The organism is Nitrospira sp. Kam-Ns4a (genome assembly GCF_965152595.1).
Window position 1 is genome coordinate 461,130 of sequence record NZ_OZ224218.1, and the last position, 54,650, is coordinate 515,779.

The window sequence follows — 54,650 nt, forward strand, 5'->3', positions numbered from 1 at the left end:
AAGCCGTGGCAGAAGTCATGAAGCGTTTGAACGCCAACCTGAAGGAGCGAGGATGTTCTCCCACATGATCGCGGCCCTGCTCCTAGCAGTCCTCGTCGGGGCTATGCCCCAGACTGCCTCGGCAGCCCAGCGGATTTGGGACGATGAGCTGCGGCGCTACATCACCGAAGAGGAGATGAGCAAGTGGGGCGAGGAGTTCATGAGCGAGGAAGACGCCCTCAAGCTCATGCTGCCGAAGTCCGAGCGAATCCGGAAGGAAACCATCCGATTGACCCCCGAGAAAAAGCAGGTCATCGAGTCTCGGATCGGCTGGCATTTCCCCGAAGAAGAATTCCAGGTCTACGTCGGCGAGACCGGAGCCAAGGTGGACGGCTATGCGATCGTGGAAAACACGATCGGCAAGTACAAGCACATGACCTATATGGTTGGGGTGAACCCGGACGGCGAGGTGACCAACGTCGAGCTGCTGGTTTTTCGGGATGCGCGTGGCAGCGAGGTTGGCCGGAAGCGCTTCAACGTTCAATATGAGGGAAAAACGGTCTTCGATCCGATCCGGATCAACAAAGACATCATCAATATCTCCGGCGCCACCATGTCGGTCCGCTCGATGAGCGCCGGCGTCAAGCGCGTACTGGTCCTGATCGACGAGTTCTATCTCAAGCCGCTCGGGAAAGGCAGCGACCAGGTTGCGGCGCAGCGTCGGGAGAAGGGCTTCTTCGATCTGATCTTCGGACGCTGAAGGCCCGACCCCTAACATGCGGAACTTCAACGCACGCTTTCGCCTTCTCGACACAGACCGCCACATCCGGCTCATCTACACGCTCTTCCTCTTGTTCACGCTGGTGGCCTTCGCCTTCAGCTTCTTCTGGGCCCACAGCATGACGGGCCTCTCCCCTCAGGGCATCGCCGAGCACTACCGGGGATCCGACGCGACCTTTGGCGAGCCGATGTCCTTCCGCGAGCTGGCGGAGGTCACCCACTTCCACCTGTTTACCATGCCCGTGACGTTCATCATCCTCGTGCACGTGCTCTACCTGACCGGTGCCAGCCACCGCGTCAAGGTCGCGACGACCTGGGCGGCCTTCGTCGGCGTAGGGCTCGACCTGGTGTCACCCTGGCTCATCACTTACGTGTCGCCGTTCTTCGTGCTGACGATGCTGACCGGCGACGTTCTCATGGTAGCGAGCTTCTTGGTGACGATGGCCGTCCCGCTCTACGAGATGTGGGTGCTCAAGAAGCGGCTGGTGCCCTCCTCCCGTTCGGTTGAATAAAAAAAGGGGTTGACAGGCAGCTGGTTGAGGCGTATAATTGAGAATGAAAATCATACGCAATACCAAAGAGGCCGGAGGATCGTGCGTCCCGGAGCCCAGGTCGCCCTAGCGATCGTGGGCTCTTTGCATTTCAGGAGGAGATAGTAATGCATCGGGGAACCTGTGCCGACGGACCAGCGGAGTTTCTGGGGCGGATCGCCGACGAGTTCCGCTGTGAGTGCGGGCAATTGATGGCCCGCTGGCTCCAGGAAGGGATCCAGCTCAAATGCAAGCGCTGCCGCAGGCTGGTCGTGATTCCTTTCTCCGAGATCGGCGGCGTCCCGCCGCGCCTCCTCCGCTCCGAACACATCGCGCGCATCGAGGAGGCGCCGCGGTGAGGATACCGCGACGGACGGGCTGAAGCGCGAGTGTCGCGAGAACCGCTCTCACGGCCAATGGACCTTCCGTCCAGAGCCCATGACCGCCTCTCCGGCGGTTATGGGCTTTTGTTTTGACATCCCTTCGACTTCAGTGAGGCGAACGCATGATCGAAATCGAGACGCTCCAGAAGGATCAGCCGGGTCGGAACCTCCTCGCGCTCTTCCCTCCCTTGCGAGCCCTGGACCTCGCCGTGGCGGACCTTGGGGGAACGGACTTGCCCCTGCTCCAGGCCATGCGTACCCTGCTCGCGCGCATGGAGCGGGAAGACCCCGCGCTTCGTGATCATGGGCAGAGGACCGCCGTGTACGCGATAGCCCTTGGACAGGCTATCGGATTGCCTCAGCGGGATCTTGCCGATCTCTACTGCGCCGCCCTGCTCCACGACATCGGCAAGCTGCTTCTCCCGAAGGCGATCCTGAGTAAGCCGGGCCCGTTATCGCTGGACGAGTACGCACTGGTCCAGTGCCACCCTCGTCTGAGCGTCGAGCTCCTGGGCGACATGCCGGCCCTCCGAGTCCCCGCCGTGCTGATCGCGCACCATCACGAGCGCTGGGATGGGACCGGGTATCCCTATGGGGTACCGGGACGCTTCACCCCCCTGGGCTCGCGGATCCTGGCGGTCGCCGACGTCTTCGACGCGCTGACCTCGGATCGCCCCTATGCACCGCCCCGCGATCCCCAAGCCGCAGTCCGGCTCATCCAGACGATCGCAGGCACACACCTGGACCCGGATCTCGTCCAGAGCTTCGCAGGGCTTGTCGAAGGGCTCGGCGAGGCGTTGCCGGACGATCCCGATCAGAGAATCGGGCGGGATGTGCCTCCCGCTCTCTGCCCGTCGGAATCGGGCCGACTAGCTCCAGACGAAGTCGGCGTCGCAGCCAACGGGTGATCGGGCGTGGGACCCCTTCCTCCGGGGTCCCCGCCTGGTCTTCTTCAGGAGGCTAGGATGTGGGTTGCACCCGATGCGGCGGCTTGCTCGTGGTCGAACCGTCGCTGGACTTCTATGACAGTGGAAGGAGCCCCGTCATGGAACGCACACTTCGGGTCAGCGGGCAGATGACCCTGAATGAATGCGGCTGCGGACGCCTGCATTTCACCTATGGGCCGGTGACCTTGCATTTCGAGCGGACAGAGTTCCTGCTCTTTGCTCGCGACGTCGCCCGTCTGCTGACGCAGGTGGCGCACAGTCGGCCGGTTTCCCAGGACCATCCGACTTGCCACTGACGGACCAGGAAGGGAGGAGGGCGATGAAGACCTGCCCGTGTCCTCGCTGCCAGCGGCCCAGCCTGGCACCGACCGGCGCGTTCTGGGCCTGCGGCGTCTGCGGGTACGCGATCACCCAGACCGCGCTTCACATCGAGCTGCAGGCCCTGCAGGCTCAGGACAAGCAGCTTCCCCGCAGGTCACCCGCTCGTTAGCCAGCCCGATAGGGCTGCCGGAGAGGCATCCATGCGTAATTCTCGCCAGCGCAGTCATGACCGCGATCTGGACATCCTCATCAGCCTCGCGACGTCGATCGGGATGGTCGTCCTGACAATCGTCGGCTGGCTGATGTGGGAAATGTTCGTGCGAGTCCTGCCCTGACCTTCATCTGGCTGCCAAGCAGTCAGTCGCGACAGTCGAGACGGGTCCAGCCCCTCAGGATCCCTTGCTTGTCGAAGGTGAGGATCTCCTGACAGTCCGGGCGAATTACCGAGCGGCCATAGCTGTATTCGGGACCTGTTTCATACCGGTAGATCCACACCGTTTGGCCGGCTTCTTCCTTCGAAGAGGCCGGTGGTCCCAGCTGCTTCCGCACGTCGTCCTGGGTGGCCGTGTTCACGCTTTCCTCAAGATACGCGACTCGGGCCGGCGTACAGGCGAGCGCCGCCAAAGACAAAACCACGGCTACAGTGCCATTACGCAGATTCATGTTGTGCCGACGCCTCGATGCCGGCACGGCTCAGGAGCCCTCCTTCTTGATCTGCTCGCTGAGGTAGTTCTCCAGCCCGACCTGCTTGATGAGCTCCTGCTGGGTCTCGATCCAGTCGATGTGGGCATCCACGTCCTTCGCCATGTCTTCGAGCATGTGCCGGGTCGTGTAATCGCCCACCTTGGTGCAGTGGGCGATGCCGTCGGAGAGCATCTTGAGCATGTCCTGCTCAGCCTTGAGATCCGCCTTAAACTGTTCGGGCACCGTCTCCCCGACGTTCACGGTCCCGAGGCGCTGCATGTTCGGGACGCCCTCGAGGTAGAGGATGTGTTCGATGAGCTGGTCCGCATCCTTCATCTCGTCGAGGCTGCGCTCGCGGACCTTGTGGTACAGCCGGTCGTATCCCCAGTTCTCGCACATCTTCGCGTGCACGAAGTACTGGTTGATGGCCGTGAGGTTGGCCGTGAGCAACTTGTTCAGCAGCTCGATCACGCCTTCTTTGGCTTTCATGACCACTCCCCTCCTTCTGTCCAGAACGGGTGAACGGTGCGTCACGCAGCGGCGCGAATCGCCGGCGTTCTGCTGGCCTCCCTCGAATTATGCCTTCCGCCGTCCGTTTGGTCAAGAAGGAAGATAAGTAGTAGTGACTATCATTATCAACTTCGCAGAAATCGAGATTCAGTGTCATTCGGACGCCGGCCCTGAGCCTGACCGCGACGCACCTGCGGCCGGTGCGAATCCAACCGCACTGGGGGCGCGTGAGAAAGAGAGGAAGGTGGCGGGAAGAGAGTCAGCCAGCGTCCTTGTGGCCGCACTTGGGGCACTGCCGGGCGGCCCCGCGATCCCGGCCAGTCTTCTCGACGAGGAAGGGGAAATCACACCGGGGACACGGCTGATTCACCGGCCGGTCCCACAGGGCGTAGTCGCAGTCCGGATAGCGGCTGCACGAGTAGAAGGAGCGGCCCTTCTTCGTCCGTTTCTGGACCAACTCGCCGCCACAGCCCGATTGGGGGCACTTGATGCCAAGGGGGAGGGGCTTGGTGGCCTTGCATGCGGGGTAGGCCGAGCAGGCGAGAAACCGTCCGAACCGGCCCGTCTTGACAACCATCGGGCTTCCGCACTTCTCGCACTTCTCATCCGTCACTGTCTCCTGTCTGGCGACGGGCTTGATCGAGCCGTCCGGAAGCGTCTCGAAGTTCGCGGTGTTCTTGCAGGGAGGATCGTCCTTGTAGCCGGGACAGGCCAGAAACTTGCCGTTCCGGCCCCACTTGATCACCATCATGCGGCCGCATTTCTCGCAGGGTACGTCGGTGGGCTCTTCCTTCCCCTTGACGCCCTCCATCGTGCTCTCCGCGACGCCGAGGTCTTTCATGAAGGGCGTGTAGAACTCGCGGACCGCGGCGACCCAGTCTTTTTCGCCCTCTTCGATCTCGTCGAGCTCCTCCTCCATGCGCGCGGTGAACGCCACATCGAACACATCGGGGAAGTACCGGACCAGCCGCTCGTTCACCATGCGGCCGAGCTCGGTGGGCTTGAACCGGCCTTCTTCCTTCTCCACATACCGGCGCTCCTGGATGGTCGCGATGATGCTCGCATAGGTGGATGGCCGCCCGATCCCCTTCTCTTCCAGCTCCTTGATGAGGAGCGCCTCGTTGTAGCGGGGCGGCGGCTGCGTGAAGTGCTGCTTAGGCACCAGCCCGCGGCTCTCTCCGTCTACCAACTGCAGTACCTCCCCAACGGCCAGGGGCGGCAACTGCCGTTCCCGCTCATCCTGCTCCGCCCCTTGTTCGGCCAGGCCGGCCTCCACGCCCGGCGGGGCCGACTCGTCCCGCCCTTCGGAGTAGAGCACGGTGTAGCCCGGGAACTTGACGACGGTCCCGTTCGCCCGAAACAGGTGTCCGTTCGCCTCGATGTCCACCCGGGTCACCTCGAGCAAGGCCGGCGTCATCTGCGACGAGACGAAACGGGTCCAGATCAGCTTGTAGAGCTGGTACTGGTCCCGATCGAGGAAGGCCTTCACCTTCTCAGGCTCCCGCAGCACCGACGTCGGGCGGATCGCCTCGTGGGCCTCCTGCGCCGCCTTCTGAACCCTGTACACGTTGGGGGCCTCCGGCAGGTAGTCGCGTCCGAACCGATCGCGGATGAAGGCCCGGGCCTCGGCCAGCGCCTCGGCCGCGATCCGCGTGGAGTCGGTGCGCATGTAGGTGATCAGGCCGACTGGTCCTTCCTTGCCGATCTCGACGCCCTCGTACAATTGCTGGGCCAGCATCATGGTCTTCTTCGGGCTGAATCGCAGCTTGCGGGCGGCCTCCTGCTGCAGGCGGCTCGTGATGAAGGGAGCGAGCGGGTTCCGCTTCCGCTCCTTCTTCTCGATCGCGGACACCACGAACCGAGCCCCTTGGAGGGCACGCAGGATCTGCTGCGCCTCTTCACCGGTGCGGATCTCGGCCGCCCGCCCCTGCACCTCCTGGAGCCGCGCCTCGAACGACGGCGGGTGCAGGCCGCGCAACGTGGCGGTGATGGTCCAGTACTCGGTCGGTCGAAACGCCTCGCGCTCCGCCTCGCGCTCGCAGATCAGCCGGACCGCGACCGATTGGACGCGCCCGGCGCTGAGCCCCCGGCGCACCTTGTCCCAGAGCAGCGGGCTCAACTTGTAGCCGACGATGCGGTCCAGAACACGCCGGGCTTGCTGGGCGTTGACCTTCCTGGTGTCAATCTGCCCGGGGGCCTGGAGCGCCCGTTTGATGGCCGACTCCGTGATCTCGTTGAAGAGCACGCGATAGACGTGCCGCTTGTCGCCGTTCAGCTCCTCCGCGATGTGCCAGGCGATCATCTCACCTTCGCGGTCGGGGTCCGTGGCGATGAAGACCTTGTCCACCTCCTTGGCTTTCCTCTTGATCTCGGCCAGCACCTTGCCCTGGTTCCGGTCCTTGCGGCGGATCACGACGTAGTCGGGGGCAAAGTCTCGGTCCACATCGATCCCGAACCGGCTCGCGGGCAGATCCTTGACATGGCCCACCGAGGGAAGCACGGTGTAGCCGCGCCCGAGGTACTTGGTGATCGTGCGCGCCTTCGCTGGCGACTCGACGATGATCAGCGCTTTGGCCATAACGATGTTCGACTCACGCTGCGCGGCGGCACCGGCGCGCAATGGGGCTGTCATATATACCGGCGCGACCGCTCATTGCAAGCCCCATTATACCCGAACGCACGACGGACCCGGTAAGCGCCGCGCCATTCCCTTCAGCTCCAAAGCCAGCACCGCTGACATGACGGCGGCGGCGGAGAGTCCCGCCCGCGCGATCAGCTCGTCCAGCGGCACCGGCTCGCAGGAGAGCAGCGCGTGCACGGCCCGCTCGTCGTCGCTTAGCTCGGCGCCGCCCGGGATCGCCGGGCGAGGACGGCGGGCGACGCGCTCCGCGAACGCAGGATCGAGCTGCGGCACGAGCTCCTCGAGGATGTCCTCGACCGTCTCGACCAGCTTCGCGCCCTGCTTGATCAACCCGTTTGTGCCACGGCTCTGCTCCATGCGCGGAAAGCCTGGCACCGCGAAGACCTCGCGGCCCTGGTCGGCGGCGAGCCGGGCGGTGACGAGCGAGCCGCTTCCCGCCGCCGCTTCCGTGACCACGACGCCGAGGCTGAGCCCGCTGATGATCCGGTTCCGGCGCGGAAAGTGATAGGCGTGCGGGGGCGCGCCCACGCTGAATTCCGTGACGACCGCGCCGCTGGCTTCGATCCGCTCGCGGAGCGCCCGGTGCTCGGGCGGGTACGTCCGGTCAATCCCGCAGCCCAAGACCGCCACGGTGCGCCCCCCTCCCGCCAGCGCGCCGCGGTGCGCCGCCCCGTCAATCCCGCGCGCGAGCCCGCTCACGATCGTGAAGCCGAGCGCGGCGAGGTCCCGGCTCAGCTCTTCTGTGAGCAGCCGGCCCGCCGCGCTTGGACGCCGGGACCCGACGATCGCGACTGCGTGGCGATCCTCCGGCGTCAACCGGCCGCTCACGTAGAGCAGCGGCGGCGGGTCCGGAATGGTCCGCAGTCGAGCCGGATAGGCCTCGTCCAGCCAGGTGAGGACGGACCACCCGCCGCGATCGAGCTCCCGCAGCTCCCGCTCGATCGCCCCACGGACTCCTTCGTCCGGTTCGCGCCGGACCGCCTCGGCGGCCGGGCGATTGAGCCCCCCGACCTCGATCAGGCGCTCGGTCGAGGCCGCAAGCACGCTCTCGGGCGAGCCGAAGGCCTGGACCAGCCGGCAGATTGCGGCGTCGCTCAATCCCCGGACGGCCCGGAGGGCGAACCAGGGTCGGAGGGAGATCGGGCGGCTCATGCAGAGTTCGCGGGAGAAAGCTCGTCAGAGGACGACGAGGTCGTACTGCTCCAGATGCAGCTCAGGGTCCGCCTTGACGACGATCTTTGTCTGGAACTCGCGCTCAAGATCCTCGATCCCCTGCCGCTCCTCGTCGAAGAGCAGCTCCGCCACGGCGGGGTGGACGCCGACCACGATCTTCTGGTCCTCCGGCAAACTCCCGATGCGGCGGATGTCCCGGAAGATCTCGTAGACGACCGAGGTGGGCGACTTGGTATAGCCGCGCCCCTCACAATAGTGGCAGGGTTGCGACATCGTGCGGAGCAGGTCCTCCCGGACTCGCTCCCGCGACAGCTCGATGAGCCCCAGGTCGGAGATCCGGGTGATGCGGGTGCGCGCCTTGTCGCTCGCCATGGCGTCCACCAGAGCCTGGTACACCCGCTCGCGGTTCTTCTCCCGCTCCATATCAATGAAGTCAATGATGATCAGGCCGCCGATCCCGCGCAGCTTGATCTGGTAGGCGATCTCTCTGACCGCCTCCAGGTTGTTCTTGAGAATGGTCTCCTCCTGGTCCCGCTTGCCCACGTACCGGCCGGTGTTCACGTCAATGACCGTCATGGCCTCCGTGTGGTCAATGACGATGTACCCGCCCGACTTCAGCCAGACCTTCCGGCTGAGAGCCCGCGCGATCTCCTGCTCGATACCGAGGTGATCGAACAGGCTCTCCTCCTTGTCGTAATAGTGGACCCGCGAGGTCTGGTCGGGTAGGAACTTCTGCACGAAGTCCTTGACGGCTTCGTACTCCGGTTTGGAATCAATGAGCAGCCGCTCGACCTTCCTGGTGAACAGGTCGCGGACCACCCGGAAGGGCAGGGACAGGTCCGAGTGGAGTAGGCTGGGGGCGGGAAGCTGATCCCGGTTCTTAAGCACGTCCTGCCAGACGGCAGCCAGGAACTCGATATCGGACTTGAGGTCCTCCTCCTTGACGCCCTCGCTGACCGTGCGGACGATGTAGCCGCAGCCGGGCTTGCGCAGACGCTTCATGATCTCCTTGAGGCGCGCCCGCTCCTCGTCCTTGGGGATCCGGCGCGACACGCCGATGTGGTCCACGCCCGGCATGAAGACCAGGTACCGGCCCGGGAGCGAAATGTACGTGGTCACCCGTGGCCCCTTGGTGCCAATCGGCCCCTTGGAGATCTGGACCATCACTTCCTGCCCCTCTCGGAGCAGGTCCTCGATCGGGCGCATCGTCTGCCGGCGCGGGCGCGGCATCTCCGGGCCCTTCTCATCCTCTTCGCTGTCCACAAGCGTGTCCCCCGGCTCGGTGTCCGTGGACAGGTCGGACACGTGCATGAACGCGGCGCGCTCCATGCCGATATCCACGAAGGCGGCTTGCATGCCCGGCAGCACCTTGGCCACGCGGCCCTTGTAGATGTTGCCAACGAAATCCTTGTTCTTCGCGCGGTCCACATAGAGCTCGGTCACCACGCGGTTGTCCAGCACCGCCACCCGGGTCTCTTCCCGGGTGACGCTGATCGCGATCTCCTGCCCCATAGTCTCTCCCCGCCGTCAGACCGAGCGGGCAGCTTGGCCGCCGGGGGACAGGCTCCCAGCCCCCTCAGGCGCGCCAGCCGCGCGGCAGACGGCTCGGCTAGATAGTGATCGGGCGGCCTCGTCTGCCGGCCGCCCGGGTGCATCCTCACACTCAGTAGAACAACGTCAGGCGTCGCCGCTTGACGTTCAAGAGCAGCCCCAGCGCAGCCAGCGTCGTGACGGTCGCGCTTCCTCCGTAGCTCATCAGCGGCAGCGGAATCCCCACGATCGGGAAGACGCCCGTCGTCATGCCGATGTTGACCAGGACGCAGAAGCCGAGCATGGCGACTACCCCGGCCGCGAGCAGCGATCCGAGCATGTCTTTGGCCTTCGACGCGATCTCCATCGCGAGCAGGAACAGCCCCAGGAAGAGCGCCAGGAGCACGACCACGCCGAGGAACCCCCATTCCTCCGCAAACACCGCAAAGATGAAATCCGTGTGTCCTTCGGGCAGAAACTTCAACTGGCTCTGCGTCCCGCCGTACAGACCCTTTCCGAGCAGCTCCCCCGATCCGATGGCGATGCGCGACTGGAGCCCGTGGTACCCCTTGCCGGCCGGATCGTAGTCAGGGTCCACGAACGTCATGATCCGTTCCCGCTGGTAGTCGTGCAAGGAGCTCCAGGCCATCTCCCAAGCGAAGGGGAACAGCATCAGCGAGACCAGCAGCAGGATCCCCAGCGCCTGGGAGCGGATGCCGACCAGGAGGACCAGCGCGACAAAGATGGCCAGATAGCTGAGGCCGCTCCCCAGATCGGGCTGCTTGAGGATCAGGAGCAGGCCCGGCAGCATGATGAGCCCGGGCAGCACCACGCGCTGCAGCCAGCCTTCGCGCGGCCGGCTCGCGTAGTAGCGCGCCAGCACCAGGACCAGCACCAGCTTGGCGAACTCCGAGGGTTGGAAGGCGAAGGGCCCGATCGGAAACCACCGCTGCGCCCCACGGCTGGTCTTGCCGGCCATCAGCACGAGGACCAGCAGCGCGAGCACGATCCCGTAGAGTACGTACGAGAGCCGGCAGATCTCGTGGTAGTCCACCAGCAGCATGACGATGAACGCCAGCGCGCCAATCGCAATCCAGGCGAGCTGCTTCAGGTACAGGGGAATGCCGCCGGCCTGATGCGCGTGGGTCGCACTGTGAATGGACAGGACGCCGACGGCAAGGATCGCCGTCACGAGCGCGAAGAAGCGCCATTCGAAGCTGTCCACTGCCCGGCTGTCTGCGACGCGGTCAATCACAGCGGTTCCCCACGGCGACTCCTCACAGCGACTCCGCCCAGCCCGGCGCTCCGGCACCCGCCGTCTGCAGTCCGACGTACGCCTCGATCAACTGCTTCGCCAGCGGCGCGGCCGCCGTCCCTCCATGGCCCATGTGCTCGACCAGGACCGCCACAGCAATCCGGGGCTCGTCGGTCGGCGCGTAGGCGACGAACCAGGCGTGGTCGCGGAGCTTTTTCGGCACCTGGTCCTCCGAGCCGGTCCGGAGCGCCGCGGTTTGCGCTGTCCCGGTCTTGCCCGCGATCGCCACCAGGGACGAGCGGGCGCGCGTCGCCGTGCCCTTCGTCACGACATCGGCCAGCGCCCGCCGGATCACCTCCAGTACGTCCGGCTTGACCGTCAACACTTCCGCAGGCGCCGCCGGCAGCGCGCGCACGGCGCCGGTGTCGCGCTCCATGATGGCGCGCGCGACGCGGGGCCGATACTTCCGGCCCTGGTTGGCCACCGCAGCGATGAGCTGGGCCATCTGCAGGGGGGTCACGGTCACATAGCCCTGCCCGATGGAAGCGGAGATCGTCTCGCCGGGGAACCAGGGCTCCCCCCGCGCCTTGACCTTCCAGCTCGTTGAGGGCACGATCCCGATCCGCTCGGAGGGCAGCTCGACGGCGGTCTCGCGGCCCAGCCCGAACTGGCTGGCATACGCGGCGATCGTGTCAATTCCAAGACGCTGCCCCACAGTGTAGAAGAAAACGTCGCAGGATTGGGCGAGGGCCTGGGAGACGTCCATCGCGCCGTGCCCGCCCGCCTTCCAGTCCCGAAACAGCCGCTTGCCAAACTGGTAGCCCCCCGTGCAGCGCACCTTGGTCGCCGGGGTGATCGTGCTGGTGTCGAGCGCCGCCGCGGCCATGACGATCTTGAACGTCGAGCCAGGCGGATACTGCCCCTGCGTGGCCCGGTTCGTCAGCGGGTGCCCCTCGTCCCGCACGATGGCCGCCCACTGCTGGCCGGTCAGCTCGCGCGAGAGCACGTTCGGGTCGAAGGCCGGGCGGCTGGCCATGGCCAGTATTTCCCCGTTCCGCGGATCGAGCGCCACGATCGCGCCGGCCTCCCCACCGAGCAGGCTTTCCGCCAGCCGCTGCAGCCGGATATCAATCGTCAGATACAGGTCGTCGCCCGCCCTCGGCCGTTCCACCGAGACTGTCCGCTTCTCGTGGCCGAGCGCGTTGACTTCGATGGTCTTCTGCCCGGGATGCCCCCTGAGCACCCGGTCGAAGGTCTTTTCCACCCCGTACTGCCCGACGATGCTGCCCTGGTGGAGCTCCCCGGTTTCGTCCTGCTCCAACTGTTCCGCCGAGACCTCACCGACATAGCCGACGAGATGCGCAGCCACGCTTCCGGCCGGGTAGTTCCGCTTCGACTGGGCCTGGATCATGACTCCGGGCAGATCAAGCCGGTGCGACTCCACGAGCGCGGCCTCTCGCAGGGTGAGGCCGTCCTTGAGTTTCACTGGCGTCAGCCGCCGGCGATGCTGGGCCAGCTTGGCCCGCAGCACCGCTTCGTCGAGCCCGAGCAGATCTACCAGCTTCTTGACCAATGCCCGCTGGTCCTTGACATCCTCCAGCGTCACGTACAGCCCGAAGCTCGGGACGTTGTTCGCGAGCAGCACCCCGTTACGGTCGTAGATCAGCCCCCGCGCCGGCTCCAGAAGAACCGATCGGGTCCGGTTGTCCTCCGACAGCTCCCGGTAGTACGCCCCCTCCCGGATCTGGAGCTGGGCTGCGCGGAGCCCCAGGAGCAGCAACACGAGGACGACGCCGACCTTGAGGATCGTGAGGCGGCGCTGCAGCTCCCACAAGTCCTCGTGCGATGCCCCGTACTCTGCCATGCGTGCCTTCCACTCCGGGACCGTCCAACCCCGGCCACGCCCCCACTACCGACCGAGACGCGGGACCTCACCGCTCGCCGCCAGGCGCCTCCGCCTCCACGCCATGAGCAGCCAGTACAGGCCTGCCCCCAGCGCTCCGTCGAACAGGGCCTGCGGCACCGCCACCGCGCGCGCCGCGAACAAGGGATCGGGCAGGTCGCCCCCGATCCGGAGCGCCGCAAGGAAGACCGTTCCGGAGAACAGCGAGAGCCCCAGCACAGCTAGCAGGATCGCCGGGGCCGTCGGATTGGCCATCTGCCGCCACAGAACGCCGGCCAGGAACCCGACCGCACCCTTCTCGGCCAGGTTGAGCCCCCAGGCGCCGGCCGAGAACAGATCCTGGACGAACCCCAGCGCGATCCCCATCAGCAAGCCTTCCGTCTCTCCGGCCAAGAACCCGATGAGGCACGCCGCGATCAAGCACAGGTCCGGCCGGACATCCAACACGCTCACGTGGTTGAGCACCGTGGTTTGGAGCGGCACCAGCCCCACCACCAGCAGCACATACAGGATCGCCTTCACGGCCGCCCTCCCCGGTCCGACGCGGCCGGACTCCCAGCAGGCTCGCCGCCACCCTCGGCAGGAAGCACCGACGTGACCACGAGCACCTCCTCCAGCTTGGCGAAATCCACGGCGGGCACGAGCTCGGCCGACTGGAACAGCTCGCCCTCGGCCTTCTCGATGCGGGCGACGGTGCCGATCGGCAGCCCCTTGGGGAAGACCCCGCCCAACCCCGAGGTCACAACGAGGTCGCCCTCGCGGACCGTGGAGAGGAGGGGGATGTACTTCATGCGCGCCCGCTTCGCGGGCGTTCCCTCGACGATGCCCTCGTCGCGGGTGCGCTGGATCAGCCCCGTCACCGCGTTGTTGGGGTCATTGATCAACAGGACGACCGAGGTAGACGGCGTCGTCTTGACGATGCGGCCGACCGCCCCGGCCTGCGTGATCACGCCCATCTCCACCCGCACGCCGTCGCGCTCACCTTTGTTCAGAACCAGCCCGCGGAACCAGTTGGTCGAGTCGCGCCCGACGACCTGTGCGGCGACCGTCTGGGGCGCGACGAACGTCTTGAACTCGAGCAGCGACGCCAGCCGCTGCGCCGCCGCAGCGCTCTCCCGCAGCTCGCCGAGCTGTCCCTGCAGCGCGGCGAGCTCCTGGCGCAGCCGCCGGTTCTCCTCATGCACCCGGCGCAGGGCGATGTACCCGTCCCAGGCTTCGGCGAGGCTGCGGTTCAGGTCCGCTAGGAGGTTGACAGGATAGGCGACGACCCAGGCGAGCGGATGGCCGAGGCGCTGCAGCAGAGCCCGGCCCTGGTGAGGCAGCACAAACACCAGGGCGAGCAGCAGCCCGAACAGGATCAGCGTTGCCCGCCTAGCTCCGGATGTCGAACGCAACATGGCCATCCGCAACGCGGGATGGGGTCCTTAGCGGGAACTGCTGCACTGCGACATGACCGAGACCTTTCGGAGGAGATCCAGCTCGTCGAGGATCTTCCCGACCCCCAGGACGACGGAGGTCAGCGGATCGTCTACCGTGATGATGGGCAGGTTGGTCTCCTCGCGAAAGCGGGTGTCCATGCCCTTGAGCAGGGACCCGCCCCCGGTGAGCACGATGCCACGATCAATGATGTCCCCAGCCAGCTCCGGCGGCGTGTTTTCCAGCGCCACCTTGATCGCGTTGACAATCGTGCCGATCGGCTCCTGCAATGCTTCTCGGATCTCGGCGTCATCCACCATGAGCGTGCGGGGGATGCCCGAGATCAGATCCCGCCCCTTGATCATCATCGTCTTTTTCTCTTCGAGCGGATAGGCCGAGCCGATCTCGACCTTGACCCGCTCCGCCATATGTTCACCGATCAGGATGTTGTACTTCTTCTTGACGTAGTTCATGATCGCGTCGTCCATGCGGTCGCCCGCCACCTTGACAGACTCGCTGTAGACGATACCGCCGAGCGAGATCACGGCGATGTCGGTGGTGCCACCCCCAACATCCACCACCATGTTGCCGGACGGCTCCGTGATCGGGAGCCCCGCGCCGATCGCCGCGGCGACCGGCTCCTCGATCAGATACACTTCCCGGGCCCCGGCCAACTCCGCCGAGTCGCGGACCGCGCGCTGCTCGACCTGGGTGATCCGGGACGGCACACCGATGATGATGCGCGGTCGGACGAAGGTGCTGCGGTTGTGCGCCTTCGTGATGAAGTACTTGAGCATCCGCTCGGCCATCTCGAAGTCCGCGATGACCCCTTCCTTCATCGGGCGGATCGCCACGATGTTGCCCGGGGTCCGGCCGAGCATCTTCTTCGCCTCCGCGCCGACCGCGAGCACTTTCTCGGTCCGTTTCTCGACGGCCACGACGGAGGGCTCGTTGAGGACGATCCCCTTGCCCTTCACGTAGACCAGCGTCGTCGCGGTCCCGAGGTCAATGGCAAGGTCGTTGGAAAACCAGCCGAGGATATCGCCTGTCAGCCCCACGCGCCTGTCCTTTCGTCAACCCGGCGCCCGCAGCGTGCGGCCGCTCCGAGGAGCCGACCCGCCTCAGTCCGGCCGATCGAGATCCCCGATGTCCAGCACCTGCGTGCGCGCAATCTCATCCCCCAACCGGAGTCCCTGCGCGTTTCCGATGATGAGCAGCGCTTCAAAAGCCGTGATGACAAAGGCGATCGCCCACCCGATAAAGGGGATGGGGAAGAACAGGTATGCCAGCGCGAGGGGAAGGTTCCGGATGATGGACTCCTTGAAGCCCGCGGCTTCCTTGGTCAGCCAGATGACGGTCTGCAGCCCGATCAACCGTTTGCCGATGCTCCGCCCTCCTGAAAACCCGTCTGCGATCAGCACATACGTCAGCCCCGCCAACCAGCCGACGGGCGGGGCGAACTGACTCACGGCGGCCACGATAATGGCATCCACCAGCTTCGCAATGAACCGATTAAGGACTTGCGCCTTGGGAATCACCCCCAGGGCTAGTGGGGTTGGCTCCACACGGTTTTCCCCAATCTCCCGCGTAATTAGCGGATCAGTATAACAAATTTAATGCCTCTGCACAAACAGAGCGGCTTTTCTCGGGAAACGGGCCAAGCCCGCTTCTGGAACCCTTGCGTTTTCGCAGAGACGACGGGTAGAATCAGCTCCGTTTTCGCGGCAGGCATTGAGGGGTTTCCATGATCAAGCTGATGCGCGAAAGCGCGCGCAAGTACCCGTGGCTGCTCAAGACCATCATGGGCCTGCTCGCGGTCGCCTTCGTCATCACCATGGGCTGGTGGGGGTTCACGGAGCAGGAGTCCAACGCCGTGGCCTCTGTCGGGGATTTGACGATCAGCCGGGACGAATACCGGCGCACCTACGAAAGCACCTACCGGTTCTACCGGGACAAGGTCCAGGGTGAATTCAAAGAGGACTCGCTCAAGCAGTTCGTCATCGAGAGCCTGGTCGAGGGGAAGATCTGGACCATCGCCGCCAAGGAGCTGGGCCTGAGCGTCTCCGCCGACGAGCTGCGCGACTCCATTCTCAAGATCGAGGAGTTCCAGCGGAACGGCAAGTTCGACCCCGAGCTGTACAAGCGGATCCTCGCCGCCAACCGGCTGACCCCGGCCAGCTTTGAGGCGCTCCACCGCGTCGAGTTGCTAGCCGAGAAGGCGCGGACCGTCATCCGGGATTCGGTGGCATTGACCCCTGCCGAGATCGCGGAGGCGCAGGCGCTGACGGTTCGGCAGGCTCAAGCCGAGCCAGACGCCGGTCCTTCGGCGAACGAACGGATCCTGCAGGATTTCCTCTTCCAGAAGCAGCAGCGCGCCATCGCCGCGTACAAGGAGGCCCTCAAAGCCAGAATCCCCATTCAGATCCGCAAGGAATATCTCTGAGCGGACAGCCATCGGCGGTCTGCCGTCAGCAGGAAGCGCTCAGCCCTCACAGAATCAGCATCGCATCCCCGTAACTGTAGAACCGATAGCGCGCCCGGACTGCCTCCCGGTAGGCCTCCCGCAGCCGCTCCAGGCCGGCGAAGGCCGAGACCAGCATCAGCAAGGTCGTGCGTGGCAGGTGGAAGTTGGTCATGAAGGCATCCACGATCCGGAAGCGGTAGCCGGGCGTGATGAACAGGTTGGTCTCGGCCTCGCCGGCGGCCACCGCTCCGGACGCGCTGGCCGCGGACTCCAGCGCCCGCACGACCGTCGTGCCAACGGCGAGGACGCGCCGCCCCTCGGCCTTCGCCCGGTTGATCGCGGCGGCAACCTCGGGCGCGATCACGTACCGCTCCATGCCCATGACGTGCTCCTCGATCCGCTCGGCCGTCACGGGCCGAAACGTCGCCGGGCCCACGTGGAGCGTGACCGAGACCCTGTCCACACCGCGATCCCGGAGGGCCTGCAGGAGCGAGTCCGTGAAGTGCAAGCCCGCCGTGGGCGCGGCCACGGCCCCTTCCTCGCGCGCGAAGATCGTCTGGTACCAGTTGCGGTCCTCCGGCGTCGGCGGCCGCTTGATATAGGGCGGGAGCGGGACCTGCCCGACCTCCCACACCAGCTCGCGCAGCGGCCGGCTGCTCGACACCCGCACGGTTCCGGGGACCGAGCCTGATCCCAACACGGTCAGGACGGCGCCGGTCCCGAGGTCAATCATCTGCCCGGGCCGCAGCCGCCCCTTGACCAGCGCCTCCCCAGTACCGGTGTCCCCGCACGCAAGCACCAGCAGCTCCACCCGTCCGCCCTGCGGGCGCTTCCGGCCGATGAGGCGCGCTGGCAGGACCTTGGTGTCGTTGACGACCAGCAGATCCCCGGGCCTCAGCAATGCGGGGAGATCGGCCACACGGTGATGCGAGCAGGCCCCGCCTCCCCGGGGAACCACCAGCAGCCGGGCTTGGTCCCGCGGCTCAACAGGACGATCGGCGATCAGGGTGGGATCGAAGGGGAAATCAAACTCGCTGAGCAGCATCAAGGCTTGCGCGGCGGCCAGGGCGCCAGCTCGGTGCCGGGGAAATAATAGCGGAGGATCACCGGGAAAGCGTAGCCGAGCGCGGCCATTTCCTTCGCGCCCCACTGGCAGAGTCCGACGGCATGGCCGGCGCCCCGGCCGGCGAACACCACGGACGGCCCCGCCAACCGCGCGTCGAACTGGGTGCTCGGGATCACCGTGTAGCCCAAGGCCTTCCTAAGCTCCTCGCCGCGCAGGACCAGCTCGCCTCCCGAGTGGAGGATCCGAAGCCGGGTCACACGGCCGGCCCGGCTGTACGCGGCCGGCGTCAGCGTCGCAATGGTTCCGACGACGAACCCCTGCTGGCGCAGCGCTTCTTCGACGTCGGTGAGCTGAAGCTCGGCCCGCCACTGGTAATAGGGAGAATTCACGTCGAAGGGGCACTCCACCCCCTTCAAATAGGGCAGGTCCTTGGCCCAGACATTGACCGCGTCCTCGGTCAGTCCGGCCGCGGTCGAGGAGAACGCGGCGAGGATGGGCTCGCGCTCGTAGGTCAACACCAGGCCGCGCGTCGCCTCCACCGCCAGCGCGACGCGCTCGTCGCGCTGGGACCGCCCGCGGTAGACCTGGTCCTGCGTGCTGGCCACCAGATCGTAGTCCCGCCCCGCCGCGGTGCGCCGTTGGTACAGCGCGTACGTGCGCGCCACGATGGCCTGGGCCTTCAGAGCCTCCAGGTGCCAGGCGGAGTTCATCTCGGAGGGCACGACGCCCTTGACGTACTCCTCCAGGTCCACGTCGTTGATCACCGAGAGCCCCTTGCCGCGGGCGACGATCCGGACCTGGCCGGCCACCACCAGAGGCCCGGCGGGCGGCACATGCGCCTGCGGGGTGTTCCTGCCCGGGCCCCCAGTCACCGTGATCGTCAGTTCGTCCTGCTGGCCCCGCAACACGACGCGGTCCGCGCGGAGGGCCCCACCGTTGACGGTCAGCTTGCCGTGCTCCACCGCGACGACCAGGGGACTACGGAACGTCCGCTCCGTGCCAGGCGGCACCCGCGCGACAACCCCGCGGTCAGCAGAAACCACGACCCGACCGGCGTCCTCGAAGAGCAACACGCGGATGTCCTGGCTGCCGCGGGCCGGACCCGCCGCGACCGCGACCACCACACCCGCCCAGAGCCAGATCGGTCCGCACCGCGCCATGGCTACCGCCGGGACAAGAGATACACGAACAGGCTCACGATCACGCTGATCAACAGACTGGTCGTCAGAGGAAAGTAGAAGGTGAAGTTGTCCCGCTTGATGAAGATGTCGCCCGGCAGCCGCCCCAGCCAGCCGAGCCCCCCGCCGAGGGTCGGCAGCTTGGCGGCGAGCAGCAACAGGGCGCCAACGAGCGCGATCAGCGCCCCGAGGGCGATGAGGGCTTTCCCCAAGCCGCTCCACTCGGCCATGTTCACCTCACGAGCAGCTCGGCGATCTGGACCGCGTTCAGCGCCGCCCCTTTCCTGAGGTTGTCGGCCACGATCCAAAGGTTCAGCCCGTTGGGGATGGACTCGTCCTGGCGAATCCGGCCGACATAGACGTCGTCCTTGCCCGCGACATCGAGCGGCATCGGATAGACCTTCCGCTCGGGATCGTCGTAGAGCTGCACCCCGGGCGCGGTCGAAAGGATCGCCCGGGCCTCGTTGGCCGTCAGCGGCCGCTCGGTCTCGATGTTGACCGACTCCGAGTGGCCGACGTAGACGGGCACCCGGACCGTCGTGGCCGTCACCTGAATGGACTCGTCGCCCATGATCTTCCGCGTCTCGTGGACGAGCTTCATCTCCTCCTTCGTATAGCCCGACGGGAGAAACTCGTCAATGTGCGGCAGACAGTTGAAGGCGATCTGGAACGGGTAGACCTTCGGCTGCGGCTGGCGGAAGCTCAGCAGAGCCCGGCACTGCTCGAGCAGCTCGTCCATCGCCTCCTTGCCCGTGCCCGAGACCGACTGGAACGTGGTCACGACCACCCGCCGGATTCGGGCCCGATCATGGAGCGGCTTCAGGGCCACGACCATCTGGATCGTCGAGCAGTTGGGATTGGCAATGATGCCCTGCTGCCACTGAACGTCGTGCGGGTTGACTTCGGGGACGACGAGCGGCACCGCCTTGTCCATCCGCCAGGCCGCGCTGTTGTCAATGACAACCGCGCCGGCCTTCACGGCGATCGGCGCGAACTCTCGGCTAACGTCACTGCCGGCCGAAAACAGGGCGATGTCCACCCCGTTGAAGGAGTCCCGGTTCAGCAGCCCGACAGTCACGTCGGCGCCGCGAAAGGCGACGGAGCCGCCCGCCGAGCGCGCGGAGGCCAGCGGGACCAGGGTCTCGACCGGAAACTTCCGCTCCTCGAGCACCTCGATCATCTCAGCCCCGACCGCTCCGGTGGCGCCGACGACAGCCACCTTGTACGCCGCTTTCTTCGTCAGCATCAGTTCTCCTCATCCAGGCAAAAGTGAAAATTCGTGGGGACCTTTTTACTTTTGCCTTTGTCGTCAGGCAGCGATCATCCGGATCCGGTGATTGAACGTGTCGGCAATGTAGATGTTCCCCGCGATGTCCACAGCGACGCCGAAGGGATAGTTCAGGCTGCTCTCGCCTGGCGGTCCGCCGTCTCCCGCGAACCGGGCGAGCCCATTCCCGGCCACGACGGTGATAATCCGCTTCCGGCAGTCCCAGCGCCGGATCAGATGGCTGTCGGAGTCGGTCAGGAGCACGTGTCCTGCCGGCTCGACCGCGATCCCATAGGGGCGCGAGACGCTCGTCGAGAACTCCCCCGGACGCCCCTGGTAGCGATATTCGCTCCCGTCGCCCGCCACCGTGCTGATTACGCCGGTTCCGGGCTCGACCTTCCGGATGCGGCCGTTGAACGTATCGGCGATGTAGAGCGCGCCGTCCAGACCGACCGCTAACCCGCTCGGCCCCGCGAGCGCCGCCGCGGCCGCGGGGCCACCGTCGCCCGAGTAGGCCGCCTCCCCGGTGCCCGCGACCGTCGTGATGATCCCCGTCGCGAGGTCCAGCCGGCGGACCCGGTTGTTGCTCTGGTCCGCGATGTAGAGCCCGCCACGCCCATCCAGCGCCAGCGCCGCCGGCTCGTTGAGCGCGGCGGCCGTCCCCGGCCCGCCGTCGCCGGAGCACCGCCGCTGACCGGTGCCCGCCACGGTGGTGATGACCGCGGTCGCCGCATCCACTCGCCGGACCCGATGGTTCATCGTGTCGGCGATGTACAGGTGGCCTTCCCCGTCCACCACGACGGCCGAGGGGAAATGGAGCACCGCGTCCACCGCCGGGCCGCCGTCCCCGTGAAATCGCCCCCCAGCGGCCGATCCGACGACGAACCGGACGGTCCCGCTCAGGTCGGCAAGCTGGGCAACCCGGCCCTGGGGCATCGGCGGCGGATCGGCCAGCGGATCGTCGTCCTTCCCACTCGCAGGCACCACCTCGATCGGCCGGGAGATTCCCTCGTCGGCCTCCGGTGGGCGCCCCGCCACCGTGACGATGAGCCCGGTCTTGAGGTCCACCCGCCGGATCACGTGGTTTTCGGCGTCGGCGATGTACAGGTGGCCACGGCCGTCGAGGGCCAGACTCTTGGGCTCATTCAGCCGGGCCGCCGTCGCCGGGCCGCTGTCGCCCGCATAGCCGGGCTCCCCGGTCCCAGCTAGCGTCCCGATCGTCCTGGGGCGGATCAGGTGGAGCGCGGCGCCGGCGAGCATGCTCAGCGCTCCCGGATGCGCGCGGCGATCGCGTCACCCATCTGCATCGTGCCGACCAGCGTCGTGCCGGGGCTGTAGATGTCCTTCGTCCGGTAGCCTGCGTCGAGCACCTGCAGGATGGCGCGCTCGACCGCCTCCGCCTCCTTGTCCAGTTTGAAGGTGTAGCTCAGCATCATGCCGACCGACGCGATCGTCGCGATCGGGTTGGCCAGATTCTTCCCGGCGATGTCCGGCGCGCTCCCGTGGATCGGCTCGTAGAGCGCCTTGTAGGCGCCGAGGCTCGCCGAGGGGAGCATCCCGATCGAGCCGGTCAGCATCGCGGCCTCGTCGCTCAGAATGTCGCCGAAGAGGTTCGTCGTCACGAGGACGTCGAACTGCCGGGGATTGCGGATCAACTGCATCGCGCAGTTGTCCACGTACATGTGGGTCAGCTCGACGTCGGGATAGTCGCGGTGCACGTCGGTAACGACGCGCCGCCACAGCTCAGACGACTCGAGCACGTTCGCCTTGTCCACGGAGGTCACCTTGCGCCGGCGCTTCCGAGCCGCCTCGAACGCGACCTTGGCGATGCGCCGGATCTCCGCGGTGGTGTAGACCTCCGTGTTGATCCCCCGCTCGCCCTCTGGCGCCTGCTCGATCCCTTTCGGCTTCCCGAAATAGATCCCGCCCGTCAGCTCCCGGACCACGAGCAGGTCAATGCCCTCGATGACCTCCCGTTTGAGCGTCGAGGCGTCCGCGAGCACGGGGTAGAGCTTGGCGGGCCGCAGGTTGGCGAAGAGCCCGAGCTGCTCCCGGAGGCCAAGCAGCGCCCGCTCGGGCCGCATGCTGTAGTCGAGCCCTTCCCACTTGGGGCCGCCGACCGCCCCCAGGAGCACCGCGTCGCTGCGCTTCGCGAGGGCCAAGGTCTCCTGCGGCAGGGGGACGCCGACCTTGTCAATGGCGCGGCCGCCCACGTCGCCAGGCACACAGTCGAACTCATGCCCGAAGCGCTCGCCGACCGCCTTCAACACCTTCAACGCCTCGGGCACGATCTCCTGCCCGATCCCGTCGCCCGCCAAGACCGCGATCGTTACCTTCACGCGCCGCTCCCTGGTGTGCGCATCCTGCCGCGTTCCGTGTCACTGTATCCCGCACCTACTGCCAAATCAAGCCAGCCTTCCGCTCCGGATCGAAGTGCTTGGAAGCCCAGAAGGCCAGCTTGTTGAGCGCGTTCAGATAGGCCTTCGCGGAGGCCACGATGATGTCCGTGTCGGCCCCGTGGCCGGTCGTGGTCTTGCCGCCCTCCTCGACCCGCACCGACACCTCGCCCTGCGCCTCCGTACCGCCCGTGATCGCCTCAACCGCGTACATCAGGAGCCGGCTCTTGGTCCGGGTCATCGCCGCAATGGTCCGGTAGGCCGCGTCCACCGGCCCGTCGCCTGTCCCGGTCTGCGCGACGAGCTTCCCGTCTATCTCCAGCTCCACCTGGGCCGTCGGCACCCTGTCGGTGCCGCTCTCGACGGAAAGGCGCTTGAGCACGTAGCGCTCCGGGACCTTGGCGATCTCCTCGGAGACGATCGCTTCCAGATCCTCCTCGTAGATCTCTTTCTTCTGATCGGCCAGCCGCTTGAATCGCTCGAAGGCGCGGTTGAGTTCCGCCTCGCTCAGCTTGTAACCCAGTTCCTCCAGCTTGGTCCGGAAGGCGTGTCGGCCCGAGAGTTTGCCCATGACGAGCTTGCTCTGGACCAGCCCGACCGACTCGGGCCGCATGATCTCGTAGGTGCTCTTCTCCTTCAGCAGCCCGTCCTGATGGATCCCGGAGGTGTGCGCGAACGCGTTTGCCCCCACAATCGCCTTGTTCGGCTGGACGACCATGCCCGTGACCTTGCTCACCAGCCGGCTCGTCTTGGTGATCTCTTCGGTGCGGACGCCGGTGTCCGCCCCGTAGAAATCCTTGCGGGTGCGCAGGCCCATGACAATCTCTTCCAGCGAGGCGTTCCCGGCGCGCTCGCCGATCCCGTTGATCGTGCACTCCACCTGCCCGGCCCCCTCCAGCACGGCGGCGAGCGAGTTGGCGACCGCGAGCCCGAGATCGTTGTGGCAGTGCACAGAAATCACCGCCCGAGCAATGTTGCGGACCTTCTCGCGGATGCCCCGGATCAGACGCCCGAACTCCTGCGGGGTCGTGTACCCGACCGTATCCGGGATGTTCACGGTCCCGGCACCGGCCTCGATCACCGCCTCCAAGACCTCATGCATGAAGACAGGGTCCGAGCGCGTCGCGTCCATCGGGGAGAACTCTACGTCCGTGACGTAGCTCCGCGCGCGCTGCACCATCTCGACCGCCCGCTTGAGCGCCTCTTCCCGGGTCATCCGGAATTGATGCATGAGGTGGATGTCGGAGGTCGAGAGGAACGTGTGGATGCGCACCTTGGGTGCCCCCTTGAGGGCCTCCCAGGCGCGGTCAATGTCCTCCGGCCGCGCCCGTGCCAGGCTGCAGATCGTCGGCCCCTCCACCTCCTGGGCGATGCGCCGGATCGCCTCAAAGTCGCCCGGCGAGCTGTAGGCGAACCCCGCCTCGATGATGTCCACATTGAGCCGGGCCAGTTGCTTGGCGATCATCACCTTTTCCTCGACGTTCATGCTGGCGCCCGGGGACTGCTCCCCGTCGCGCAAGGTGGTGTCAAAGATCCGGATCGTCCGCGTCATGGCCCGTTCTCCTCATCAAAATAGAAAAGCCTTCCTCCCGGCCAGGGACGAAGGCTCGTCGCGCTCCGTGGGACTACCCTGATTCGGCGGCCGGCGCCCGACGGGGCCGACCGCCCTTCATTCGACCTGTCACGCCGGGCAGGCTGGACCCGCTTCACGGATCCGGCTCCGAGGCGAGTTCAGCACCCGACGGGCTAGCTCGCACCGCGTCGCTTCCGCGAAACGGATCCCGCCAGCCCTCTCCGTCCGCGATGCTACTCCGCCTCTTCTGCGCCCTTGCGTCCTGTCGTTACGGTCGTCAGTCCTTCGTCTCCACTGTCGCCGGCTCCGGGGAAACCGGTCCTCTCCGACCCAAGGCCTTGGCCACCCCCCACACGCCGCGCTCGACCGGCCCCAGCAGCGCATAGCCTACGAAGAGCAGGAACAGCATGAGCTGAGGCCAGGCCATCACGAGCATGATCGCCAGGATGGCCCAAACCAGGTAGTTGAAGTGCCGGCCCTTGAACTTGAGGTCCTTGAAGCTCCGGTACTTGATCGTACTGACCATGAGGAACGCGAGCCCCAGGGTCATCACCAGGATCAGCAGTGGCTTGACTTCCGCCCCCACCCGCAGGATGTGGTGGTCGAAGATCACCAGGGTCGCGAGCACGCTGGCCGCGGCCGGGATCGGGAGCCCGGTGAAGTACTTGCTCTCCGAGGTCGCCGACATGACGTTGTACCGCGCCAGCCGGAGCGCGCCGCAGGCGATGAACGCGAACATCACCGCCCCGCCCGCCATCCCGTGCGCGCTCAGCGCCCAGGAGTAGATCAACAGGCCGGGCGCGACGCCAAAGGAGACCAGGTCGGCGAGCGAATCGTACTCCACGCCGAACTGACTCGTGCTGTTCGTCCAGCGGGCAGACTTCCCGTCTAGCATGTCGAAGACCAGCGCGACCAGGATCGCGACGGCCGCCGCCACATAGTTCGCATTGAAGACGGCCAGGATCGAGTATAGGCCGCAGAACAGGTTCCCCGTGGTCAGCAGGTTCGGAATCAGATAGACCCCGCGCCGCCGCCGGGGCTCTTTCAGGAACCCGCCGCGCATGTCGGCCCCCCCTCCGGCAACTCCGCCAGCACCGTCTCGCCCCCCCGCACCCGGTCGCCGACGGCCACCCGTACCCGGACGCCCAGGGGCAGAAAGGTGTCCATCCGCGAGCCGAACCGGATCAACCCGTACCGCTCGCCGCGGGAGACCGTCTCGCCCGGTTCGACCCAACAGACGATCCGACGCGCGATCAGCCCCGCCACCTGGACGCACACCAACTTGTAACCGTCCACGGTCCGGATCATCAAGGCATTCTGCTCGTTGTGCACCGTCGCCTCTGGCCGGTTGGCCGCCAGGAAGCGGCCCGGCTGGTAGGCCACATCCGCGACCGTCCCATCGCAGGGGATCCGATTGACGTGCACGTCGAACACGTTCAGGAAGACGCTGATCCGGATCCCGCGGTCTTTGAGAAACCGCGGCTCGAATTCTTCCTCGATCGCGAGCACGCGCCCGTCGCCCGGGGCCACGACCGCGCGCGGATCACTGGGCGGCACGCGCCGCGGGTTGCGGAAGAACCAGGCGGCGAACAGGGCTCCAGCTCCGAGCAGCACGGTCGGGGCAACCCATCCCAGGACGCCGGCGACCGCTGCCGCGCCCCCGGCCGCCGCCACGAAGGGCACCCCTTCCCAGACAATCGGAATCCCGACGGCTCGGTCCGCCATGCTTCTCACGATCAGCCTTCAGCCCCTAGCAATCAGCTTCCGGCGGGTCCCGTCCGCATTTTCTGGCTGCCGGTGCGCTGAAGGTTGGCGGCTGAGGGCCCTTTCAATTCTTGCTCCTGTCCACGAGCTGGCTTTTCTTGAGCCAGGGCATCATCGCGCGCAACCGGGCCCCCACCTCCTCGATCGGATGGGCCTCGCCCTGCTTGAGCAGCGCGTTGTACACCGGCCGGTTCGCCTGGTTCTCCAGCACCCACTCGCGGGCGAACCGCCCGCTCTGGATCTCCTCGAGGATCTTGCGCATCTCTTTCTTAGTCTCCTCGGTGATGATCCGCGGGCCGCGCGTGACGTCGCCGTACTTGGCGGTGGTGCTGATGGAGTACCGCATGTTGGCGATCCCGCCCTCGTAGATCAGGTCCACGATCAGTTTGACCTCGTGGAGACATTCGAAGTAGGCCATCTCCGGCGAGTAGCCGGCGTTCACCAGGGTTTCGTAGCCCGCCTGGATCAGCGCCGTGAGCCCGCCGCAGAGGACCACCTGCTCGCCGAACAGATCGGTCTCGGTCTCCTCCCGAAACGTCGTCTCGATGACCCCGGCGCGCCCGCCGCCGATCGCGCAGGCGTAAGCCAGGCCGACCTGGCGGGTGATCCCGCCGGGATCCTGGTGGACGGCCAGGAGCATCGGAACGCCGCTGCCCTTGGTGTATTCGGAGCGCACGAGGTGACCCGGCCCCTTGGGGGCGACCATGAAGACGTTGACCGTCGGGCGCGGCACGATCTGGCCGAAGTGGATGTTGAAGCCGTGCCCGAAGGCCAGGTAGCCGCCGTCCCGGAGATTGGGCGCAATGTCGTTCCGGTAGATGGCCGGCTGCGCCTCGTCCGGGGCCAGCAGCATCACCACCTCGGCGCCCCGGACCGCGTCGGCCGTCGGCATGACCTTAAGCCCGCTCGCCTCGGCCTTCTTCCAGGAACTCCCTTCCCGGAGCCCTACGACCACGTCCACCCCGCTGTCCTTGAGGTTCAAGGCGTGCGCGTGCCCCTGGCTGCCGTACCCAATGATGGCGACCTTGCGGCTGCGGATCTGCTGGAGATCGGCGTCTCCGTCGTAGAAGATCTTCATGACGACTGGCTCCCGTCAGAGTTGACGTGAGGCACCCTTCGACAGACTCAGGGCGAGCGGCGAGGGGGAGGCCCCCTTGCCCGGTCTACTCTTTGGCGACCCGCTTGGGCTGCGCCGCGGCCGGCCGGATCGGCTCCCGGGCGATGGCGACCCGGCCGGTCCTGACCAGTTCCTTGATGCCGAGCGGTTGCAGCAGGTTGATGATGGCCTCGATCTTCTTGATGTCGCCCGTCACCTCGATGGTGTAGGTGCTCGGCGTCGAGTCAATGACGTTGGCGCGGAAGATGTCCGTGATGCGCAGGGCCTCCGCGCGGTCCTCCGGCTTGGTGTGCACCTTGATCAGGGCGGTCTCGCGCTCGACGAACTCGCTTTCGTTCAGGTCCACGACCTTGATGACGTCGATCAGTTTGTTGAGCTGCTTGACGATCTGCTCGATGATCCGGTCATCCCCCTTGGTGACGATGGTCATCAGCGAGGTGGTCGGATCCAGCGCCGGCGCGACGGACAGGCTCTCGATGTTGAAGCCCCGGCCGCTGAACAGGCCCGCCACTCGCGACAGCACGCCGAACTTGTTCTCGACCAGGACCGAGATGATGTGTTCCATTGGAAATAGCCAAGAGCCCACAGCGAGCAGCCAGCAGCTCTGGACCTTTCGCTACCTGCTATCCGCTGCTTGCTTACGCCGTTAAGACCGTGTCCTTGTCCTCGGGGACAACCGCAGCGCCGGGCACCCGTTGCTGGGGTGCCCGTTGCTCTCCCACTTGCAACGGGCCAACTGCAACGGGTGCTTTCCGCTTCAGCTCGGGCGGATCTTCGAGGATCATCTCGTGGTTGCACCCGCCGGCCGGGATCATCGGATAGCAGTTCTCATACTGATCCACCGGCACATCCACGACCACTGGCCCCTCGGCCGCAAGGGCCGCCTTGATAATGTCGTCCACCTCCGAGACCTGGGTCGCGCGGAGCCCCGTCGCGCCGTACGCCTCGGCCAGCTTCACGAAGTCAGGCACCACGTCCAGGTAGCTGGACGCGTAGCGTCCCTCGTAAAACAGGTCCTGCCATTGCCGCACCATGCCGTGGTACCGGTTGTTGACGATAAAGATCTTGACCGGCAGCTTGTGGACGACGGCCGTGGCCAGTTCCTGCATGTTCATCTGGACGCTCCCGTCGCCGGCGATGCAGAGAACCAGCTTGTCGCGGAACGCCGCCTGCGCCCCCATCGCAGCCGGGAACCCGAAGCCCATGGTGCCCAGCCCGCCGGAGGTCAGCCAGCGGCGCGGCTTGGCCAGCTTGAAGTACTGGGCGGCCCACATCTGATGCTGACCGACATCGGTGGACACGATCGGGTCCCGGTCCTTGGTCAGCTCGTACAGGCGCTTGATCAGGTGCTGCGGTTTGATCGGGCCGTTCGGATCCTGCTCATACCGCAACGGGTGCGCCTGCTTCCACTCGTTGATCTGGTCCCACCAGGGCTTCCGCAGCTCCTTCTGGTCGCCGTTGACCGTGGCCTTGAGGATGTTGTTCAGCTCCCGCAGCACCCGCTTGCAGTCGCCCACGATCGGGATGTCCACGTTGATGTTCTTCCGGATGGACGTAGGATCAATGTCAATGTGGATGATCTTGGCGTAGGGGCAGAACTCCGAGACCTTGCCCGTCACGCGGTCGTCGAACCGCGCCCCGACAGCGATCACGAGGTCCGAGTAGTGCACGGCCATGTTCGCCCAGTAGGTGCCGTGCATCCCCATCATCCCCAGGCAGAGCGGATGCTCACCGGGAAACGCGCCCAACGCCATGAGCGTGAGATCCACCGGGATGGTCGTCATCTCGGCCAGTTCGATCAGCTCCTCGGAGGCGCCGGAGAACACCACGCCGCCGCCGACATAGAGGATCGGCTTCTTGGCCTTCATGATCGCTTCGGCGGCCTGCTTGATCTGCCACTTGTTCCCGTCGTAGGTGGGGTTGTAGCCCCGGATCGAGACGGACCCCGGGTACTTGAAGTCCCCCTTGTTCATGGAGACGTCCTTGGGGATGTCCACCAGCACCGGGCCCGGCCGGCCGGTCGTCGCGATGTAGAACGCCTCCTTGATCGTCACCGCCAGGTCGTTGACGTCCTTGACCAGGAAGTTGTACTTGGTGCAGGGCCGGCTCAAGCCGATATTGTCGGCCTCCTGGAAGGCGTCGTTGCCGATCAGGTTGGTGGGCACTTGCCCGGAGAAGACGACGAGCGGGACCGAGTCCATGTAGGCATCCACGAGCGCCGTGACGACGTTGGACATGCCGGGGCCCGAGGTCACCAGCGCCACCCCCGCCTTTCCGGTCGCTTTCGCATAGCCTTCCGCCATGTGCCCGGCCCCCTGTTCATGGCGCGCGAGGATGACCTCAATGTCCTTCTGCTGATGGAGGACGTCGAAGATTTTCAGCACCACGCCCCCAGGCAGGGCGAAGATGGTCTTGACCCCTTCCCGCTTGAGACACTCTACGAAAATCTCGGCGCCGGTGAGTTTCATCGCTCCCTCATGACCAGCGGGCACAGAAGCGGACTACCCGCCCGCCCCCGACCCCAGATGTGCCGATCGGCGAATTGCCAGGGACCTTCAAATGCGTGAAAAACAAAGAAAAAGGTTTCGTGATCTTAGCATTGCCCCTGCGGGCGCGTCAATGGAAATCTCAGCGGTTTCCCCAAGTCTTCCTGAGCGGCGGCCCGCACAGGCCCGAAGCATCGGTTGAGCCACCGGAGGAAATCGGGTACCGTAGCGCCACATGCGCCCGCCCGGAACCACCGCGGCGCAGGAAACCAGGAGGACCATGGTCGAGGTCACCGTGCTGTCCCGCCAGGGATGCCACCTCTGCGAGGTAGCCCTCGCCACCGTCAAGCTCGTCCAGCTTACGGAGCCGTTCGCGCTGCGCGATCAGGATGTGGCCGCCGACCCCGGCCTCGAGGCACGGTACGGCTCGCGAATTCCCGTGATCCTGATTGACGGCGTGGAGACCTTCGCAGGAAGGGTGTCGGCGGACGACTTCCGGCGGGCGATCAAAAGGGCGCGGTGGAGAGGGTCTGTAAGCCGGATTCTGTCCCGCCTCGGATGGATCCCGACGCGGGGGTGATCATTTCTCTGGAACCCGGGTTGCCCCGGGCTTCAAGCGACCTACCCGAGGACTTCGGCCGGGCCAGCCGTTCCCGATCCGGCAGCAGGCCGGTTCGGGGCGTCCTCCTATTTGGTCTTGCTCCAGGCGACGCTTGCCGTGCCGTCTGTGTCGCCACAGACGCGGTGGGCTCTTACCCCGCCGTTTCACCCTTGCCTGATCCGACCGGAGCCCGCGCGGTCCATCCCAGGCGCGAGCCCCCCGCTCGGCCATCGGCGGTCTGTTCTCTGTGGCGCCGGTGTCGGATCGCTCCGCCTGGGGATTACCCAGCGCCCTGCCCATGGAGTCCGGACTTTCCTCCCGCACGCGCACCCGCAAAGCAGTCACCCGCAAAGCGGGTACCCGGCGAGCGACCACCCGGCCCTCTCCGCCGCGCCCGCTCAGTATACTGGCCGGGCCGCCCCGGCGCAAGTCCGATTGACCGGGCGCGGGTGCTCTGCTACAGTACGTCCCCCGATGCCGCGTGCCCACCCTGTCACCTCCTGAAGCCCTCGTGGCCGAGTCTCTCCCCGAATCGGAGCGCGGCCGGATCGGCATTGACGAGTCCGGCAAGGGCGACTACTTCGGCCCGCTCGTGATCGCCGCCGTGTTCGTGGACCGCGCGGCGGAGAGCGATCTCCGGCTCATGGCAGTCCGGGACAGCAAGCGGATCGCGGACGGCCGCATCCTGGAGATGGCCCCGGATATCCGGCTGGTGTGCCCGCACAGCGTCGTCGCGATCGGCCCGCAGCGCTACAACGAACTGTACGAGAAGATCCGGAACCTGAACCGGCTCCTGGCTTGGGGCCACGCCCGCGCGCTGGAGAACCTGCTCGAGCGGGTGGACTGCGCGCTTGCGATCTCGGACCAGTTCGGCGACGAGCGGTTCGTCCTCAACGCCCTGCTGGAGAAGGGCAAGCGGATTCGGCTCGTGCAGCGGCCCAAGGCCGAGGCGGACCTGGCGGTGGCCGCCGCCTCCATCCTGGCCCGCGCCGAGTTCCTGCTGCGCTTGAAGCGGCTATCGGAGGAGGTGGGTACGACCCTGCCGAAGGGGGCCTCCAGCGCCGTGGAGCTGGCCGCGCGGATGGTGGTGAAGAAACACGGGCGGGAGCGGCTCCGCGCGGTCGCCAAGCTGCACTTCAGGACGACCCAGGCGGTGCTCGCCGCGGGGTCGGAGGCCTAATCCGCGTCCTCATCCGCCTCCGGGACCCGGGCCGCGATCGTGACCGGCTCCCCGTCCCAGTAGAGGATCCGCTGGCAGTAGCTGCACACCACGAGATCCTCGGAGCGCTTGACCTCCGCCACGAGCTGCGGCGGAAGCTGGAGCCGGCAGCCCTGGCAGATGCCGTCTCGAACCGGGACCACAGCCAGGTCCTTCCGGGTCGCCTTGAGCTTGGCGTAGCGGTCGAGCAAGGTCTGCTCCAGCCTGCGGGCGGCCGCCCGTTGGCGCGCTTCGAGTTCGGCGAGCTCGGACGTGAGCGCGGCCGCGGTCGCCTCCAGCCTGGCCTTTTCCTGCACGAACACCCGCTCGGCCTCGGTAGCCCGGCTCTCCACCTGGCGGAGTTCCTGCTGGTCCTTCTCGATCCGCTCCATCAGGAGGAGGATCTGCTCCTCGATCTCCCCCTTCCGCCGGTTCGCCATCTCGATCTCGAACAGGTGGGCCTGGTACTCCTTGTTCGTCTTCAGCTCGCTCAGCCGGCCGCGGAGCTTCTCCACCTGCGCCTCATGGGCTTCCAGCTCACGCTCGCGGTCCCGGCGCTCCTTGGTCAACGCCTCCAGCGACTTGGCGACCTCCGCCAGGCGGGCCCGGGCTTCCTTGAGCGGAGCTTCGGCGGCCTGGATTAGCTCCGGGGTCTTCCGCTGGTGCTCCCGGACCTCCAGGATCTTCAGATCGAGGGTCTGCAGCTCGATGAGCGCGGGAAGCTGGGGATTCAATGCTGCCTCTGCGGTCGTCTCGGGACCAGGTCTCGCGCGGCCACGAACGGGACCGCCCGGCCCGAACGGGTGGTGGGCCCACCAGGACTCGAACCTGGGACCAACTGATTATGAGTCAGCCGCTCTGACCACCTGAGCTATGGGCCCGCGTTCACAGGCTCTCGACGAAGCTCCGGAGCTTCTTGCTACGGCTCGGGTGGCGGAGCTTCCGGAGCGCCTTGGCCTCAATCTGCCGGATCCGCTCGCGAGTGACCTCGAAGTCCTGCCCCACCTCCTCGAGCGTGTGGTCCGTGCTCTCGCCGATCCCGAACCGCTTCCGGAGCACCTTCTCCTCGCGAGGCGTCAACGTCTCCAGGGCGCTGTTGATCTGCCGTTGCAGGTCGTAGCGGATCGCCGCGTCCAGCGGCGAGATCGCCTTCTTGTCCTCGATGAAATCGCCCAGATGGCTGTCCTCCTCCTCGCCGATCGGCGTCTCCAGCGAGATGGGCTCCCGGGCGATCTTCAGGATCTTGCGGACCTTGTCGAGCGGCAGGTCCATCCGCTCGGCGATCTCCTCGGGGGTCGGCTCGCGGCCCAGCTTCTGAACCAGGTGGCGCGACACGCGGATGAGCTTGTTGATCGTCTCGATCATGTGCACCGGGATCCGGATCGTGCGGGCCTGATCGGCGATGGCCCGCGTAATCGCCTGCCGAATCCACCAGGTCGCGTAGGTGCTGAACTTGTAGCCGCGCTTGTACTCGAACTTGTCCACCGCCTTCATCAAGCCGATGTTGCCCTCCTGGATCAGGTCCAGGAACTGGAGCCCCCGGTTCGTGTACTTCTTGGCGATGCTGACAACGAGCCGCAGGTTAGCCTCCACGAGCTCCGCCTTGCCACGCTTCACCTTCTCCTCGGCTAGGTCGAGGCTGCGGACCGCCTCCTTGATCTCGTCGGCGGAGACGAGCGCCTGCTCGGTCTCGAGCTGGCGGATCCGGCCCCGCGCGTTCTGGTAGGTCTTCTTGATCTCCTGGAGCGTCTCTTCGGAGAGAGCGGTCTTGCGGCGCACCGCGAGGAAATCGCGCCGCGACCGCCCCAGCCGCCGCAACAGCTCCGCACCCGCCTCCCCGGCCACACCGAGCTTGCGCTGGCACTGGGCGATCTCGCGTTCGGCCTCTCGGATTTCCTGCGCGAGGTCCCGCACCCGCTGCACCAGGCGTTCCTTGAGTGTTTGATGGAGGTTGATCCCCTCGATCTTTTCCACGACCTCGCGGCGGGCTTCCTTGATCTGCCGCCGGATGCGGAGCTGCTTGGCGGGATCGTGCCCGATCTTCCGGGCCTTCTCGTAGAGAGTCATGAGGGAGCGGGACGCCTTGCGGACCCGGTTGAGCGCCTCAAGCGTGCGATCCTTCAGCTCCTCGTCGTCACGTTCGACGACCTCGTCGGTCTCCTCGAACTCCTCCTCATTGACGGAGACGATCTCGCGGACGTTGATCTTGCCAGCCTTGAGCTGGTCTCGGAGCGACAGGACGTACTGGATGGTCATCGGCATGCCGAAGACCGCCGAGGCGATGTCCTTCTTGCCCTCCTCGATCCGCTTGGCGATCTCGATCTCTCCCTCCCGGCTGAGCAGCGCGACGCTGCCCATCTCCTTGAGGTACAGGCGGACCGGATCATCGGTGCGGCTGAGCACCCCGGGGGTCAGGTCAATCTCCTTCTCCCCCTCCTCCAGATCCTCACTCTCCTCCGCCTCCTCGGCGACCTCCTCGGCCTCGGCCTTCTCCTGGTAGCGCTCGCTCTCCGCCGCGTCAATGACCTCGATGTCCATCTCACCGAAGATCGTCATCAGGTTGTTGAGCTGCTCGGAGGACACCATCTCGGCGGGCAACGTACTGTTCAGCTCGTCGTAGGTGAGGAACCCCTTCTCTTTCCCGAGGGAGATCAGCTTCTTGACCTCTCCGAGCAGTTCTTCTTTCGGCATATGGACGTCCCCCCCTCTTCCCTCCAGCCTACCCCCGGATCGTCTGCACGGCGCTCGGGCGGACCGCCTTGCGGAGCCGCAACTCGTTGAGCTGGGCACGCAGCCGGGTCGCATCCTCGGTCCGGCCCTCGCGCTCGGCCGCCCGGAGCCGCACGATCAGCTCCTCCAACAGCTCTTCCCGTCGCGTCCGCTCGAGGGTCTCCAGGCATCCGGCCACGTGGGCCGCAACATCGTCGTAGTGGCCGTCCAGCAGGGACAGCTCGGTGGCGACGGGGCCGCAGCGCGGATCGGGGACGGCCTCGGCGAGCACGGCCGCGACCAGGACGCGGCCGTCGCGGTCCAGCCGGCCGAGGGCCAGCTCGACGATCCGCCGATAGGCCGGATCCGTAAATGCCTCCGGGTTCAGCGCGCGGACCTGGGCCGGGCCGAGCTTGCCCTGCAGCAACAGATGGACAAGGTCCCGCTCCGCCCGGCGACCCTTGGCGGGCGCCGCCACCGGCGCGGCGGCCGGCGGCCGCCCTGGACTCTGCGCGCCGCGCCGCTCCCGTTCGCGCAGGGCCGGATACCGCTCGATGAGCCGCTGCTGGTTGACCCCGAGCCGCTCCGCGACCCGTCGGAGATACTCCTCCTGCTCCAGCCGATCACTTGCCTTCTGGATAATTCGCAGGACCGCATCCGCCCCCCGGATGCGCTCCTCGATCGTGTCGGCGCCGGCGCTACGCAGCGCGTGCTCGACCGCAAAGTCGAGCAGGCTCGGCGCCCGCTCCTCGAGCCGGAGGAACGCCTCAGGCCCCCGGGCCCGCACGAACTCGTCCGGGTCCTGCCCGTCCGGAAGCGAGACCACGCGCACGCCGAGCCCGCTCCCGACGAACAGGTCGAGCGTCCGCAAGGCGGCCCGCACGCCCGCCGCGTCGGGATCGAACAGCAGCACCACCTTGGTCACGAGGCGGCGCAGCAGCCGGAGATGCTCCGGCGTCAGCGCCGTTCCCAAGGTCGCGGCGACGTGGGTGAGCCCAGACTGATGGAGGGTGATGGCGTCCACATAGCCCTCGACAATCACGAGCGTACCCAGGCGCGCCGCCGCCTCCCGGGCCCGGTCCAGCGCGTAGAGGCAGCGCCCCTTCTGGAAGAGCGGGGAATCTGGCGAGTTGAGATACTTGGGCATCCCCTCGCCCAGCACGCGGCCCCCGAAGCCGATCACCCGGCTCCGCAGGTCCCGGATGGGAAACATCAGGCGGGCGCGGAATCGGTCGTAATAGCCGGCCGCGGCCTTGGTGCCGCGCCCGGCCGGCTCCTTCGGGACCGCGAGCCCAGCCTGGCTTACCTCGGCTGGCGCGTAGCCCTCCTTGGTCAAGTGCGTGAGCAGTCCATCCCAGCCTGGCGGCGCCAAGCCGAGCTGAAAGGCTTCGATCGTCTGCCGTTGAATGCCACGGCTGGTCAAGTACGCGAGCGCCTCCCGGCCCGCTGCCGGGTCCAGGAGGGCCTGGTGGAAGAAGCCTGCCGCCGCCTCGTTGATCCGGTGCAATCGCTCGCGCTCCCGCGCGCCCGCCCCGGCCGTCCGCTCGCCCTGGACCTGCTCCGGCACGGCAATCCCCGCACGCCGCCCCAGCTCGCGCACCGCCTCGGGAAAGTCCTTGCCCTCGATCTTCATCAGGAAGGTGAAGACGTTGCCGCCGACCCCACAGCCGAAGCAGTGGAAGATCTGCCGGGAAGGGCTCACGTTGAAGGAGGGCGTCTTCTCGGAGTGGAAGGGGCAGAGGCCCTTGAGGTTCTGCCCGGCTCTGGTGAGGGTCACGTATCCCGACACCACCTCAGCGATGTCGGTCCGTTCTCGAATCAGCTCGATGATGTCTTGAGGAATGAGGCCCTGCGTCACCGGCGATCCCACTCCCCTCCGCGCGGCCTCGAACCCGACCTGTTGCGATACGTGTGGAAAGGATTGAAAAATCAAAAAGAAAGACAGGGGACTATAGCAAACGGCTCTGCGGATTGTCAATGGAACCAGGGATGCCGGCCCGGCGGCCAGGACCTTGGGCGCCCCCAAGCAAATTCTCGCCTGCCTTCTCCGGATTCGGATTCTTTGCCACCATCAGACATAAGGATAAGGACGGCGGCTGACGAAGGGTGTAATGCTCCCCGTTTGTCAAGACACTTTTTATCGTGCTGAGAGTGAGTCATCCTACGCAGCGGCTTGTGCCACCTCCTGCACGCCGAGCATGGCTTCGAACTCCAGCGGGCTCTTGGAGCCGAGCGCCGAGTGGACGTCGCGCTGGTGGTCCTCCACCGTGATCCAGTGGCCGATCGCCGCCCGCGCCTCTTCTAGGCTGGTGCACGCCCGCAGCCAGAGCAGCTCCTCCTTGATCGTGCGCATCAGGCGCTCCGTCTCGGCATTCCCCTTGGGATTGTCATAGCTGGTGACGACCGGCTCGATTCCCAACAGGCTCATGGCCGCCAGGAAGCCGGTCGCCGTCGGTTGGCTCCCGTTGTCGGAGCCCCGCGTCAGCCCGGCCCCCCGCACGCCCTGCGGGAATTCCGACTGCACGCCCATCAGGAGGGCCGCCTCCCACTCCTGCCGGCGACTGCGGAGGGCCAGGTCCCAGCCGACGATCTTCTTCGTGTACCAGTCCAGCACGATGACCAAGGACGCCCAGCCCAGCGCCGGGATCAGGCACGTCGTCCTGTCGATCCCCCAGAACTGCCGAGGCCGGGTGGCCTGGGGTTTCGCCTTCGGGGTCCGTGTTGCCGCATGCGACGCCCGCTTGATGGTCAAGCCCACTTCCCGCATCAGCCGATAGACCCGCTTCTTGTTGACCAGGAGGCCCTCCCGATCCCGGAGCCAGGCCCAGACCCGCCGATCGCCCCAGCAGGGATGGGCCTCGGTGACCGCACGGATTCGCTCCAGGAGCGCCTGATCCGAGGGATCTGGGACCGGCACGGGGGGCGGCGTGCATGCCGAGCCGCGTCATAGCCGCTGCGACTGAGCCCGACCAGCCGGCAGGCCGTCGCCGCCGACCACCCGGCCTCGCGCAACGCGTCCACCAGGATCACCCGCCTCCCGACCAGCTCGTCCGTTTGTTTTACCAGCTCAATGGCCACAGCCTGCTTGCCGATCAGGCGCTGGAGCTTCTCGATCTCCCGCTTGAGAGCCTCCTCTCTCGCAGGGAGTCCGTTGGTCAAGGCCCGCTGGCCCCCTTCCAGGAAGCGATCCCGCCACTGGTAGTATTGGGTCTGGGCCATCTGGTGCTCCCGACAGATCTCCGCGACCGGCTTGGCCCCTTTGATTCCTTCCAGGACAATGGCCCGTTGCTCTTCCGCAGTCCAGTGACGCCCCTTCATGTTGGACACCTCCTCGTTGAGTGATATGATCCCTTACCACTCACTCTCCAAAGTGTCCACTCGCTCAGGGGAGCAGTATAAGGGCGAACTGCTCCGGTGGGGGCATGATGCGTTGTCCCCTTGCGGCCATCCACGTCGTACTGTCGGCCGCTCGCCTCACCGGACCAGCAGAACGGCTCGCGGCGCCCCACCGCCCCAGATGTCCCGCTCCCGCCATGCCGCCCGCCTCCGAGTGCATCCCTTCCAGCCGCCCTAAAAACAGACCAGCGACAGGCCGTTTGAAAGCCTGTCGCCTTCAAGGCTTCGTGCCGGTCGGCGAGACACTCAATGCGTGGTTGCGTTAGTCCCCTCCATGCGCTCCAGAGCTGTGGTCATAGACCAGAGTTGTAGACTGACCTGCATTTGATTAAGCGCGCATCGTTTGAGCCCAGGATTCAACTGCTCTGAGCGCGAGATATTCGCCGAACCATTCGACTATATCAGGGATATGCACTCCGGGCACTTCAGCAAAGGAATAGGGCAAACTGCTCTTGGTGATGTCCTAGACTTGCGGGAAAAAGAAGGGGGCCCTCGCCCGAGTGCTAGACTCGGACTGCCTAACGGAAAGGAGGGACACCCCATGCAGAGAGTACCCCATCAGCGCGCACCCAGGAAGCGATTCGTAAGGTGCTCGAGGAGGGCCCCGAGGAGGATCCCCAGGCGGCCCTCGTCAAACTGGGCATGCAACGGGTGATTGAGGAGGCATGGGAAGCCGCGGGGCGCGAGACGGGCGGGCGCGATGACTATGCGCGCCGCCCTGTGGGGGCGCCGGGCTACCGCCAGGGCCCCCGTACCGACCGGCTGGCGACGCGCGCAGGAGAAGGGCGGTAGGCAGTTCCCCAAAGGCGCGCGGTCCCACCCGCCCTGCTCCAGGCCCGCCGCCGGCGGCTCAACGGGCGCACGCCCCCACGGACGCGCTTGGGCCTGGACCTCGTTGCCCGGGGCTGCTCGCCCCGCGATCTTGAAGCGCGGGGCACCGACGCCGACGGGCGATCCCGGCTGGCACGCCCCGCGGGGTCGGAGAGCACGGAAGCGCGCTGGGCCGAAGAGGAGGCGTGTGCCACCCGGGCCCGCCGCGCCATCACGCCACGCTCGCTGTTGCTGGAGGGGCTTGCCGAACGGCTGCGGCCGGGCGCGGCGCGCGCGGCCGTGCTCGTGGCCGGGGCCATCACTGAGGAGGGCCAGAAGGTGCGGCTGCATGTGGCGCCCGGGACCCAAGAATCCCCCGACTGCTGTCGCGAGTTGTGGGGAACCCTCAAACGGCGCGGCCGAAGCACCCCGGTGCTCGTGGTCACGGATGGCGCGCCGGGGCTGAGCCGGGCGGTGGAGGAGTGTTTTCCGGCGTCGCGGCGGCAGCGGGGCCTGGCCCATCGGATGCGCCACCTGCTGGCGAAGCGCCCCGACGAGATCCGGGCGGAAGGTGCGGCGGCCGCCCGGGCGGCCTATCTCGCGCCGTCGGTAGCGTGGGCCCGGGCCGCTCGCGAAGAGGGTGGCACGCGTGTGGGCCACGACTATCTACCGGCAGTCGCCTGCTTCGAAGAGGATTGTGCGGCGTGCATCGCACCCCGGCCCCACCCACCGCGCCATCGGCGGATCTGTCGGACGACGAATTTGCTTGAACGCCGGGTGCGCGAGGAACGGCGGCGACTCGATGCCGCAGGGACGCTGTCGAGCGAACGCGCGGGCTTGACGCTCATGGAGGCCGCGCTGATTCGAGGCGCGGCGCGCTGGCGTGGCGTCATGCTCACGGAGTTTGCCCCGCGCCAGTTGACCCAGCTGCGAGCCCCACTCCAGGCCGCGCACGCCACGCGTCACGCACCGCTCACGAAGGCGCCTCGCAAAGACTAGCGAGCAAAGCGACCGCCGCATTGGCCCGAGAACGCACGATCGGAGGGCGCCGCGAGGCAACCCTCGGGGGCATTCGACAGCTCGGAGCGGTCGGACAGAGTCAGTTCACTGCTGACCAGGTCGGGCATCCTCGATCCAATTTCCAGCAATTGGCGGACTTGACCCCTCTTCTCTCGCATGCCTATCACCTGGTTCAAGCTCAAGCGCATCCCTCATCCGAACCAGGCTAAACAGTCGATAAGGAGACGCGCTCCCACGGGGGGATGGGTGGAGCAAGGACAGACGGGGTGTTCGGCGACAGGACCCGCTCGGTCTGTCCGCCATTCGTCCGCCGCGGCCTCTCTGTGTGCCAGCCCAAACTCCGTACGACCCGGCCGCGCTGCGGAGCGCTTTGGAGCGCTTCAGCGGACTCGACGATCCGATCGCTGAAATTGATTGCGTGGAGGATAAAATCGCGGGCAATGAACTCTTCGAGGTCCTGCAGATCCCGACTGGCGGTCAGCGACCAGCGGACTTCCGCCATTGCGCCAGTCTTTCCTTGAGCTCTTGGTGGGTCAGCACTCGCCCCTCAGCCACATCTCGCAATCCCCGATCCACCTGCCTCTTGAAAAAGATCTCTTCCATACTGGCATCCGTCGTCACGTCATCCGGCAGCTTGCGAATCAGCCCCAGGGCTTCGGCCTTTTCCCTTCCCATCCGACCCTCCTGCATTGAGACCGACGACGGCTACTATAGCCAATTTCCCCGCGGAGAGAAATAGGGCAAAAGATGATGATCAATTGCAGCGCGGTTCCCGCTTGTGCCGCGGGTGGAACGGATGGGCAGGAGGCGGGGGCCTGGCGGGCACGACGGGCGGCTGGGCCTGGTGCTCGGCGGCAGCGCCCTCTTGACGGCGACGAATGCGGCTCACCCCGGCGGCCAGGTCATGTGGCGGCCGCCCAGGAGATGGACGTGGAGGTGGAAGACCGTCTGGCCGCCGTTCCGGCCGGTGTTGATGACGAGCCGGTACCCGCCCTCGGCGATCCCCTTCTGCTTGGCGACCCGGCTGCCGGTCAGCAGCAGATGGCCAAGCAGGCCGGTGTCAGCCTCGGTCAGCTCGGCCAAGGAGGCGGCGTGGCGCTTGGGGATGATCAGCGCATGGACCGGCGCCTGCGGGTTGATGTCGTCGAAGGCCAGGCAGCTGTCGTCCTCGTGGACGATCTTGGCGGGAATCTGCCGCTCGGCGATCTTGCAGAAGATGCAGTCGCTCACGGTTGGGCTCCCTCCGGGCTTCCCCCTTGGCGCAGGCCGGACTTCCCGAACCGGCCGGCCAGCTCCTGATAGATGGCCTCCAGCGCGATGCCGTGATAGCCGAGCACGAGCAGCGTGTGGAACAGGAGGTCCGCGGCCTCGTAGACGATGTCCTCGCGCTTGCCGCCCTTCGCCGCCAGCACGACCTCGCCCGCTTCCTCGACGACCTTTTTGAGGATCCGGTCCTCGCCGCCGGCGAAGAGCTTGGCCACGTACGAATCCGGATTCGGCGATCGGCGGCGCTCGGCGATGATGGCGGCGATGCGCTCCAGGATCCCGCCGAAGGCGTCGGTGGTCTTGCTGGCTTCCGGCGTTCCATCCTGCCCGAGCCTGGTGAAGAAGCAGGCGCGCTCCCCCGTGTGGCAGGTCGGGCCCACCGGCTCGGCCTTGACCAGCAGCGTGTCGCCGTCGCAGTCCAGGAACAGATCCCTGAGCAGGAGCCGGTTCCCGGAGGTCTCGCCCTTCTCCCAGAGACGGCTCCGCGAGCGGCTCCAGAAGTGCACCCGGCCCGTGGCGAGCGTCCGCTCGAGGGCCTCCCGGTTCATGTAGCCGAGCATGAGCACGCTGCCGTCCCGCCAGTCCTGCACGACCGCGGGCAGGAGCCCCTGCTCGTCGAACTGGATCCGGCTCACATCCACCATGGTCACGCTCACCGGCCGGCGGAGACGCCGGCCCCCACCGGTCTGACGGGGATGCCCCGCTCGCTCAGGTAGGCCTTGGCCTGCGGGATCGTGTAGGTCCGGTAATGGAAGATCGAGGCGGCCAGCACCGCGTCGGCCCGGCCCCGCGCGAAGCCCTCGTAGAGGTGCGCCAGCGTCCCGGCCCCGCCCGAGGCGATCACCGGGATCGTGACCGTCCCGGAGACCGCCGCCGTCAGCTCCAGGTCGTAGCCGTCCTGCCGGCCGTCCTGGTCCATGCTGGTGAGCAGGATCTCCCCGGCCCCGAGCGCCTCCATGCGACGGGCCCATTCGACTGCATCCAGCCCGGTCGGCCGGCGCCCCCCGTGCGTGAACACCTCCCAGCCACGGCGCCCGCCCGCCGGGCCCTCGTTCCTGCGACGCTTGGCATCAATCGCGACCACGATGCACTGGGTACCGAACCGCTCCGCCGCCTCCTTGACGAACTCCGGTCGCTCGACCGCCGCCGTGTTGATGCTGACCTTGTCCGCTCCGGCGCGCAGCAGCGCCCGAACATCCTCCAGGGTCCGAACGCCGCCGCCGACGGTCAGCGGCATGAAGACCTGTTCGGCCGTCCGTGCCACCACGTCCAGGATCGTTTTCCGGTTCTCGTAGGAAGCCGTGATGTCGAGGAAGCAGAGTTCGTCCGCCCCCTCCTGATCATAGAGGCGCGCGACTTCGACAGGATCGCCGGCGTCCCGCAGGTTCACGAAGGAGACGCCCTTGACGACCCGGCCGTCCTTCACGTCGAGACAGGGAATGATGCGCTTGGTCAACATGGTCAGGCCGCGGCGGCGATGGCCGCCGCGAGGTCCAGCGTGCCTTCGTAGAGCGCCTTCCCGACGATCGCGCCCTGGATGCGCGGGCTCAGCGCCTTGATCGCCTCGAGATCCTCCAATCGAGCGATGCCGCCGGAGGCGATGACGGGCCAGGCCGCCCGGTCCGCGACGGTCCGCAGCGCGGTGAGGTTAGGCCCCGCCAGCATGCCATCCCGCGCAATGTCGGTATAGACAACCCCGCCGAGCGCGCAGCCGGAGAGGCTGTCCAGCAGCTCGAGGGCCGTCCGGTCCGAGAGGCTGGTCCAGCCGCGAACCGCCACCTTCCCATCCCGCGCGTCCACCCCCGCGAGGATGCGCCCGGGGAACTCGGCGCAGGCGCGCTCGAGCAGGCCCCGGTCCTGGAGCGCTGCCGTGCCCAGGACCACCCGCTGGACGCCCTCGGCGAGGTAGCGCCGGATCGTCTCCAGGGTCCGGATCCCGCCGCCGACCTGAATCGGGACGGACACGGCCGCCAGGATCGCCGCGATCGCCGCGAGGTTCTTTGGCGCGCCGTCCACCGCCCCGTTGAGATCCACCACGTGCAGCAGCGGCGCTCCCTGGCGCTCCCACCGAAGCGCCATCGCCGCCGGATCCTCGGAATAGACCGTCTCCCGGCGCAGGTCCCCCTGCCTAAGCCGCACGCAGCGTCCGTCCTTCAGGTCTATGGCGGGAATCACTAGCATCGGTGTGATGACGCTAGGACAGCCCCTCGGGCTCATACCGCGCGGGCGGCGCCCCGAACGGAAACTTCTCCAGCACGTGGTCCACGCCGTACCGGGCCAGCTCGTCCGCCGTGACGAAGACCCCACCCCGCTGCCAGAAGCCCAGCAAATCCTCGATCATCGGCTTCTGCTTCTCGTAGTAGTTGCCGACCCACAGCGTTGTCCCATCCGCAGCGACCAGCTTCAGCTCGAACCCGACGGTCGCGGGGTCTCCGCCGATCTTGCTGCCGCCGCGCTCCCGGTAGATGAGCACACGGCCGACCAGGGCCGCGTCGGCCTGCAGCCGCTGCGCCACCCGCTTGCCGACCTCCTCCAACGAGCCGCTGCCCGCTTGTGCCGCCTTGATCGCGTCCGCCGCTTCACCAGGGGCGATCACGCGGAGGCCGGCCCACTTCCGCAGCCGTCCGTACACGAAGCGGGTGACCTTCTCGGGCGCATAGGCCGGCACGGTCGCCGTCGGGTTGTTCAGCCGCTCCGCCTCCAGCGGGATCGCCAGCGAGATGCTGGAGCGCGCCATCCCCGGCGGCACGTAGAGGTCGGCGCCGCTGGTATCGGTGCTCTGAGGCGTCGGCAGTGCCTCGAACGGCAGGATCACGACCGACTGCACGCGGTACTCACCGAGCTTGGGGGACTCGTCCACCCGGACCTTGGACGGGCCACAACCGGCAACGAACAGGAGCGCGAAGAGGGAACAGCACGCGGTGAACCGTAGGGTGCGGCCGAGCAGCCCCCTCATCACATTGCACCTTGTCTGGTCACTGGTCACCGTTCACCCTTCACGATTTACGGTCGCCAGTCGCCGAAATTCTTGACCAGATGCAGCCCAGCCGCCTGGCTTTTCTCGGGATGAAACTGGCAGGCGAAGACGTTGTCCCGCCAGACGCTCGAGACAAATGGCCGCCCGTACTCCGTGACCGTCGCGATGACCGATGGATCGGCCGGCTCGACGGCGTAGGAGTGGACGAAATAGAAGTGGGCCCCCGACTCGATGCCCCGCAGCGGCGGGGCCGCGCGCCGGATCGCCACCTGGTTCCAGCCCATGTGCGGGACCTTCAGCGCCACCGCCTGGCCGCCCGGGCCGGTTGCGCCGTCCCCGCCGAAGGGAAGGCGCCGCACCCGGCCGGGCACGAGATCGAGCCCCCGGTGCAGGCCGAACTCCTCGCTCTCCGTGAACAGGAGCTGCAGGCCAAGGCAGATCCCCAGGAACGGCTTGCCGGCCGCGACCGCCCGCCGGATCGGCCCAATGAGACCGTACCGATCCAGGTTCGCCATGCAGTCCGCGAACGCCCCGACCCCGGGCAGCACCACGTGGCTGGCGTCCTCGATGACGCGGCGCTCCCGCGTGACGACGGCTCGGTGCCCGACCGCCTCGAAGGCCTTCTGCACGCTCCGCAGATTACCCATGTCGTAGTCAACGATCGCAATCATCACGCTCACGCGCGGGCGAGCGGCCCCTCATTTTCCGAGCGTCTCCCCTCGCCCCTTGCCGCTCGCCCTCTACAGACTGCCCTTCGTGGACAGCACCCCCTGGACCCGCTCGTCCAGGGAGGTCGCCTGATCCAGCGCCTTCGCCAGGGCCTTGAATGCCGCCTCCATGATGTGGTGCGGGTTGCGCCCGTACAGGAGATTGACGTGCAGGTTCAGCCGCCCGTGCGTCGCGAAGGCCTGGAAGAAGTCCTCGAAGAGACCGAGGTCGAAGGCCTTGATCCGCCGCTCCTGCAGCTCGACCCGATAGACGAGGTACGGCCGCCCGCTGAGATCCACCGTCACTTGCACGAGCGTCTCATCCAGCGGCACGGAGGCCCAGCCGAAGCGGCGTATGCCTTCCTTCGAGCCCAGCGCCTGCGCGAGCGCCTGGCCCAACACGATGCCGATGTCCTCGACCGTGTGGTGGTCGTCCACCTCGGTGTCGCCCTTGGCCTGCACCGTGAGATCGAAGAACCCATGCTTGGCCAGGAGCGTGAGCATGTGATCCAGGAACGGGATGGTCGTCTGGATCTGGCTCCGCCCCGTGCCGTCTAGAGCAAGCTCGACCTTGATCTGGGTCTCAGCAGTGGCTCGCTCGACCGTCGCGCTTCTCACGGGCCCCTCCTGGCTCAGAGATACCGGCTCTCCGCGCTCTTGGCGTGCGCGTCGAGCCCTTCCATCTGCGCGATGCGGGCCAGGTGGTCCTTGGCCTTGATCAGCTCCTCCCGGCTGTAGGAGATGATGTTGCTCTTCTTCAGGTAGTCGTCCACGCCAAGCGGCGAGAAGAACCGCGCCGTCCCGCCCGTGGGCAGTACGTGGTTCGGGCCGGCCACGTAGTCGGCCACCGCCGGCGCGGTGTGCCGCCCGAGGAACAGCGCGCCGGCGTTCCGGACCTTCTCGAGGAAATCGAAGGGGCGGTCCACCGAGAGCGTCAGGTGCTCGGGCGCGATCTCGTTGGCCAGGTCAATCGCCTCCTGCAGGCTGCCGACGACGAAGGCCGCTGCGTGCTGGCCGATCGAGCGGGCCAGGATCTTGTCCCGTTTGAGGCGCTTCCGCTGCTCCTCGATCTGGCGGGCGACCTCTCTGGCCAGGCGCTCCGAGGTGGTCACGAGATACACCCGTGCCTCTTCGTCGTGCTCGGCCTCGCAGAGCAGATCGGCCGCGACGTGGACCGGATTGGCACCCTCGTCGGCGATCACCAGCAGCTCGCTCGGCCCCGCGACCATGTCGAGTCCGACCGTGCCGTAGAGGAGGCGCTTCGCGGCCGCGACGTATTGGTTGCCCGGCCCCACGATCTTGTCCACCCGAGCGATCGTCTTGGTCCCGTACGCCATCGCGCCGATCGCCTGCACGCCGCCGATCCGATACACCTCGTCCACCCCGGCGATGTCGGCGGCGACGAGCAGGTAGGGGCTGATCCCTGTCTTCTGGGCCGGCGTGCACATGACGACGCGCCGGACCCCCGCCACCTTGGCCGGCACCGCGCACATCAGGACCGTCGAGGGGTAGACGGCCTTCCCGCCGGGGACGTACAGCCCCACCGAGTCCAGCGGGAGGATCACCTGGCCCAAGGTCGCGCCACCGTCCTGGTACATCCAGGTCTTGGCCCGTTGCCGTTCGTGGAACGCCATGATCCGCTGGGCGGCGTAGCGCAGCGCGTCTCCTTCCTCCTTGCGAATGTGATAGTAGGCTTCCTTGACCTGCTCGGGGCTGACCCGGAACTGGACCGGCTTCAGGCTCACGCGGTCGAACTTCTTCGTATAGCGGGCGACGGCGTGGTCCCCTCCCCGCTCCACAGCCTTGAGGACCGTCCGCACGGTCGCCTCGACCGCGCGGCCCTGCAGGCTCGCCCGAGACACCGCGCGCGCGAGCGCGGTCTTGAACGCTCGATCCGACCTCATCATCACCTTCATAGTCGCCCCCTGCGCCGCTCCGGCGCGCCGCCGGCTTCTCCCGGCCCGGGCCCGGCCGCTTCGCTCAGCCGCCCCGGACCAGCAGGCCCGCTCGGCGGCTCCTGGCACGCACCACGTCCCCCTGCAGGTGCGCCACGAGCTCCATGATCGGCCCGTGCTTCATCTTGAGGCTCGCGCGGTTCACGATCAGCCGGGCCGTGGACTCCGCGATTGCTTCCACTTCGACCAGATGGTGCTCCCTGAGGGTCCGTCCCGTGGACACCAGGTCCACGATGCGGTCGGCCAGCCCCACGATGGGAGCCAGCTCGACGGATCCATACAGTTTGATGATCTCGACCGGAACGCCCTTCTGATTGAAGTACCGCTCCGTGATGTTGGGATATTTCGTCGCGACCCGGATCCGGGCGGACAGCCGATCCCGCAGCTCCCGGCCCTTGAGCGCGGCGACCACGATCCGGCAAAAGCCGAAGCCGAGGTCCAGGGGCTCATACACGTCCCGGTCCTGCTCCAGCAGCACGTCCTTCCCGACCACGCCGACGTCGGCGGCGCCGTATTCGACGTAGGTCGGGACGTCGCTGGGGCGAACGATCAGCAGCGTCGCGTCGGCGTCCGGACAGGTGAAGACGAGCCGCCGGCTGTCCGCCGACTGAGCCTTGCTCGCGTAGCCGGCGCGTGTCAGCAGAGCGAGGGCCGGCTCCAGCAGCTTGCCCTTGGAGAGCGCGATCGTGAGCATGCCGTCACCCGACCTTGGGGCCCTTGACGCGGCGGATCGCGGCGCCGAGGTTCCGGAGCTTCCCCTCGATCCGCTCGTAGCCGCGATCCAGGTGGTAGACGCGCGAGACCTCGGTCTCCCCCTCGGCTGCCAAGCCGGCGAGGATCAGCCCGGCGCTGGCGCGCAGGTCTGACGCCATGACCGGCGCACCCGTCAGCCGCTCGACGCCGTTGACCAGGGCGTGGCTCCCTTCCACTTTGATGTCAGCCCCCATGCGCCGCAGCTCCGGCACGTGGATAAACCGGCTTTCGAACACGGTCTCGGTGATGACGCTGGGGCCCTCGGCGATGCACATCAGGGCCATGAACTGGGCCTGCACGTCCGTGGGAAACCCCGGATAGGCGAACGTCTTTACGTCCACTCCCTTGGGCCGGCGGTCGGCCTTGACGCGCAGGCTCTCCTTGCCTTCGGTCACCTCCGCGCCCGCCTCCCGTAGCTTCTCGACGACCGCCTCGAGGTGCCGGGGGCGGCACCCCTCGACGCGGACGTCCCCCCGCGTGATCGCCCCGGCGATCAGGTAGGTGGCTGCCTCGATCCGGTCGGGGATGATCTCGTGGTCGGCACCGCGCAGCTCGGATACGCCCTCGATCGTGATGATGTCGGACCCGGCGCCCTGGATGCGCGCGCCGCGTTTCACCAGGAACGCGGCGAGGTCCACAACCTCCGGCTCCTTGGCCGCGTTCTCCAGAACCGTGGTGCCCTCTGCCAGACAGGCCGCCATCATGAGATTCTCGGTCCCGGTGACGGTCGGGATGTCGAGATAGATTCGCGCCCCGCGAAGCCGCCGAGCCTTCGCCCGGATGTAGCCGTGCTCGACGCCGACCTCGGCCCCGAGCTTGGCCAGCCCCGCCAGGTGTAGGTTGACCGGCCTCGTGCCGATCGCGCAGCCGCCCGGCAGCGAGACGGTCGCCTCGCCCCAGCGGGCGACCAGCGGCCCCAGGACCACGACGGAGGCGCGCATCGTCCGCACGAGGTCATAGGGCGCCTCGGTGGAGGTGATCCGATCGGCGCGGGCGACGGCGCGCGTTCCATCCACCTGAACCGACACGCCCAACAGACCCAGCAGCTTCACCATGGTAGCCACGTCCACGACCTGCGGGACGTTGCCGAGCATGCAATCCCCGCCGCCCAACAGCGTCGAGGCGAGGATAGGCAGCGCGGCGTTCTTCGCCCCGCTGACCCGAACACTTCCCTGTAGCCGCCTGCCGCCGGTAATGACGATGCGATCCATAGCGGTTTCAGAGCAACGAAAATTTCAAAATGTAAAATGAAAAACTACCCGCGATGGCGCACATCTTTTCCTTTTGCCTTTCGCATTGTTAAGTTGGCATTCGCTGCAGGCAGACGACCCGCTCGATGCCCGCCGCGTCATGTCGCGTGCCGAGGTACCGGTAGCCGCCCTCGGCCTCGGCCAGCTCCCGCAGCCGCCCGGCCTGCCCCTGCCCGACTTCCAGGGCCAGCAGGCCTCCCGGGATGAGCAGCGGCTTCGCCTCGCTCAGGAGGCGCCGGTGCAGCGTCAACCCATCGGGCCCGCCCGCGAGTGCGAGACGCGGCTCGAAGCGGCCGACCTCGGGCTGCAGCCGGTCGAGCTCCGCATCGGGCACGTAGGGGGGATTCGAGACCAGGGCAGCGAGCCGCCCGTGCAGGCCCTCCGCTGCCAGCGGCCGGCAACCGTCGCCCGCGAGAAACCGGACGCGATCCGCGACCCCGTGCCGCGCGGCGTTGTCCTGCGCCACCCGAAGGGCGTCCCGCGACAGGTCGGTGGCATAGACCAACGCGCCGGGCAGCGCGCGGGCCGCCGCCACCGCGATGCACCCGGACCCCGTGCCGACGTCGGCGACGACCGTGCCTCCGCGCACGCACCCGGCTCGCACCAACTCCTCCACGAGCAGCTCGGTCTCCGGTCGCGGGATGAGCACGGCCGGGCTCACGGCAAACTCGAGCCCGCAAAACTCCTGGGTGCCCAGGAGGTACTGCAGCGGCTCGCGCGCTGCCCGCCGCGTCAACAGGGCCCAGGCCCGGCGCCGATGCTTGGCTTCGAGCAGGCGATCGGCCTCCAGCCGCAGCGTCAGGGAAGAGCAGGACAGGGCCGCCGCGACGAGCCAGCCGGCCTCGCGTGCGGCGTTCTCGATCCCGGCCTGCCGCAGCAGGGCGACCCCAGCGCGCAGCAACGCGCCCGCGGTCGCCGGGGCGGGCCCGGCTTCCGCCGGAGTCCTCTGGGCAAGACCAGGCGTCATGAGTCGGTCTTGGTCTCGTTCGCCTGCGCCGCGCGCAGACCCTCCACCAACTCGTCGAGATCGCCGCCCAGGACCTGGTCGAGCTTGTGTAACGTCAGGCCGATCCGGTGATCCGTGACGCGGTTTTGGGGGAAGTTGTAAGTGCGCACCTTCTCGCTCCGCTCGCCGGTGCCGACCTGCGAGCGCCGCGCCTGGGCGATCTCGGCCTCCTGCTTGGCCCGCTCCGCCTCGACGATCCTGGCCCGCAGCGTCCGCATGGCCTTTGCGCGGTTCTTGAGCTGAGACCGCTCGTCCTGGCAGGTCACGACCACGCCGGTGGGAATGTGCGTGATCCGGACCGCAGAATAGGTCGTGTTGACGCTCTGGCCGCCGGCGCCGGACGAGCAGAACGTGTCAATGCGCAGGTCCTTGGGATCAATCTGCACGTCCACTTCGTCCACCTCCGGCATCACGGCGACCGTCACCGTCGAGGTGTGGATCCGCCCGCTCGCCTCGGTGGCGGGCACGCGCTGGACGCGATGCACGCCGCTCTCATACTTAAAGTGCCCATAGGCGCCCTTGCCCTCGACCAGCATGACGACCTCCTTGTAGCCGCCGATGCCGGTCTCGTGCGCTTCGACGACCTCGACGCGCAGCCGCTTCCGTTCAGCATACTTGACGTACATGCGGAACAGGTCGCCCGCGAAGAGCGCCGCCTCGTCGCCGCCGGTCCCGGCGCGAATCTCGACGAAGGTGTTCTTCTCGTCGCGCGGGTCCTTGGGCACAAGCAACTCCACCGCCCGTCTTTCGACCTCCCGCAACCGCTCCCGCAGCCCCTCCGTTTCCTCCAGGACGAGCTTGGCCATCTCGGCTCCGAGGTCGGGGTCCTTGAGCATCCGCCCGGCTTCCTCAAGCTGCCGCAGCAGATCTCGCCACTCGTGGTAGAGCCGGACGACCGGCTCCAGCTCGGTCCGTTCCTTGTTCAGCTTGTGAAGGAGGGCCGGCTGAGCGAGGACAGACGGTTCCATGAGCTGCCGGGTCAGCTCCTCGTAGCGCTGGGTCGCCGCCTCCCACTTGGCGAGCCGCGGCGTCTCTCTGGTTTCGACGGCGTGCGTGTCAGCCATCGTCCGTTCCAGTCCCTAAAAACAAAAAAGCCTGCCCCGTGGGGCAGGGTTCCACCGCACGAGCCCGTCCGTCAGCTTACCGCTTCTTGGCGTACTTCTTCTTGAAACGCTCGACACGGCCCTCCGTATCCACGATCTTCTGCGTGCCGGTGAAGAAGGGATGGCAGTTCGAGCAGATGTCCACCTTGATGTCCCCGACCGTCGTCCGGGTCTTGAACCGGGCGCCGCAGGCGCAGCTCACGGTCGCCTCGCGGTAAGCCGGATGAATCCCCTTTTTCATGTGAACTCCTTCGTGGGCAGCAACGGGCGAATAGCCCGCAGCGGCATGGGCACGGCCACTTCGCTATTAGCTGCTGGCGTTCGCTATCTATTCATAGACTGGAGGAATTCCTGGTTGCTCTTGGTGCCCTGGATCTTGTCCAGCAGGAATTCCATCGCCTCCATAGTGCCCAGCGGGCTCAGAACCTTGCGCAGGATCCACATCTTGTTGAGCCGGTCCCGGTCCACGAGCAACTCTTCCTTGCGCGTGCCGGACTGGCTGATGTCGATCGCCGGGAAGATCCGCTTGTCGGCCAGACGCCGATCCAGGTGGACCTCCATGTTGCCGGTGCCCTTGAACTCCTCGAAGATGACGTCGTCCATCCGGCTCCCGGTGTCGATCAGCGCCGTCGCCATGATGGTGAGGCTCCCGCCGTGCTCGATGTTCCGGGCCGCGCCGAAGAACCGCTTGGGCCGCTGGAGCGCGTTCGAGTCCAACCCGCCGGAGAGCACCTTGCCGCTGGGCGGCGCGATCGTGTTGTAGGCACGCGCCAGTCGGGTGATGCTGTCCAGGAGGATCACCACGTCCCGCTTGTGCTCGACCAGGCGCTTGGCCTTCTCCAGCACCATCTCCGCCACCTGCGCGTGCCGCTGGGCCGGCTCATCGAAGGTCGAGCTGATAACTTCGGCCGCCTTGACGTGGCGCTGCCAGTCGGTCACCTCCTCCGGACGCTCGTCAATCAGCAGCACGATCAGGATGATCTCGGGATGGTTCTTGAGGATGGCCCGGGCGATGGCCTGCAACAGCATCGTCTTGCCGGTCCGGGGCGCCGCGACGATCAGGCCACGCTGCCCCTTCCCGATCGGCGTGATCAAATCCATGATCCGGGTGCAGTACTCCTCCGAATCGAACTCGAGATTGATGCGTTCCTCGGGGTAGAGGGGCGTCAGATTGTCGAACAGGATCTTGTCCCGCGCAACCTCCGGATCCTCGTAATTGACCTTCTCGACCTTGAGCAGCGCAAAGTAGCGCTCGCTCTCCTTGGGCGGGCGGATCTGGCCCGACACGATGTCGCCGGTCCGCAGGTTGAACCGGCGGATCTGCGACGGCGAAATATAAATGTCGTCGGGGCCCGGGAGATAGTTGGAATCCGGGGCCCGGAGGAAGCCGAAGCCGTCGGGAAGGGTCTCCAGGACGCCCTCTCCGAAGATCACGCCGTTCTTCTCCGTTTGTGCCTGCAGAATGGCGAAGATCAGTTCCTGTTTGCGCAGGTTGGCCGCGCCCTCGATCTTGAGCTCGCGGGCAACCTCGTTCAGATCCGCAATGCTCTTCTGCTTCAACTCCGCAAGATGCATGGTTTTCTCCCTTGACATGATAATCGCCACTTCGTCAAGCCGTTACGGGCGTGAACCCCGGATCAACCACGACAAGACTGCATGTCGATACATGGACGAGTTGTCGAAGGTAGTTATGCGTGCCTTGAGAGGGTGACCCACGAAGGGCTGATGACCGACGCCTCGTCCTTCATCTATCCACGGTCGCCACCTCGCCGCCCGGCGAAGCGCGCCACAGTCCGGCATCTTGGCTTACTGGCTTGATTCGAGACTAGCCCTGGGAAGCTACACAGGGGTGGAAGTGAGCTCCGGTCGTATTGGAAAGCTAGGCGTTACAATACTATCGGGCCCTCCGGCATTTGTCAATACCTAAATTCCGCGTAGGCCGCGGCTCGGCGGGCCCGACCGCCCACGCCGTGATTGCGTCCCCCCGGCATTTGTGTTACACAGGTGGGCGGGAGCAGTCTCCGGAAGGACCTTATTATACTCACGGGACCATGGCGCATCGCGAAGAAGGCGAAAACCTCGACCGCATCTTCACCCGCTCCGAGGCGAACCGCCTTATTCCGCAGCTCGAGGAGTATCTGACTACCGTCAAGCGGAACAAGGCCGTGCTCCTGCGCGTCAAAGATGAGATCAAAAAGGCCGCGGGAAAGGCGCACCTCAGCGGGGGCAGCTTCGCCGGCCGCCATTACATCCATGCCCTCCAGGAGATCAGCAGCAACCTCCAGGCCATCCAAGAGATGGGGGTGCTCGTCAAAGACGTGGACATGGGGCTCTGTGATTTTCCCTATCTGCTGGACGGCCGAATCGTGTTCTTGTGCTGGAAGCTGGGGGAGCCCGAGATCCGCTGGTGGCATGAAGTGCACACCGGGTTCATCGGCCGCCAACCATTGCAAGAAACTGGTGACTAGCGCCGGCGGCTTCCCGGCTCGCCGCCCCCTGCAGGCTTGCCCACCCTGGGTCATGGAGCGCGCTTGTGACATTCATCATCCTGGGACTCGACGGCCCCGACGGCCAAGCCCGTCGCAAGGTTCACCGGCCGGCCCACTTGGCGAGACTGGAGAAGCTGGACGCGCAGGGCAGGCTGATCCTGGCCGGCACGCTGACGGACGGGACGGGGAGCCTCATCGTGATCGAGGTGGACTCCCGTGAGGAAGCCGAGGCCTTCATCAGGGAGGACCCCTACGTCCTCTACAGGGTGTTCGAGCGGTACGAGATCCATCCCCTCCTGCAAGTATTCCCCAAGAAGCCGGCTGGCGGCTGAGGCAGCCGCCGTTGCCTGAGCCCTTGGACGGTCCCTGGTCATCGCTTCGCCATGGGGCCTCCACGATTGGTCGGGACGCCTGTCCGGGCGTGCCCCCACAGCGGAGGCTCGCCCCCTGACCAGGGGACTAGGAGCCTGTCTGCGGATACCAGCGGGGCAGCGTTAGCCGCAGCAGCGTGGTCAATGTTTGGACAGGCTCCTAGCCTGCATTATTCATGGCGGTTCGTCGCGAAATCGCGGAGTCGCCTGGCGAGACGGGCGCGTGGAGCCGCGAAGGAAGGAGGCGTGCTCCCTGCAGCACGTTGACTGACTGAGCGGCGAGCCCGCCCGCCTGCGTGCTTGAAATTCGCACGCAGGCTTGTCGCAGCCGCGAATCTGCGGTTGCAGCAGAAGCGTTCATGAATAATGCAGGCTAGGGCACTTGTTGGCAGGATGCGACAGTTCCAGCGCCCCCGTAGGGGGCAGCGAAGCCGGCCCGGGCCGCTCCAATGTCGTCGGAAAAACCTTTGACAAGGCGCGCGAAGAGTCGCTATACTACGGCGTCCAACTCAGCGTGAGAATTGAAGAATATGAAGCCTCTTGTTTGCCCAAAAGGCCTAGGCTTGGGCAGAAGCATAGCCCATCTTCCCGACCGGTTGGGCCTTCTGCCGGCTTGCATAACCTCTTTGACACGCCTAAAGTGAAGCAACAAGTTCGCAGCCTGCATAGAGAAACCTTCATCGCACTGAGCACGATTCCGAGGAGTTTCGTCTGATGAGTCAGTTAGGTGGTGGAGCGGGTCACTATCGAGTCTTGCCGGGACCGGAGCATTTCCTGCCGCCCGCGGCGGCAACCATGGGCATTCGCCTGCCTAACCCAGGTGAGGCCCACATCAACGGCGTGATCGTCCCCGAGGAACGGGCAATGGAAGAGGCTGCACGCCAATTCCTCATGGCGAAGGTCCCGACGATTTTCCCGGGTCCGCTGGTGCTCTGGGCGTGGAACGAGAAGGCTGCCAAGAAGGCAACGGCGATCCGGCACCTGTTCGAGACGATCAAGGAATGCGTGACGCCAGAGCAGCACCCAATGCTCATTCCGATGCCCGACTACCGGCCCAAGTACCCGAAGATCAACCCCGAGATCGAAATCAACCCCAACCACCCGAACCTGACCATCTGGCACAACAAGATTGACTGCTGCATGTTCGTCGGAGTACACTGCCATCAGGCGAACCTTTCGCTCAAGATCATCCGCGGCGGGACTTCCTGTTACACGATCGCCATGTGCGCCCAGGCCGGACACGAAGATGCCATGCTGTCGTTCCGGGACGCGACGCCGGAGAAGATCATGAGGCTGGCGGACTGGGTGAAGAAACTCAAGGGGACGGTCAAGGTGTCAGAGAAGGTGATCAAGAGCGGAGCCTCAAACTAAATCGCTCAGGCCAGGCGCGTCCGTTCCCATGCTCGGCGCGAGATGCGAGTTGGAAAGGAGGCACGGTCCATGGACGCCAAATCGGTGATCGGCCAGCAAAACAAGAAGGGACAGACCTACACCGACCCGCGCTATATGCTGTTCGAGGCGCCTCGCACGCCCTCGTTTTTCACCGGCAGCGAGGTCATCAAGGAAGCGATCCGGCGAGCCAGCGTGGACATCATGATCGCCTATCCGATCACCCCCCAGAGCGAGGCGGCTGCCCTGATCGGCGAGCTGTTCGCCGAAGGGTATGTAGGCGACTA

General features: G+C 66.5%; 59 protein-coding genes, 1 tRNA gene, 1 other RNA gene and 1 pseudogene (2 of these 62 cut by a window edge). 16 read left to right on the forward strand and 46 right to left on the reverse strand.

The genetic code is table 11. The annotated features are described in order from the left end of the window. The 8 genes from ACWHYQ_RS02280 to ACWHYQ_RS02315 form a co-directional block, all read left to right on the forward strand. Positions 1-68: the final stretch of a hypothetical protein gene (locus ACWHYQ_RS02280; protein WP_447974139.1), read on the forward strand. It extends 391 nt beyond the left edge of the window; 68 of the gene's 459 nt are visible here — the last part of the coding sequence; its start codon lies off the left edge, out of view; it ends in the stop codon at positions 66-68. Continuing rightward, a complete protein-coding gene (locus tag ACWHYQ_RS02285) occupies positions 53-739 on the forward strand; it encodes an FMN-binding protein (RefSeq protein ID WP_447974140.1) in 687 nt (228 codons plus the stop codon). The genes ACWHYQ_RS02280 and ACWHYQ_RS02285 overlap by 16 nt, the downstream gene beginning before the upstream one ends. A gap of 16 nt (positions 740-755) precedes the next feature. Next, positions 756-1,271: a hypothetical protein gene (locus ACWHYQ_RS02290; protein WP_447974141.1), complete on the forward strand. Its 516-nt coding sequence runs from the start codon at positions 756-758 to the stop codon at positions 1,269-1,271. A 146-nt stretch (positions 1,272-1,417) separates the two neighbouring features. Then, complete coding sequence (locus ACWHYQ_RS02295; protein WP_447974142.1) at positions 1,418-1,648, forward strand: hypothetical protein; 231 nt, start codon at positions 1,418-1,420, stop codon at positions 1,646-1,648. A 146-nt stretch (positions 1,649-1,794) separates the two neighbouring features. After that, positions 1,795-2,580, forward strand: coding sequence for an HD-GYP domain-containing protein (locus tag ACWHYQ_RS02300; RefSeq protein WP_447974143.1), 786 nt, complete (start codon positions 1,795-1,797; stop codon positions 2,578-2,580). 137 nt (positions 2,581-2,717) lie between these two features. Then, positions 2,718-2,915, forward strand: a complete 198-nt coding sequence (locus tag ACWHYQ_RS02305; RefSeq protein ID WP_447974144.1) for a hypothetical protein — start codon at positions 2,718-2,720, stop codon at positions 2,913-2,915. Between the two features lie 23 nt (positions 2,916-2,938). Then, positions 2,939-3,109, forward strand: coding sequence for a hypothetical protein (locus ACWHYQ_RS02310; protein ID WP_447974145.1), 171 nt, complete (start codon positions 2,939-2,941; stop codon positions 3,107-3,109). 31 nt (positions 3,110-3,140) lie between these two features. Next, positions 3,141-3,275 (forward strand): hypothetical protein, encoded by a 135-nt coding sequence (locus ACWHYQ_RS02315; protein WP_447974146.1) that lies wholly within the window; start codon positions 3,141-3,143, stop codon positions 3,273-3,275. Positions 3,276-3,297: 22 nt separating this feature from the next. Here the strand turns inward: ACWHYQ_RS02315 and ACWHYQ_RS02320 are convergent, their stop codons facing one another. The 11 genes from ACWHYQ_RS02320 to ACWHYQ_RS02370 all read right to left on the reverse strand — a co-directional run bounded on the left by ACWHYQ_RS02320 (position 3,298) and on the right by ACWHYQ_RS02370 (position 15,617). Continuing rightward, a complete protein-coding gene (locus tag ACWHYQ_RS02320) occupies positions 3,298-3,513 on the reverse strand; it encodes a hypothetical protein (protein WP_447974147.1) in 216 nt (71 codons plus the stop codon). A gap of 120 nt (positions 3,514-3,633) precedes the next feature. Continuing rightward, positions 3,634-4,113 (reverse strand): bacterioferritin, encoded by a 480-nt coding sequence (bfr, locus tag ACWHYQ_RS02325; RefSeq protein WP_447974148.1) that lies wholly within the window; start codon positions 4,111-4,113, stop codon positions 3,634-3,636. 280 nt (positions 4,114-4,393) lie between these two features. Further along, complete coding sequence (gene topA, locus ACWHYQ_RS02330) at positions 4,394-6,712, reverse strand: type I DNA topoisomerase (RefSeq protein ID WP_447974149.1); 2,319 nt, start codon at positions 6,710-6,712, stop codon at positions 4,394-4,396. 87 nt (positions 6,713-6,799) lie between these two features. Beyond that, the gene (dprA, locus tag ACWHYQ_RS02335; RefSeq protein ID WP_447974150.1) at positions 6,800-7,927 is read right to left on the reverse strand and encodes a DNA-processing protein DprA; all 1,128 of its coding nucleotides are present in this window, start codon (positions 7,925-7,927) and stop codon (positions 6,800-6,802) included. 24 nt (positions 7,928-7,951) lie between these two features. Next, a complete protein-coding gene (locus ACWHYQ_RS02340) occupies positions 7,952-9,460 on the reverse strand; it encodes an Rne/Rng family ribonuclease (RefSeq protein ID WP_447974151.1) in 1,509 nt (502 codons plus the stop codon). Between the two features lie 151 nt (positions 9,461-9,611). Further along, positions 9,612-10,733, reverse strand: coding sequence for a rod shape-determining protein RodA (gene rodA, locus ACWHYQ_RS02345; protein WP_447974152.1), 1,122 nt, complete (start codon positions 10,731-10,733; stop codon positions 9,612-9,614). A 22-nt stretch (positions 10,734-10,755) separates the two neighbouring features. After that, entirely contained in the window at positions 10,756-12,597 is a 1,842-nt protein-coding gene (gene mrdA / locus ACWHYQ_RS02350; protein ID WP_447974153.1) for a penicillin-binding protein 2, read from the reverse strand. A gap of 45 nt (positions 12,598-12,642) precedes the next feature. Next, on the reverse strand, positions 12,643-13,158 hold the full coding sequence (gene mreD, locus ACWHYQ_RS02355; protein ID WP_447974154.1) for a rod shape-determining protein MreD: 516 nt from the start codon (positions 13,156-13,158) through the stop codon (positions 12,643-12,645). Next, the gene (gene mreC / locus ACWHYQ_RS02360; RefSeq protein ID WP_447974155.1) at positions 13,155-14,033 is read right to left on the reverse strand and encodes a rod shape-determining protein MreC; all 879 of its coding nucleotides are present in this window, start codon (positions 14,031-14,033) and stop codon (positions 13,155-13,157) included. Before mreC ends, mreD begins: the two co-directional genes overlap by 4 nt. A gap of 27 nt (positions 14,034-14,060) precedes the next feature. Next, a complete protein-coding gene (locus ACWHYQ_RS02365; protein ID WP_447975508.1) occupies positions 14,061-15,092 on the reverse strand; it encodes a rod shape-determining protein in 1,032 nt (343 codons plus the stop codon). Between the two features lie 81 nt (positions 15,093-15,173). After that, a complete protein-coding gene (locus ACWHYQ_RS02370) occupies positions 15,174-15,617 on the reverse strand; it encodes an RDD family protein (protein ID WP_447974156.1) in 444 nt (147 codons plus the stop codon). 179 nt (positions 15,618-15,796) lie between these two features. On the opposite strand from ACWHYQ_RS02370, the gene ACWHYQ_RS02375 reads away from it, so the two are divergent. Next, complete coding sequence (locus ACWHYQ_RS02375; protein ID WP_447974157.1) at positions 15,797-16,495, forward strand: SurA N-terminal domain-containing protein; 699 nt, start codon at positions 15,797-15,799, stop codon at positions 16,493-16,495. Between the two features lie 46 nt (positions 16,496-16,541). Here the strand turns inward: ACWHYQ_RS02375 and queA are convergent, their stop codons facing one another. From queA to ilvB, 12 genes are all read right to left on the reverse strand, one after another. Continuing rightward, positions 16,542-17,561, reverse strand: a complete 1,020-nt coding sequence (queA, locus tag ACWHYQ_RS02380; protein ID WP_447974158.1) for a tRNA preQ1(34) S-adenosylmethionine ribosyltransferase-isomerase QueA — start codon at positions 17,559-17,561, stop codon at positions 16,542-16,544. Further along, positions 17,561-18,742: a SpoIID/LytB domain-containing protein gene (locus ACWHYQ_RS02385; RefSeq protein WP_447974159.1), complete on the reverse strand. Its 1,182-nt coding sequence runs from the start codon at positions 18,740-18,742 to the stop codon at positions 17,561-17,563. The genes queA and ACWHYQ_RS02385 overlap by 1 nt, the downstream gene beginning before the upstream one ends. 2 nt (positions 18,743-18,744) lie before the next feature. Next, on the reverse strand, positions 18,745-18,990 hold the full coding sequence (locus ACWHYQ_RS02390; protein ID WP_447974160.1) for a DUF2905 domain-containing protein: 246 nt from the start codon (positions 18,988-18,990) through the stop codon (positions 18,745-18,747). A 2-nt stretch (positions 18,991-18,992) separates the two neighbouring features. Continuing rightward, positions 18,993-20,006, reverse strand: a complete 1,014-nt coding sequence (locus ACWHYQ_RS02395; RefSeq protein WP_447974161.1) for an aspartate-semialdehyde dehydrogenase — start codon at positions 20,004-20,006, stop codon at positions 18,993-18,995. A 63-nt stretch (positions 20,007-20,069) separates the two neighbouring features. Next, positions 20,070-21,287, reverse strand: a complete 1,218-nt coding sequence (locus tag ACWHYQ_RS02400) for an NHL domain-containing protein (protein ID WP_447974162.1) — start codon at positions 21,285-21,287, stop codon at positions 20,070-20,072. Positions 21,288-21,289: 2 nt separating this feature from the next. Beyond that, the gene (leuB, locus tag ACWHYQ_RS02405; protein WP_447974163.1) at positions 21,290-22,366 is read right to left on the reverse strand and encodes a 3-isopropylmalate dehydrogenase; all 1,077 of its coding nucleotides are present in this window, start codon (positions 22,364-22,366) and stop codon (positions 21,290-21,292) included. A gap of 55 nt (positions 22,367-22,421) precedes the next feature. Continuing rightward, on the reverse strand, positions 22,422-23,975 hold the full coding sequence (locus ACWHYQ_RS02410) for a 2-isopropylmalate synthase (RefSeq protein ID WP_447974164.1): 1,554 nt from the start codon (positions 23,973-23,975) through the stop codon (positions 22,422-22,424). 298 nt (positions 23,976-24,273) lie between these two features. After that, on the reverse strand, positions 24,274-25,059 hold the full coding sequence (gene pssA / locus ACWHYQ_RS02415; RefSeq protein ID WP_447974165.1) for a CDP-diacylglycerol--serine O-phosphatidyltransferase: 786 nt from the start codon (positions 25,057-25,059) through the stop codon (positions 24,274-24,276). Next, positions 25,041-25,721, reverse strand: a complete 681-nt coding sequence (locus ACWHYQ_RS02420) for a phosphatidylserine decarboxylase family protein (RefSeq protein ID WP_447974166.1) — start codon at positions 25,719-25,721, stop codon at positions 25,041-25,043. Before ACWHYQ_RS02420 ends, pssA begins: the two co-directional genes overlap by 19 nt. A gap of 103 nt (positions 25,722-25,824) precedes the next feature. Next, a complete protein-coding gene (ilvC, locus tag ACWHYQ_RS02425; protein ID WP_447974167.1) occupies positions 25,825-26,838 on the reverse strand; it encodes a ketol-acid reductoisomerase in 1,014 nt (337 codons plus the stop codon). 85 nt (positions 26,839-26,923) lie between these two features. Continuing rightward, complete coding sequence (gene ilvN, locus ACWHYQ_RS02430) at positions 26,924-27,442, reverse strand: acetolactate synthase small subunit (RefSeq protein WP_447974168.1); 519 nt, start codon at positions 27,440-27,442, stop codon at positions 26,924-26,926. A 73-nt stretch (positions 27,443-27,515) separates the two neighbouring features. Further along, on the reverse strand, positions 27,516-29,345 hold the full coding sequence (gene ilvB, locus ACWHYQ_RS02435) for a biosynthetic-type acetolactate synthase large subunit (protein ID WP_447974169.1): 1,830 nt from the start codon (positions 29,343-29,345) through the stop codon (positions 27,516-27,518). Between the two features lie 298 nt (positions 29,346-29,643). Here ilvB and ACWHYQ_RS02440 point away from each other — a divergent pair. Then, positions 29,644-29,859: pseudogene (locus tag ACWHYQ_RS02440) on the forward strand (glutaredoxin family protein); the annotation flags it as partial. Between the two features lie 21 nt (positions 29,860-29,880). Here ACWHYQ_RS02440 and rnpB read toward each other — a convergent pair. Beyond that, positions 29,881-30,351, reverse strand: an RNA gene (gene rnpB / locus ACWHYQ_RS02445) — RNase P RNA component class A. 124 nt (positions 30,352-30,475) lie between these two features. Between rnpB and rnhC the strand changes: the two genes are divergently transcribed. Beyond that, the gene (rnhC, locus tag ACWHYQ_RS02450) at positions 30,476-31,144 is read left to right on the forward strand and encodes a ribonuclease HIII (RefSeq protein WP_447974170.1); all 669 of its coding nucleotides are present in this window, start codon (positions 30,476-30,478) and stop codon (positions 31,142-31,144) included. Here rnhC and ACWHYQ_RS02455 read toward each other — a convergent pair. The 6 genes from ACWHYQ_RS02455 to ACWHYQ_RS02480 all read right to left on the reverse strand — a co-directional run bounded on the left by ACWHYQ_RS02455 (position 31,141) and on the right by ACWHYQ_RS02480 (position 37,189). Next, positions 31,141-31,896, reverse strand: coding sequence for a zinc ribbon domain-containing protein (locus tag ACWHYQ_RS02455; protein WP_447974171.1), 756 nt, complete (start codon positions 31,894-31,896; stop codon positions 31,141-31,143). The genes rnhC and ACWHYQ_RS02455 overlap by 4 nt on opposite strands. 70 nt (positions 31,897-31,966) lie before the next feature. After that, positions 31,967-32,043 (reverse strand) — tRNA-Ile (locus tag ACWHYQ_RS02460). Positions 32,044-32,047: 4 nt separating this feature from the next. Beyond that, on the reverse strand, positions 32,048-33,853 hold the full coding sequence (gene rpoD, locus ACWHYQ_RS02465) for an RNA polymerase sigma factor RpoD (protein ID WP_447974172.1): 1,806 nt from the start codon (positions 33,851-33,853) through the stop codon (positions 32,048-32,050). A 28-nt stretch (positions 33,854-33,881) separates the two neighbouring features. Beyond that, complete coding sequence (dnaG, locus tag ACWHYQ_RS02470) at positions 33,882-35,729, reverse strand: DNA primase (RefSeq protein ID WP_447974173.1); 1,848 nt, start codon at positions 35,727-35,729, stop codon at positions 33,882-33,884. A gap of 303 nt (positions 35,730-36,032) precedes the next feature. Next, entirely contained in the window at positions 36,033-36,755 is a 723-nt protein-coding gene (locus ACWHYQ_RS02475) for a transposase (RefSeq protein ID WP_447975509.1), read from the reverse strand. Next, complete coding sequence (locus ACWHYQ_RS02480) at positions 36,638-37,189, reverse strand: transposase (RefSeq protein WP_447974174.1); 552 nt, start codon at positions 37,187-37,189, stop codon at positions 36,638-36,640. The genes ACWHYQ_RS02475 and ACWHYQ_RS02480 overlap by 118 nt, the downstream gene beginning before the upstream one ends. A gap of 957 nt (positions 37,190-38,146) precedes the next feature. Here ACWHYQ_RS02480 and ACWHYQ_RS02485 point away from each other — a divergent pair. Continuing rightward, complete coding sequence (locus ACWHYQ_RS02485) at positions 38,147-39,076, forward strand: transposase (RefSeq protein WP_447974175.1); 930 nt, start codon at positions 38,147-38,149, stop codon at positions 39,074-39,076. Positions 39,077-39,302: 226 nt separating this feature from the next. Here ACWHYQ_RS02485 and ACWHYQ_RS02490 read toward each other — a convergent pair whose 3' ends face one another. From ACWHYQ_RS02490 to rho, 16 genes are all read right to left on the reverse strand, one after another. Further along, positions 39,303-39,599, reverse strand: coding sequence for a type II toxin-antitoxin system RelE/ParE family toxin (locus ACWHYQ_RS02490; RefSeq protein WP_447974176.1), 297 nt, complete (start codon positions 39,597-39,599; stop codon positions 39,303-39,305). Then, complete coding sequence (locus ACWHYQ_RS02495; RefSeq protein ID WP_447974177.1) at positions 39,575-39,772, reverse strand: hypothetical protein; 198 nt, start codon at positions 39,770-39,772, stop codon at positions 39,575-39,577. The genes ACWHYQ_RS02490 and ACWHYQ_RS02495 overlap by 25 nt, the downstream gene beginning before the upstream one ends. A 210-nt stretch (positions 39,773-39,982) precedes the next feature. Next, complete coding sequence (locus ACWHYQ_RS02500) at positions 39,983-40,327, reverse strand: histidine triad nucleotide-binding protein (RefSeq protein WP_447974178.1); 345 nt, start codon at positions 40,325-40,327, stop codon at positions 39,983-39,985. Then, a complete protein-coding gene (gene hisIE, locus ACWHYQ_RS02505) occupies positions 40,324-41,007 on the reverse strand; it encodes a bifunctional phosphoribosyl-AMP cyclohydrolase/phosphoribosyl-ATP diphosphatase HisIE (protein WP_447974179.1) in 684 nt (227 codons plus the stop codon). The genes ACWHYQ_RS02500 and hisIE overlap by 4 nt, the downstream gene beginning before the upstream one ends. A gap of 8 nt (positions 41,008-41,015) precedes the next feature. Further along, positions 41,016-41,822, reverse strand: coding sequence for an imidazole glycerol phosphate synthase subunit HisF (hisF, locus tag ACWHYQ_RS02510; protein WP_447974180.1), 807 nt, complete (start codon positions 41,820-41,822; stop codon positions 41,016-41,018). 2 nt (positions 41,823-41,824) lie between these two features. After that, entirely contained in the window at positions 41,825-42,544 is a 720-nt protein-coding gene (gene hisA, locus ACWHYQ_RS02515; RefSeq protein ID WP_447974181.1) for a 1-(5-phosphoribosyl)-5-[(5-phosphoribosylamino)methylideneamino]imidazole-4-carboxamide isomerase, read from the reverse strand. Positions 42,545-42,557: 13 nt separating this feature from the next. Continuing rightward, entirely contained in the window at positions 42,558-43,319 is a 762-nt protein-coding gene (locus ACWHYQ_RS02520) for a hypothetical protein (RefSeq protein ID WP_447974182.1), read from the reverse strand. Positions 43,320-43,366: 47 nt separating this feature from the next. Further along, positions 43,367-44,011 carry an imidazole glycerol phosphate synthase subunit HisH gene (gene hisH / locus ACWHYQ_RS02525; RefSeq protein ID WP_447974183.1) on the reverse strand — a complete coding sequence of 215 codons (645 nt, stop codon included), beginning with the start codon at positions 44,009-44,011 and terminating at the stop codon, positions 43,367-43,369. Between the two features lie 69 nt (positions 44,012-44,080). Continuing rightward, the gene (hisB, locus tag ACWHYQ_RS02530) at positions 44,081-44,665 is read right to left on the reverse strand and encodes an imidazoleglycerol-phosphate dehydratase HisB (protein WP_447974184.1); all 585 of its coding nucleotides are present in this window, start codon (positions 44,663-44,665) and stop codon (positions 44,081-44,083) included. A gap of 14 nt (positions 44,666-44,679) precedes the next feature. Continuing rightward, a complete protein-coding gene (hisD, locus tag ACWHYQ_RS02535) occupies positions 44,680-45,963 on the reverse strand; it encodes a histidinol dehydrogenase (RefSeq protein ID WP_447974185.1) in 1,284 nt (427 codons plus the stop codon). 64 nt (positions 45,964-46,027) lie between these two features. Next, positions 46,028-46,696, reverse strand: coding sequence for an ATP phosphoribosyltransferase (gene hisG / locus ACWHYQ_RS02540; RefSeq protein WP_447974186.1), 669 nt, complete (start codon positions 46,694-46,696; stop codon positions 46,028-46,030). Positions 46,697-46,700: 4 nt separating this feature from the next. Further along, positions 46,701-47,966 carry a UDP-N-acetylglucosamine 1-carboxyvinyltransferase gene (murA, locus tag ACWHYQ_RS02545; protein WP_447974187.1) on the reverse strand — a complete coding sequence of 422 codons (1,266 nt, stop codon included), beginning with the start codon at positions 47,964-47,966 and terminating at the stop codon, positions 46,701-46,703. 88 nt (positions 47,967-48,054) lie between these two features. Further along, positions 48,055-48,972, reverse strand: coding sequence for a peptide chain release factor N(5)-glutamine methyltransferase (gene prmC, locus ACWHYQ_RS02550; RefSeq protein WP_447974188.1), 918 nt, complete (start codon positions 48,970-48,972; stop codon positions 48,055-48,057). Further along, positions 48,969-50,075, reverse strand: a complete 1,107-nt coding sequence (prfA, locus tag ACWHYQ_RS02555) for a peptide chain release factor 1 (RefSeq protein ID WP_447974189.1) — start codon at positions 50,073-50,075, stop codon at positions 48,969-48,971. Before prfA ends, prmC begins: the two co-directional genes overlap by 4 nt. 76 nt (positions 50,076-50,151) lie before the next feature. Beyond that, complete coding sequence (rpmE, locus tag ACWHYQ_RS02560; protein ID WP_447974190.1) at positions 50,152-50,355, reverse strand: 50S ribosomal protein L31; 204 nt, start codon at positions 50,353-50,355, stop codon at positions 50,152-50,154. 83 nt (positions 50,356-50,438) lie between these two features. After that, a complete protein-coding gene (gene rho / locus ACWHYQ_RS02565) occupies positions 50,439-51,689 on the reverse strand; it encodes a transcription termination factor Rho (protein ID WP_447974191.1) in 1,251 nt (416 codons plus the stop codon). 476 nt (positions 51,690-52,165) lie between these two features. On the opposite strand from rho, the gene ACWHYQ_RS02570 reads away from it, so the two are divergent. From ACWHYQ_RS02570 to ACWHYQ_RS02585, 4 genes are all read left to right on the forward strand, one after another. After that, positions 52,166-52,582 carry a DUF2203 domain-containing protein gene (locus ACWHYQ_RS02570; protein WP_447974192.1) on the forward strand — a complete coding sequence of 139 codons (417 nt, stop codon included), beginning with the start codon at positions 52,166-52,168 and terminating at the stop codon, positions 52,580-52,582. A gap of 65 nt (positions 52,583-52,647) precedes the next feature. Next, the gene (locus ACWHYQ_RS02575) at positions 52,648-52,935 is read left to right on the forward strand and encodes a YciI family protein (RefSeq protein ID WP_447974193.1); all 288 of its coding nucleotides are present in this window, start codon (positions 52,648-52,650) and stop codon (positions 52,933-52,935) included. Positions 52,936-53,688: 753 nt separating this feature from the next. Next, positions 53,689-54,345, forward strand: coding sequence for a carbon monoxide dehydrogenase beta subunit family protein (locus ACWHYQ_RS02580; RefSeq protein ID WP_447974194.1), 657 nt, complete (start codon positions 53,689-53,691; stop codon positions 54,343-54,345). A gap of 69 nt (positions 54,346-54,414) precedes the next feature. Continuing rightward, positions 54,415-54,650, forward strand: partial view of a transketolase C-terminal domain-containing protein gene (locus ACWHYQ_RS02585; RefSeq protein WP_447974195.1) — the beginning only. It continues 973 nt past the right edge of the window; 236 of the gene's 1,209 nt are visible here — the first part of the coding sequence; its start codon is at positions 54,415-54,417; the stop codon falls past the right edge of the window.

Excerpts from the sequence above, each read along its gene's own strand:
- hisA (WP_447974181.1), bottom strand. The coding sequence starts at position 42,544 with ATGCTAGTGATTCCCGCCATAGACCTGAAGGACGGACGCTGCGTGCGG.
- ACWHYQ_RS02295 (WP_447974142.1), top strand. The coding sequence starts at position 1,418 with ATGCATCGGGGAACCTGTGCCGACGGACCAGCGGAGTTTCTGGGGCGG.
- ACWHYQ_RS02580 (WP_447974194.1), top strand. The coding sequence starts at position 53,689 with ATGAGTCAGTTAGGTGGTGGAGCGGGTCACTATCGAGTCTTGCCGGGA.
- ACWHYQ_RS02570 (WP_447974192.1), top strand. The coding sequence starts at position 52,166 with ATGGCGCATCGCGAAGAAGGCGAAAACCTCGACCGCATCTTCACCCGC.
- rho (WP_447974191.1), bottom strand. The coding sequence starts at position 51,689 with ATGCATCTTGCGGAGTTGAAGCAGAAGAGCATTGCGGATCTGAACGAG.
- hisH (WP_447974183.1), bottom strand. The coding sequence starts at position 44,011 with ATGATTGCGATCGTTGACTACGACATGGGTAATCTGCGGAGCGTGCAG.
- queA (WP_447974158.1), bottom strand. The coding sequence starts at position 17,561 with ATGCTGCTCAGCGAGTTTGATTTCCCCTTCGATCCCACCCTGATCGCC.
- ACWHYQ_RS02340 (WP_447974151.1), bottom strand. The coding sequence starts at position 9,460 with ATGGGGCAGGAGATCGCGATCAGCGTCACCCGGGAAGAGACCCGGGTG.
- ACWHYQ_RS02375 (WP_447974157.1), top strand. The coding sequence starts at position 15,797 with ATGATCAAGCTGATGCGCGAAAGCGCGCGCAAGTACCCGTGGCTGCTC.
- ACWHYQ_RS02305 (WP_447974144.1), top strand. The coding sequence starts at position 2,718 with ATGGAACGCACACTTCGGGTCAGCGGGCAGATGACCCTGAATGAATGC.
- ACWHYQ_RS02400 (WP_447974162.1), bottom strand. The coding sequence starts at position 21,287 with ATGCTCGCCGGCGCCGCGCTCCACCTGATCCGCCCCAGGACGATCGGG.
- rpoD (WP_447974172.1), bottom strand. The coding sequence starts at position 33,853 with ATGCCGAAAGAAGAACTGCTCGGAGAGGTCAAGAAGCTGATCTCCCTC.
- ACWHYQ_RS02520 (WP_447974182.1), bottom strand. The coding sequence starts at position 43,319 with ATGAGGGGGCTGCTCGGCCGCACCCTACGGTTCACCGCGTGCTGTTCC.
- ilvB (WP_447974169.1), bottom strand. The coding sequence starts at position 29,345 with ATGAAACTCACCGGCGCCGAGATTTTCGTAGAGTGTCTCAAGCGGGAA.
- ACWHYQ_RS02410 (WP_447974164.1), bottom strand. The coding sequence starts at position 23,975 with ATGACGCGGACGATCCGGATCTTTGACACCACCTTGCGCGACGGGGAG.
- ACWHYQ_RS02315 (WP_447974146.1), top strand. The coding sequence starts at position 3,141 with ATGCGTAATTCTCGCCAGCGCAGTCATGACCGCGATCTGGACATCCTC.
- ACWHYQ_RS02420 (WP_447974166.1), bottom strand. The coding sequence starts at position 25,721 with ATGGCGGACCGAGCCGTCGGGATTCCGATTGTCTGGGAAGGGGTGCCC.
- ACWHYQ_RS02310 (WP_447974145.1), top strand. The coding sequence starts at position 2,939 with ATGAAGACCTGCCCGTGTCCTCGCTGCCAGCGGCCCAGCCTGGCACCG.
- hisD (WP_447974185.1), bottom strand. The coding sequence starts at position 45,963 with ATGAAGGTGATGATGAGGTCGGATCGAGCGTTCAAGACCGCGCTCGCG.
- ACWHYQ_RS02385 (WP_447974159.1), bottom strand. The coding sequence starts at position 18,742 with ATGGCGCGGTGCGGACCGATCTGGCTCTGGGCGGGTGTGGTGGTCGCG.
- hisG (WP_447974186.1), bottom strand. The coding sequence starts at position 46,696 with ATGCTCACGATCGCGCTCTCCAAGGGCAAGCTGCTGGAGCCGGCCCTC.
- ACWHYQ_RS02480 (WP_447974174.1), bottom strand. The coding sequence starts at position 37,189 with ATGAAGGGGCGTCACTGGACTGCGGAAGAGCAACGGGCCATTGTCCTG.
- ACWHYQ_RS02290 (WP_447974141.1), top strand. The coding sequence starts at position 756 with ATGCGGAACTTCAACGCACGCTTTCGCCTTCTCGACACAGACCGCCAC.
- dprA (WP_447974150.1), bottom strand. The coding sequence starts at position 7,927 with ATGAGCCGCCCGATCTCCCTCCGACCCTGGTTCGCCCTCCGGGCCGTC.
- rpmE (WP_447974190.1), bottom strand. The coding sequence starts at position 50,355 with ATGAAAAAGGGGATTCATCCGGCTTACCGCGAGGCGACCGTGAGCTGC.
- ACWHYQ_RS02495 (WP_447974177.1), bottom strand. The coding sequence starts at position 39,772 with ATGGGAAGGGAAAAGGCCGAAGCCCTGGGGCTGATTCGCAAGCTGCCG.
- mrdA (WP_447974153.1), bottom strand. The coding sequence starts at position 12,597 with ATGGCAGAGTACGGGGCATCGCACGAGGACTTGTGGGAGCTGCAGCGC.
- pssA (WP_447974165.1), bottom strand. The coding sequence starts at position 25,059 with ATGCGCGGCGGGTTCCTGAAAGAGCCCCGGCGGCGGCGCGGGGTCTAT.
- topA (WP_447974149.1), bottom strand. The coding sequence starts at position 6,712 with ATGGCCAAAGCGCTGATCATCGTCGAGTCGCCAGCGAAGGCGCGCACG.
- mreC (WP_447974155.1), bottom strand. The coding sequence starts at position 14,033 with ATGTTGCGTTCGACATCCGGAGCTAGGCGGGCAACGCTGATCCTGTTC.
- ACWHYQ_RS02490 (WP_447974176.1), bottom strand. The coding sequence starts at position 39,599 with ATGGCGGAAGTCCGCTGGTCGCTGACCGCCAGTCGGGATCTGCAGGAC.
- prmC (WP_447974188.1), bottom strand. The coding sequence starts at position 48,972 with ATGACGCCTGGTCTTGCCCAGAGGACTCCGGCGGAAGCCGGGCCCGCC.
- ACWHYQ_RS02395 (WP_447974161.1), bottom strand. The coding sequence starts at position 20,006 with ATGCTGACGAAGAAAGCGGCGTACAAGGTGGCTGTCGTCGGCGCCACC.
- ilvN (WP_447974168.1), bottom strand. The coding sequence starts at position 27,442 with ATGGAACACATCATCTCGGTCCTGGTCGAGAACAAGTTCGGCGTGCTG.
- prfA (WP_447974189.1), bottom strand. The coding sequence starts at position 50,075 with ATGGCTGACACGCACGCCGTCGAAACCAGAGAGACGCCGCGGCTCGCC.
- ACWHYQ_RS02300 (WP_447974143.1), top strand. The coding sequence starts at position 1,795 with ATGATCGAAATCGAGACGCTCCAGAAGGATCAGCCGGGTCGGAACCTC.
- hisF (WP_447974180.1), bottom strand. The coding sequence starts at position 41,822 with ATGTTGACCAAGCGCATCATTCCCTGTCTCGACGTGAAGGACGGCCGG.
- bfr (WP_447974148.1), bottom strand. The coding sequence starts at position 4,113 with ATGAAAGCCAAAGAAGGCGTGATCGAGCTGCTGAACAAGTTGCTCACG.
- murA (WP_447974187.1), bottom strand. The coding sequence starts at position 47,966 with ATGGATCGCATCGTCATTACCGGCGGCAGGCGGCTACAGGGAAGTGTT.
- ACWHYQ_RS02285 (WP_447974140.1), top strand. The coding sequence starts at position 53 with ATGTTCTCCCACATGATCGCGGCCCTGCTCCTAGCAGTCCTCGTCGGG.
- ilvC (WP_447974167.1), bottom strand. The coding sequence starts at position 26,838 with ATGAAGATCTTCTACGACGGAGACGCCGATCTCCAGCAGATCCGCAGC.
- ACWHYQ_RS02390 (WP_447974160.1), bottom strand. The coding sequence starts at position 18,990 with ATGGCCGAGTGGAGCGGCTTGGGGAAAGCCCTCATCGCCCTCGGGGCG.
- hisIE (WP_447974179.1), bottom strand. The coding sequence starts at position 41,007 with ATGGTGGATGTGAGCCGGATCCAGTTCGACGAGCAGGGGCTCCTGCCC.